Origin of the sequence: Bacillus sp. FJAT-25509 (assembly GCF_001420605.1) — a bacterium.
Taxonomy (GTDB): domain Bacteria; phylum Bacillota; class Bacilli; order Bacillales; family Bacillaceae_G; genus Gottfriedia.
Window position 1 is genome coordinate 115,343 of the sequence record NZ_LJIZ01000032.1, and the last position, 57,671, is coordinate 173,013.

The 57,671-nt window shown below is 33.5% G+C and carries 60 protein-coding genes and 2 pseudogenes (2 of these 62 running past the window's edge); 47 read left to right on the forward strand and 15 right to left on the reverse strand.

Going from position 1 to position 57,671, the window contains the following annotated elements; genetic code table 11:
• A protein-coding gene (locus AN960_RS19525; protein WP_082459615.1) for a bifunctional metallophosphatase/5'-nucleotidase crosses the window boundary here: on the reverse strand, window positions 1-705 show its 5' end (the start). It extends 852 nt beyond the left edge of the window; only the first 705 of its 1,557 coding nucleotides appear in the window; it begins with the start codon at window positions 703-705; its stop codon lies beyond the left edge, outside the window.
• Between the two features lie 766 nt (window positions 706-1,471).
• Here AN960_RS19525 and AN960_RS19530 point away from each other — a divergent pair.
• From AN960_RS19530 to AN960_RS19540, 3 genes are all read left to right on the forward strand, one after another.
• The gene (locus AN960_RS19530) at window positions 1,472-2,836 is read left to right on the forward strand and encodes an aspartate kinase (RefSeq protein ID WP_056475083.1); all 1,365 of its coding nucleotides are present in this window, start codon (window positions 1,472-1,474) and stop codon (window positions 2,834-2,836) included.
• Window positions 2,837-2,912: 76 nt separating this feature from the next.
• A complete protein-coding gene (locus AN960_RS19535) occupies window positions 2,913-3,407 on the forward strand; it encodes an Lrp/AsnC family transcriptional regulator (protein ID WP_056475086.1) in 495 nt (164 codons plus the stop codon).
• Entirely contained in the window at window positions 3,404-4,606 is a 1,203-nt protein-coding gene (locus AN960_RS19540; RefSeq protein ID WP_056475090.1) for an aminotransferase, read from the forward strand. Before AN960_RS19535 ends, AN960_RS19540 begins: the two co-directional genes overlap by 4 nt.
• Window positions 4,607-4,646: 40 nt before the next feature.
• On the opposite strand, the gene AN960_RS19545 is transcribed toward AN960_RS19540, so the two are convergent.
• The 8 genes from AN960_RS19545 to AN960_RS19580 all read right to left on the reverse strand — a co-directional run bounded on the left by AN960_RS19545 (window position 4,647) and on the right by AN960_RS19580 (window position 10,912).
• On the reverse strand, window positions 4,647-5,402 hold the full coding sequence (locus tag AN960_RS19545; protein WP_056475093.1) for a sirohydrochlorin chelatase: 756 nt from the start codon (window positions 5,400-5,402) through the stop codon (window positions 4,647-4,649).
• A 33-nt stretch (window positions 5,403-5,435) separates the two neighbouring features.
• Complete coding sequence (cobA, locus tag AN960_RS19550; protein ID WP_056475097.1) at window positions 5,436-6,221, reverse strand: uroporphyrinogen-III C-methyltransferase; 786 nt, start codon at window positions 6,219-6,221, stop codon at window positions 5,436-5,438.
• Window positions 6,222-6,237: 16 nt separating this feature from the next.
• The gene (locus tag AN960_RS19555) at window positions 6,238-6,456 is read right to left on the reverse strand and encodes a DUF3906 family protein (RefSeq protein WP_056475100.1); all 219 of its coding nucleotides are present in this window, start codon (window positions 6,454-6,456) and stop codon (window positions 6,238-6,240) included.
• A 16-nt stretch (window positions 6,457-6,472) separates the two neighbouring features.
• Complete coding sequence (locus AN960_RS19560) at window positions 6,473-8,095, reverse strand: nitrite/sulfite reductase (RefSeq protein WP_056475101.1); 1,623 nt, start codon at window positions 8,093-8,095, stop codon at window positions 6,473-6,475.
• 11 nt (window positions 8,096-8,106) lie between these two features.
• Window positions 8,107-8,703, reverse strand: a complete 597-nt coding sequence (gene cysC / locus AN960_RS19565; protein WP_056475104.1) for an adenylyl-sulfate kinase — start codon at window positions 8,701-8,703, stop codon at window positions 8,107-8,109.
• 12 nt (window positions 8,704-8,715) lie between these two features.
• Window positions 8,716-9,867, reverse strand: coding sequence for a sulfate adenylyltransferase (gene sat / locus AN960_RS19570; protein WP_056475107.1), 1,152 nt, complete (start codon window positions 9,865-9,867; stop codon window positions 8,716-8,718).
• Between the two features lie 79 nt (window positions 9,868-9,946).
• A complete protein-coding gene (locus tag AN960_RS19575) occupies window positions 9,947-10,648 on the reverse strand; it encodes a phosphoadenylyl-sulfate reductase (RefSeq protein WP_056475110.1) in 702 nt (233 codons plus the stop codon).
• Between the two features lie 120 nt (window positions 10,649-10,768).
• Entirely contained in the window at window positions 10,769-10,912 is a 144-nt protein-coding gene (locus tag AN960_RS19580) for a YezD family protein (protein ID WP_056475111.1), read from the reverse strand.
• 339 nt (window positions 10,913-11,251) lie between these two features.
• Here AN960_RS19580 and AN960_RS19585 point away from each other — a divergent pair, with 339 nt between their 5' ends.
• From AN960_RS19585 to AN960_RS19595, 3 genes are all read left to right on the forward strand, one after another.
• Window positions 11,252-11,677: a divergent PAP2 family protein gene (locus AN960_RS19585; RefSeq protein WP_335486216.1), complete on the forward strand. Its 426-nt coding sequence runs from the start codon at window positions 11,252-11,254 to the stop codon at window positions 11,675-11,677.
• 136 nt (window positions 11,678-11,813) lie between these two features.
• Window positions 11,814-14,045: an MMPL family transporter gene (locus AN960_RS19590; protein WP_056475114.1), complete on the forward strand. Its 2,232-nt coding sequence runs from the start codon at window positions 11,814-11,816 to the stop codon at window positions 14,043-14,045.
• A 164-nt stretch (window positions 14,046-14,209) separates the two neighbouring features.
• A complete protein-coding gene (locus AN960_RS19595) occupies window positions 14,210-14,845 on the forward strand; it encodes a peptidylprolyl isomerase (protein WP_056475117.1) in 636 nt (211 codons plus the stop codon).
• An 89-nt stretch (window positions 14,846-14,934) separates the two neighbouring features.
• Here AN960_RS19595 and AN960_RS19600 read toward each other — a convergent pair whose 3' ends face one another.
• On the reverse strand, window positions 14,935-15,258 hold the full coding sequence (locus AN960_RS19600; protein ID WP_082459617.1) for a rhodanese-like domain-containing protein: 324 nt from the start codon (window positions 15,256-15,258) through the stop codon (window positions 14,935-14,937).
• Window positions 15,259-15,433: 175 nt separating this feature from the next.
• On the opposite strand from AN960_RS19600, the gene lipM reads away from it, so the two are divergent.
• The 3 genes and pseudogenes from lipM (at window position 15,434) to mntR (ending at window position 17,340) form a co-directional block, all read left to right on the forward strand.
• Window positions 15,434-16,267, forward strand: a complete 834-nt coding sequence (lipM, locus tag AN960_RS19605; protein WP_056475122.1) for an octanoyltransferase LipM — start codon at window positions 15,434-15,436, stop codon at window positions 16,265-16,267.
• 96 nt (window positions 16,268-16,363) lie between these two features.
• Window positions 16,364-16,720: pseudogene (locus tag AN960_RS25185) on the forward strand (spore photoproduct lyase family protein); the annotation flags it as partial.
• Between the two features lie 182 nt (window positions 16,721-16,902).
• A complete protein-coding gene (mntR, locus tag AN960_RS19610; RefSeq protein ID WP_056475124.1) occupies window positions 16,903-17,340 on the forward strand; it encodes a transcriptional regulator MntR in 438 nt (145 codons plus the stop codon).
• A gap of 11 nt (window positions 17,341-17,351) precedes the next feature.
• On the opposite strand, the gene AN960_RS19615 is transcribed toward mntR, so the two are convergent.
• Both AN960_RS19615 and AN960_RS19620 read right to left on the reverse strand, forming a co-directional pair.
• Window positions 17,352-17,747, reverse strand: a complete 396-nt coding sequence (locus AN960_RS19615; RefSeq protein ID WP_056475127.1) for an SA1362 family protein — start codon at window positions 17,745-17,747, stop codon at window positions 17,352-17,354.
• A 118-nt stretch (window positions 17,748-17,865) separates the two neighbouring features.
• The gene (locus AN960_RS19620) at window positions 17,866-18,795 is read right to left on the reverse strand and encodes a DUF1385 domain-containing protein (RefSeq protein WP_056475128.1); all 930 of its coding nucleotides are present in this window, start codon (window positions 18,793-18,795) and stop codon (window positions 17,866-17,868) included.
• A 205-nt stretch (window positions 18,796-19,000) separates the two neighbouring features.
• On the opposite strand from AN960_RS19620, the gene AN960_RS19625 reads away from it, so the two are divergent.
• The 29 genes and pseudogenes from AN960_RS19625 (at window position 19,001) to spo0A (ending at window position 44,900) form a co-directional block, all read left to right on the forward strand.
• Window positions 19,001-19,612: a YqhR family membrane protein gene (locus tag AN960_RS19625; RefSeq protein ID WP_056475131.1), complete on the forward strand. Its 612-nt coding sequence runs from the start codon at window positions 19,001-19,003 to the stop codon at window positions 19,610-19,612.
• Between the two features lie 89 nt (window positions 19,613-19,701).
• Window positions 19,702-20,160 (forward strand): type II 3-dehydroquinate dehydratase, encoded by a 459-nt coding sequence (gene aroQ, locus AN960_RS19630; protein ID WP_056475134.1) that lies wholly within the window; start codon window positions 19,702-19,704, stop codon window positions 20,158-20,160.
• Window positions 20,147-21,208: a M24 family metallopeptidase gene (locus tag AN960_RS19635; protein ID WP_056475136.1), complete on the forward strand. Its 1,062-nt coding sequence runs from the start codon at window positions 20,147-20,149 to the stop codon at window positions 21,206-21,208. The genes aroQ and AN960_RS19635 overlap by 14 nt, the downstream gene beginning before the upstream one ends.
• A 149-nt stretch (window positions 21,209-21,357) precedes the next feature.
• A complete protein-coding gene (gene efp / locus AN960_RS19640) occupies window positions 21,358-21,921 on the forward strand; it encodes an elongation factor P (RefSeq protein WP_056475139.1) in 564 nt (187 codons plus the stop codon).
• Between the two features lie 81 nt (window positions 21,922-22,002).
• Window positions 22,003-22,491 (forward strand): DUF456 domain-containing protein, encoded by a 489-nt coding sequence (locus AN960_RS19645; protein ID WP_056475142.1) that lies wholly within the window; start codon window positions 22,003-22,005, stop codon window positions 22,489-22,491.
• Window positions 22,492-22,851: 360 nt separating this feature from the next.
• Window positions 22,852-23,133, forward strand: a complete 282-nt coding sequence (locus AN960_RS19650; protein ID WP_286131759.1) for a YqhV family protein — start codon at window positions 22,852-22,854, stop codon at window positions 23,131-23,133.
• Between the two features lie 16 nt (window positions 23,134-23,149).
• The gene (gene spoIIIAA, locus AN960_RS19655; RefSeq protein ID WP_056475145.1) at window positions 23,150-24,070 is read left to right on the forward strand and encodes a stage III sporulation protein AA; all 921 of its coding nucleotides are present in this window, start codon (window positions 23,150-23,152) and stop codon (window positions 24,068-24,070) included.
• Window positions 24,071-24,583 carry a stage III sporulation protein SpoIIIAB gene (spoIIIAB, locus tag AN960_RS19660; protein ID WP_056475148.1) on the forward strand — a complete coding sequence of 171 codons (513 nt, stop codon included), beginning with the start codon at window positions 24,071-24,073 and terminating at the stop codon, window positions 24,581-24,583.
• Window positions 24,584-24,595: 12 nt separating this feature from the next.
• Complete coding sequence (gene spoIIIAC, locus AN960_RS19665) at window positions 24,596-24,799, forward strand: stage III sporulation protein AC (protein WP_088072847.1); 204 nt, start codon at window positions 24,596-24,598, stop codon at window positions 24,797-24,799.
• Between the two features lie 26 nt (window positions 24,800-24,825).
• Window positions 24,826-25,215, forward strand: a complete 390-nt coding sequence (spoIIIAD, locus tag AN960_RS19670; protein WP_056475648.1) for a stage III sporulation protein AD — start codon at window positions 24,826-24,828, stop codon at window positions 25,213-25,215.
• A 21-nt stretch (window positions 25,216-25,236) separates the two neighbouring features.
• Window positions 25,237-26,406 carry a stage III sporulation protein AE gene (gene spoIIIAE / locus AN960_RS19675; RefSeq protein WP_056475150.1) on the forward strand — a complete coding sequence of 390 codons (1,170 nt, stop codon included), beginning with the start codon at window positions 25,237-25,239 and terminating at the stop codon, window positions 26,404-26,406.
• A gap of 8 nt (window positions 26,407-26,414) precedes the next feature.
• A complete protein-coding gene (spoIIIAF, locus tag AN960_RS19680) occupies window positions 26,415-27,032 on the forward strand; it encodes a stage III sporulation protein AF (RefSeq protein ID WP_056475153.1) in 618 nt (205 codons plus the stop codon).
• A 6-nt stretch (window positions 27,033-27,038) separates the two neighbouring features.
• Complete coding sequence (spoIIIAG, locus tag AN960_RS19685) at window positions 27,039-27,731, forward strand: stage III sporulation protein AG (RefSeq protein ID WP_082459600.1); 693 nt, start codon at window positions 27,039-27,041, stop codon at window positions 27,729-27,731.
• Window positions 27,732-27,752: 21 nt separating this feature from the next.
• The gene (locus AN960_RS19690; RefSeq protein WP_056475155.1) at window positions 27,753-28,355 is read left to right on the forward strand and encodes a SpoIIIAH-like family protein; all 603 of its coding nucleotides are present in this window, start codon (window positions 27,753-27,755) and stop codon (window positions 28,353-28,355) included.
• Window positions 28,356-29,121: 766 nt separating this feature from the next.
• On the forward strand, window positions 29,122-29,607 hold the full coding sequence (accB, locus tag AN960_RS19695; protein ID WP_056475158.1) for an acetyl-CoA carboxylase biotin carboxyl carrier protein: 486 nt from the start codon (window positions 29,122-29,124) through the stop codon (window positions 29,605-29,607).
• Between the two features lie 43 nt (window positions 29,608-29,650).
• Window positions 29,651-31,000 carry an acetyl-CoA carboxylase biotin carboxylase subunit gene (gene accC / locus AN960_RS19700; protein WP_056475159.1) on the forward strand — a complete coding sequence of 450 codons (1,350 nt, stop codon included), beginning with the start codon at window positions 29,651-29,653 and terminating at the stop codon, window positions 30,998-31,000.
• Between the two features lie 15 nt (window positions 31,001-31,015).
• Window positions 31,016-31,414, forward strand: a complete 399-nt coding sequence (locus AN960_RS19705; protein ID WP_056475162.1) for an Asp23/Gls24 family envelope stress response protein — start codon at window positions 31,016-31,018, stop codon at window positions 31,412-31,414.
• A gap of 182 nt (window positions 31,415-31,596) precedes the next feature.
• Window positions 31,597-32,163: a GNAT family N-acetyltransferase gene (locus AN960_RS19710; protein ID WP_056475163.1), complete on the forward strand. Its 567-nt coding sequence runs from the start codon at window positions 31,597-31,599 to the stop codon at window positions 32,161-32,163.
• 383 nt (window positions 32,164-32,546) lie between these two features.
• The gene (gene nusB / locus AN960_RS19715; protein ID WP_056475651.1) at window positions 32,547-32,927 is read left to right on the forward strand and encodes a transcription antitermination factor NusB; all 381 of its coding nucleotides are present in this window, start codon (window positions 32,547-32,549) and stop codon (window positions 32,925-32,927) included.
• A gap of 37 nt (window positions 32,928-32,964) precedes the next feature.
• Entirely contained in the window at window positions 32,965-33,840 is an 876-nt protein-coding gene (gene folD, locus AN960_RS19720) for a bifunctional methylenetetrahydrofolate dehydrogenase/methenyltetrahydrofolate cyclohydrolase FolD (RefSeq protein WP_056475166.1), read from the forward strand.
• A gap of 36 nt (window positions 33,841-33,876) precedes the next feature.
• Window positions 33,877-35,223: an exodeoxyribonuclease VII large subunit gene (xseA, locus tag AN960_RS19725; protein WP_056475169.1), complete on the forward strand. Its 1,347-nt coding sequence runs from the start codon at window positions 33,877-33,879 to the stop codon at window positions 35,221-35,223.
• A 5-nt stretch (window positions 35,224-35,228) separates the two neighbouring features.
• Window positions 35,229-35,456, forward strand: coding sequence for an exodeoxyribonuclease VII small subunit (locus AN960_RS19730; protein WP_082459601.1), 228 nt, complete (start codon window positions 35,229-35,231; stop codon window positions 35,454-35,456).
• 1 nt (window position 35,457) lies between these two features.
• Window positions 35,458-36,345: a polyprenyl synthetase family protein gene (locus tag AN960_RS19735; RefSeq protein ID WP_056475177.1), complete on the forward strand. Its 888-nt coding sequence runs from the start codon at window positions 35,458-35,460 to the stop codon at window positions 36,343-36,345.
• Between the two features lie 366 nt (window positions 36,346-36,711).
• Entirely contained in the window at window positions 36,712-38,592 is a 1,881-nt protein-coding gene (dxs, locus tag AN960_RS19740) for a 1-deoxy-D-xylulose-5-phosphate synthase (RefSeq protein WP_056475180.1), read from the forward strand.
• A gap of 15 nt (window positions 38,593-38,607) precedes the next feature.
• Window positions 38,608-39,435 (forward strand): TlyA family RNA methyltransferase, encoded by an 828-nt coding sequence (locus AN960_RS19745; protein WP_056475182.1) that lies wholly within the window; start codon window positions 38,608-38,610, stop codon window positions 39,433-39,435.
• Window positions 39,436-39,823: 388 nt separating this feature from the next.
• Window positions 39,824-40,276: a transcriptional regulator AhrC/ArgR gene (gene ahrC / locus AN960_RS19755; protein WP_056475186.1), complete on the forward strand. Its 453-nt coding sequence runs from the start codon at window positions 39,824-39,826 to the stop codon at window positions 40,274-40,276.
• Between the two features lie 32 nt (window positions 40,277-40,308).
• Window positions 40,309-42,039: a DNA repair protein RecN gene (gene recN, locus AN960_RS19760; protein ID WP_056475189.1), complete on the forward strand. Its 1,731-nt coding sequence runs from the start codon at window positions 40,309-40,311 to the stop codon at window positions 42,037-42,039.
• A 310-nt stretch (window positions 42,040-42,349) separates the two neighbouring features.
• Window positions 42,350-43,459: pseudogene (gene spoIVB, locus AN960_RS19765) on the forward strand (SpoIVB peptidase); the annotation flags it as partial.
• Between the two features lie 652 nt (window positions 43,460-44,111).
• Complete coding sequence (spo0A, locus tag AN960_RS19770; protein WP_056475196.1) at window positions 44,112-44,900, forward strand: sporulation transcription factor Spo0A; 789 nt, start codon at window positions 44,112-44,114, stop codon at window positions 44,898-44,900.
• Window positions 44,901-45,649: 749 nt separating this feature from the next.
• On the opposite strand, the gene bacA is transcribed toward spo0A, so the two are convergent.
• Window positions 45,650-46,450, reverse strand: a complete 801-nt coding sequence (bacA, locus tag AN960_RS19775) for an undecaprenyl-diphosphate phosphatase (protein ID WP_056475200.1) — start codon at window positions 46,448-46,450, stop codon at window positions 45,650-45,652.
• Window positions 46,451-46,679: 229 nt separating this feature from the next.
• Window positions 46,680-46,847, reverse strand: coding sequence for a YycC family protein (locus AN960_RS24150; protein ID WP_082459603.1), 168 nt, complete (start codon window positions 46,845-46,847; stop codon window positions 46,680-46,682).
• An 83-nt stretch (window positions 46,848-46,930) separates the two neighbouring features.
• Here AN960_RS24150 and AN960_RS19780 point away from each other — a divergent pair, with 83 nt between their 5' ends.
• Window positions 46,931-47,665, forward strand: a complete 735-nt coding sequence (locus tag AN960_RS19780; protein WP_286131761.1) for a glycerophosphodiester phosphodiesterase — start codon at window positions 46,931-46,933, stop codon at window positions 47,663-47,665.
• Window positions 47,666-47,762: 97 nt separating this feature from the next.
• On the opposite strand, the gene AN960_RS19785 is transcribed toward AN960_RS19780, so the two are convergent.
• Window positions 47,763-48,011: a DUF2627 family protein gene (locus AN960_RS19785; RefSeq protein WP_056475204.1), complete on the reverse strand. Its 249-nt coding sequence runs from the start codon at window positions 48,009-48,011 to the stop codon at window positions 47,763-47,765.
• A gap of 187 nt (window positions 48,012-48,198) precedes the next feature.
• On the opposite strand from AN960_RS19785, the gene AN960_RS19790 reads away from it, so the two are divergent.
• The 8 genes from AN960_RS19790 to AN960_RS19825 form a co-directional block, all read left to right on the forward strand.
• A complete protein-coding gene (locus AN960_RS19790; protein WP_056475207.1) occupies window positions 48,199-50,271 on the forward strand; it encodes a sigma 54-interacting transcriptional regulator in 2,073 nt (690 codons plus the stop codon).
• A 209-nt stretch (window positions 50,272-50,480) separates the two neighbouring features.
• The gene (gene yqiS / locus AN960_RS19795) at window positions 50,481-51,386 is read left to right on the forward strand and encodes a phosphate butyryltransferase (protein ID WP_056475209.1); all 906 of its coding nucleotides are present in this window, start codon (window positions 50,481-50,483) and stop codon (window positions 51,384-51,386) included.
• Window positions 51,387-51,416: 30 nt separating this feature from the next.
• Window positions 51,417-52,511: a branched-chain amino acid dehydrogenase gene (bcd, locus tag AN960_RS19800; protein WP_056475213.1), complete on the forward strand. Its 1,095-nt coding sequence runs from the start codon at window positions 51,417-51,419 to the stop codon at window positions 52,509-52,511.
• Window positions 52,512-52,628: 117 nt separating this feature from the next.
• Complete coding sequence (buk, locus tag AN960_RS19805) at window positions 52,629-53,729, forward strand: butyrate kinase (protein ID WP_056475217.1); 1,101 nt, start codon at window positions 52,629-52,631, stop codon at window positions 53,727-53,729.
• Window positions 53,730-53,748: 19 nt separating this feature from the next.
• Window positions 53,749-55,170 (forward strand): dihydrolipoyl dehydrogenase, encoded by a 1,422-nt coding sequence (gene lpdA / locus AN960_RS19810; RefSeq protein WP_056475220.1) that lies wholly within the window; start codon window positions 53,749-53,751, stop codon window positions 55,168-55,170.
• 96 nt (window positions 55,171-55,266) lie between these two features.
• Window positions 55,267-56,271 (forward strand): thiamine pyrophosphate-dependent dehydrogenase E1 component subunit alpha, encoded by a 1,005-nt coding sequence (locus AN960_RS19815; protein ID WP_056475223.1) that lies wholly within the window; start codon window positions 55,267-55,269, stop codon window positions 56,269-56,271.
• 16 nt (window positions 56,272-56,287) lie between these two features.
• On the forward strand, window positions 56,288-57,271 hold the full coding sequence (locus AN960_RS19820; RefSeq protein WP_025671106.1) for an alpha-ketoacid dehydrogenase subunit beta: 984 nt from the start codon (window positions 56,288-56,290) through the stop codon (window positions 57,269-57,271).
• A 27-nt stretch (window positions 57,272-57,298) separates the two neighbouring features.
• Window positions 57,299-57,671, forward strand: partial view of a dihydrolipoamide acetyltransferase family protein gene (locus tag AN960_RS19825; RefSeq protein WP_056475226.1) — the start only. It continues 962 nt past the right edge of the window; only the first 373 of its 1,335 coding nucleotides appear in the window; the start codon lies at window positions 57,299-57,301; the stop codon falls past the right edge of the window.

Here is a 57,671-nt window from a genome sequence, read left to right on the forward strand (position 1 = left end):
GATTTCACCTGTCGCATTTCCATTTGCTTTGGACTGATTTCCACCATTATGTGCCAGCACCACGATTGTTTTTACACCTTGTTTTTTAAGTGTTTTAACTGAATCATTGATTGCTTTTACTTCATCAATAAACTTTACGCCATCTGTTTTGTTTGGTGGTGCAATCTTCGGAGTATCTTTTATTACGACGCCGATAAATCCAATCAGAACGCCATCAATATTTTTTATACTGTATGGAGTCAGGATGGTCTTACCAGTTTTATCGTCGATTACGTTGGCACATAAATAGGGGAAATTTGCTCCGTTAAAATAACCAGTTTTTTGATTATTTCCACCTTGGATCAACCTCATCATTTCATTCACACCACGATCGAATTCATGGTTTCCTAGTGTCCCATAATCAAACCCCATCTTGTTTAATACTTCAATTGTAGGTTCATCCTGAAGGAATGAGGATATTGGAGGACTTCCACCAACCATGTCACCAGCATGAACTAAAATAGTATTTTTGTTTTCCTTTTTCTTTTGATTTAAATATGCGGAAAGATATTCTACTCCGCCAACATTCCTGCCGTTAAATTTTCGGGTCGTATCTAATTGTCCATGAAAATCATTAATGCCAAGTAATTGTACTTGAATGAAACGGTTCTTATCTTTCTTGGTGTTAATAGGAATGTCTCTAGCAGTCGGATTACCAGAGACCATAAATACTCCTGCAGATAATGTAGTCGTAAGAACAAAAGCAAGAACTGCTTTTTTCAATGCGTTCCAATTCAATATACTCGCCCTCCTAATTCGCTAGTAGGTTACTTACTAAGCATAGGGAAGGATTGTTAAAGCTTCTTTACTTTAGTGTGAATTTTCAGTTAAATTTGAAAGGAGATTATAAAAAGAATGTTTGAAAGCTAATCAATCGCTAAGTCAATAACGAATCGTTAAGGTGGGACGATATCTGCTTCAAGTATACAAATTTCATTGTATTACTAGATTGATCATAAAAAGCTCCCTAATTGTTAAAATAGGGAGTTTTCTTATTGTCATTGCTATTTTTTGTTCGATTTCTTGAATTATTTATTCAACATTTTTAAAATTATTTTTATTTGCATTTTTATACAATAATTTAAAAGACCAATGGTAAATAAGGTATAAAAGAAAATTGAAGAGAGGAGGAGGGACTAAAGAGAAATAGTGTCTTTAAAACTATTAGTATACCTTTATTTCTGCTTTCTCCATTTCATGCATATACCGCCTTGTTTATTTAAGCCTAAACTCATCCCTAAAGAATCTACACGTTCTTAGTGCTATTCTTTTCACTAGATTGAATAAATACCCACAACAACATCAAATTCTTTTTGTAAAATACTAAAATTTCCCAAAAAACTTATTAATTGGTGTTGATTTTTTCTCGCATAAGGAGGATAATTGTAACATTATTTTTAACTGAAAATTAACTAAATTAGGGGTAATAAAAATGAAAATCGTAAAATTTGGTGGGTCTTCATTAGCCACTTCGGAACAAATTGAAAAAGTATTTCAGATTGTTACATCAGATGTTGAACGTAAAATTATCGTTGTATCTGCACCAGGCAAAAGATTTCCAGATGATATCAAAGTTACCGATTTACTAATTAGTTGCGCACAACTTGCCCTAGCAGGAAAGGATTATTCGAAAGAATTCAATCAAATTATTCAAAGGTATTCTGAAATTGCAAATGGATTAGGTTTATCTGAGGATATTATGAATGAAATTTCACTAGGTATCGAACTTTCGATAAGTAGTAAAAAAGATCATCCTGCAAGATATATGGATGCTGTTATGGCATGTGGTGAAGATAATTGTGCGAGATTAGTAGCATCATATTTTCAGTTAAAAGAACTTGAGGCAAGTTATATTAATCCAAAAGAAGCAGGTTTATTTGTTTCAAATGAACCAGGACATGCCCAAGTTTTAGCGAAAAGCTATGAGAACTTATTTGAATTGAGAAAGAAATCTGGAATTCTGATTTTCCCAGGATTTTTTGGATATTCAGAAGATGGACATATCGTTACATTTTCTCGCAGTGGCTCAGATATTACTGGTTCTGTTGTTGCCAACGGAGTTAAAGCTACTTTATATGAAAACTTTACTGATGTTGATGCAGTTTTTTCTGTAAATCCTACGATTATTCGTAATCCAAAGGAAATTAAGGAATTAACTTATCGAGAAATGAGAGAGTTATCATATGCAGGCTTTAACGTATTTCATGACGAAGCATTGATCCCTGCCTTTCAAGCTGGTATTCCTGTAAACATTAAAAATACGAATAATCCAATAGCTCCCGGTACACGAATCGTTAAGGAACGTACGTTATCAAACGGTCCTTTAATTGGGATCGCGAGTGATAATGGATTTTGTAGTATTTATATAAGCAAGTATTTAATGAACAGAGAAATAGGATTTGGGCGTAAAATATTGCAGATACTTGAGGATTATCAGATTTCATATGAGCATCAGCCAAGTGGAATCGACGATATTTCAATTATTATTCGCCAAAATCAATTACCAGTTGAAATAGAATTTCAAATTATTAAACGGATCCAAGATGAATTAGATGCAGACCATGTCGTCGTTGAAAGAGACCTTGCTTTGATTATGTTAGTAGGTGAGGGGATGCGTCATAACGTTGGTACTACTGCAAGAGCAAGTAAAGCTTTAGCAAATGCGGGAATAAATATTGAAATGATAAACCAAGGTTCTTCAGAAGTAAGTATGATGTTTGGAGTAAAATCATACGACGAGAAAAATGCAGTACAAGTTATTTATGAAGAATTCTTCTCAAAAGTGTCATCTAACTAAATTAATAAAATATAGATGAATAGAATGAACATCTAACGTAATTCCAGAAAATGGAATACATAAGGAGTATAAGAATATGACAGAAAAAGAAATACAATTACTTCAGTGTATTGAACAAAATGGACGCTTAAGTAATGACGTAATAGCAAAAATGATTGGAGCTACAGAAGAAGAGGTAGCTGATATATTAACAAAATTTGAAAACGATCGTATTATTCTTCAATACATTACGCTTATTGACTGGGGAAAAGTGCCAGTTCAAGAAAGTATAACTGCTATGATTGATGTAAAAGTAGCTCCAAAACGTGGGGTAGGGTTTGATGAGATTGCTGAAAAGATCTATTTATACCCGGAAGTTAAATCAGTTTATTTAATGTCAGGAACATATGACTTATCAGTTGTAGTTGAAGGAAAAACAATGACATCAATTGCTTCATTTGTATCCCAAAAACTATCGACTTTAGAATCTATATTATCAACGACTACCCATTTTATTTTAAAACGTTATAAACATGATAGTATCGTATACGGTCAAAAACAAAGTGATAAGCGCATGGTGATCACGCCATGAGTAAATTTAATTTATCAAATACAGTAACTACACTACAACCATCAGGGATTCGTAAGTTTTTTGATTTAGCGGCTAGTATGGATAATGTCATTTCACTTGGGGTAGGTGAACCAGATTTTGTCACGCCTTGGAATGTTAGGGAAGCTAGTATTTATTCGTTAGAAACAGGGCATACAGCATACACTTCAAATGCTGGACTGCTAGAATTACGTCAGGAAGTAAGTCGTTATTTTGCTAAGAAATTTGATGTGCATTATAATCCAGAAGATGAATTAATTATAACTGTAGGGGCAAGTCAAGGGATTGATATTGCTTTAAGAACAATTTTAAATCCTGGAGACGAAGTAATCGTTATTGATCCATGCTTTGTTTCATATGCTCCTTTAGTTTCACTAGCAGGCGGTGTACCAGTTCATTTAGCAACGACAGGAGAAGAAGAGTTTAAAATCAATCTTCAAGCGTTGAAGAAGAAGCTTACACCGAAAACAAAAGCGATCTTACTTTGTAATCCTAATAATCCAACGGGTACTTTACTGGAAAAAGAATTATTAGAGGATTTAGCCGTATTTGTTAAAAAACATAATTTAATTGTTATTTCTGATGAAATTTATGCTGAACTTGTTTATGATGGCGAATATACAAGCTTTGCAAATATCGATGGAATGCGAGACCATACAATTTTAATTTCTGGATTTTCTAAGACTTTTGCAATGACAGGATGGAGACTTGGAATTGTAGCAGCACCTTCGGACATTATTTCCCATATGCTTAAAGTTCATCAATATGCAATTATGTGTGCACCTACTATGTCACAGCATGCTGCAGTTGAAGCACTTCGAAATGGAGATCATGATGTAGAACAAATGAGACGCAGTTATATGCAACGTCGTAATTATCTTGTGCAATCTCTTCAAGAAATTGGCTTATCATGTCATCTTCCAGGTGGAGCTTTTTATGTATTCCCATCAATACAGAATACGGGCTTAACATCTGAGGAGTTCGCTGAACAATTATTATTAAAAGAGAGAGTAGCGGTCGTCCCGGGAAATGTTTTTGGAGAATGTGGTGAAGGGTATATTCGATGTTCTTACGCAACTTCATTAAATCAATTAATTGAAGCTACAAAAAGGATTAATCGATTTTTACAAACTCTTCCAACTTACCAACCAACTAATTTTATAAAAGTTGAAAGTAAATAAAAATAAAGCTCTTGTTCTCTATTTGAGGAAACAAGAGCTTTTATTTTATTGCAGTAATTAATTCCTTTGCTTGAGCTTCAAGTATTCTTTCACTAAAAATTGATGTAATTAAGTCATCGTACCCTAAGGTGTCACATAATATCCAGTTATTTTGCAATTCCAGAGGTAGCGATTTTATTTTATCTTGTAATTCATTCATAAGAGTTCCTGAAAAAAATAAATAAGGAACGATTATTACTTGATGATTTTTTTCAGTCAATAGTTGATTCCAAGCTTCTTGAATCGACGGCTTTGAAACTGCCATAAAAGCGGGGAGAACAGGATACTTTAATTTTGCTTCAAGTAGTTTAACGATTGAATTGAAATCATCTATAGTTAATGGATCACTGCTTCCACGACCAACTAGCAGAATTTTAGTTGGCTTTATCAAATGCTTAACCTTTTCATTTATTCTTTTTTTGATTAATTCGATCATGTTTTTGTGAATTCCGATTGGAGTGGCAATCTTTATTTTTATGTGTGGATATTCCTCTTGAAATTTCGCGATTTCAAGAGGAATATCCACCTTTGCATGATTTGCAGAAAGGAGTAAAACCGGCAATACAGTTACCGATTTTGCTCCTTTACGCAAACAATTCTCTAATCCAACTGAAATTGATGGTTCAGCGAGTTCAATAAAACTAATTTCTTGAATAGGGTAATCAATTTGTTTTTGTACTTTTTTAACAAATTGTATGGCTGAATGGACAGCCGATTTTACACGGCTTCCATGACAAACATATAAGATTGCATCCATTCTAAATCACCTCGTTTTATTCTAGGCGAGAATTTAAAGAGAGGAATAATTAATGTTCCTATGTTCATTCATAGAATTATAATTAGTCTCAAACCATTGTAATTGATGGTGTAAATTAACTACTTCTCCAACGATAATCATACTAGGATTGGATACTTTTTCTTTTTCAACGTCTGATATTACATTTTTTAATGTACTAATAATCGTTCGCTGTTGTTCAGTAGTACCATAATGAATCAGTGCAACAGGGGTGTCTTGGTGTTTTCCATTCGATATTAGTTGATGACGAATATATGGTAAGTTATTAACTCCCATATAAATTGCTAATGTGTCAATGCCTTTAGCTAAAGAGGCCCATTTAACCGTATCCTCTTCTTTGCAATGACCTGTTACAAAAGCAAAGGAACTACTATAATCACGATGGGTGACAGGTATACCAGCATAAGCTGGAGCTGCTATACCTGATGTAATGCCAGGAACGATTTCAAAGGAGACACCACGTTCTACAAGATAAGTTGCTTCTTCACCACCACGACCAAAAATGAAAGGATCTCCACCTTTTAATCTAACTACGTTTTTTCCTTTTTTTGCATACTTCACTAAGAAAGCATTTATTGTTTCTTGTTTTAATGCATGGTAGTTTGGGAGTTTACCAGCGTATATTAACTCGACAGATTCTTTTGCATACTCTAATAGCTCTTTATTAACTAGTCGGTCATATATAATGACATCTGCATTTTGAATGCACTTTAGTCCTTTTACTGTAATTAGATCAACATCCCCTGGTCCAGCACCAACTAAATAAACTTTTCCAATCATTCCACACACCTCGTCATCATCGTTTACTTAAAACTTCTATATCTAAAACAAATCCACCACTTTGACTTACTTTCTTCTTTTCATACATTAGTAGTTCTTTAACGTCCGGTTTTTTTACATAAAACTTTTCAAGTTCTGTATCAACAAGCTTAAATGCTTTTTCATCATCACTTGCTAATATAACAATAGGAACTATACGGCCTTCGATTGATGCTTCAAATCTATATAAAAACATATGTCACCGACTTTCTTTAAGATGCTTTTACAGTTTCAAGAATGGAAGTTAAATATGTTTGTAATTCTTCAATTCCAACTCTTGCTACATAATCTAAAAAGGCTTCTGAAGGGAGTTTATTTTCCTTAAAGTGCTGCAAGAATTTTTCTAATACTAGGTGAAGGGCAGGGGATTCAACCTTCCCTTTTAATTTTTCATTTAATTTACCACCGTTGGCTAATGTACCACCTACATAGATCTCAAAAGCCTCTACTAATTCTTTTTTCTCATTACGAGCCTTGATTCCTTGAAGTCCTATATCAGCGATTGCTCTTTGACCACAAGAGTTAGGGCAACCAACCATATGAATTCTAACAGGTACATCTAAAGTGATTTTTTCATCTAAATAAGAAGCTGTTTCCTTCATACGAGCTTTCGTTTCGACTAAAGCTAAATTGCAGTATTCATTTCCTGTACAAGCAACAGAATAACCAATAAATTTTGGCGGTATTGGTGTGAATTTTTCAAGTATTGGTTCTTTCAATAATTCATCAATATTTTCTGCTGGAATATTTGGCAAAATTAAATTTTGTGAATTACAATTGCGTATTTCACCATTACCGTATTTTTTTACAATTCTAGCTAACTCAAAAACTTCCTTAGAATGCAATCTTCCAACAGGGATACTTAATCCAACATAATTTAATCCTTCTTGCTTTTGTGGTTGTACCCCATAAAAATATCCTGCATTCCATGACTGTTCAAAGCCAGTTCCTTTTGTTAATAGCTTACCTGTATATCCTTCTAAAACTTCTTTAAACTTTTCTACGCCCCAATCAGCGACTAAAAACTTTAAACGAGAGTGATGGCGTTTCTCACGGTAGCCATAATCTCTAAAGATTGTTGTAACGGCGATTGCAACTTCCTTCACTTGATGTGGTAACAGGAATACATCCAGTTCTTGAGCTAAATGTGGAGCGGAAGATAGCCCGCCACCAACTTTTAAATGGAAACCAGAAGTTTCTTTGCCGTTAATTTCTTTAATAGCCGGAATAAATGAAATGCAGTTAATTTCTGCATTCGAAGCATTATTTTTATTTGTACTGATCGACATTTTATATTTTCTAGGCAGATTCGAGAATTCTTCATTAAACTGAAAGAATTCATAAACTTCCTTCACAATAGGTGTAGTATCAAATAATTCATTCGGATCGATCCCTGCAAGTGGATTTCCAACGATATTACGTGTTATATCTCCACATGCACCAGCACTAGATAGACCAACTTTTTCTAAACGAGTGAAAATATCTGGTATTTGATCAATTGTTAACCAATGAAATTGGATCGCTTGTCGGGTTGTAATATCATATACATCTCGACCATAATCACGAGCGATTTCTGCTAATGTTATAAGCTGTTCATGTGTTAATATGCCAGACGGAACATTAACTCGCATCATAAAATAGCCGGCTTCCTTTGGTTTTTGTAAATAGCATCCAGCCCACTTGAATAAATCCCATTGATCTTTTGGAATTGATTCAAACCCATTTTTAGCATAGTAGGGGATGTCATCGTAAATTTTAAGTCCATCCTTAACGAGTTTCTTTTTTTCAGTTTCATTTAGCTTAAGATTGTCTTTCCATTTTTTCTCAAATGCCATCGAACATCACCTTACCCAATATAATTTTTACTCTTTAAAAATTGCAATATTGTTTCAACACATTCTTGTACAGATTGCTTATCAGTATTTAATGTAATTTCTGGATTTATTGGTGCTTCATACGGAGAGCTGATGCCCGTAAAGTTTTGAATTTCACCATTTTTTGCTTTTTTATAAAGTCCTTTCGGATCTCTACTTTCACAAGTTTCAACGGAGCATTCTACGTAAACTTCAATAAACTCATCTTGTTCGACTAATGACCGAACGATATTTCGATCAGCAATAAATGGGGAGATAAAAGCCGTTAAGACAATTTGCCCATTATCAACAAAGAGTTTTGCTACTTCACCAATTCGTCTTATGTTTTCAGTTCGATCATAATCAGTGAATCCTAGATCTTTGTTTAAACCGTGACGAATATTATCACCATCTAATACGTATTGTTGAACATTAAGATGGAATAGTGCTTTTGCAACCTCGTTAGCAATCGTCGATTTACCTGAAGCAGATAAACCAGTAAACCATAAAATACAGCTGTGGTGATTGTTTTTTTGACGACGGTCTTCTTTTGAAATACTAGCCTGATGCCAAACGATATTTTTAGACATTTAACTTTACTCCTAATCTACAGAAATTGATTCAGGTTCTTTTAAACCTTCAATTAGTACTTCAACAACTTCTTTTCTACTAAAAGCAGAAGGAGGAATTTCACCTTTTTTTAGCATTTCACGAACCTTCGTACCGGATAACGTTACGTGATACTCGCTACTATGCGGGCATGTTTTGGTAGATGCCATATTTTCGCACTTTGAGCAATAGAAACTATTTTCAAAGAATAGGAGAGAGATACCTAATTCGTCTTGTGAAAACTTTTGAAAGATTTTTTGTGCATCATAAGTTCCGTAATAATTACCAACACCAGCATGATCACGACCAACAATAAAATGCGTGCATCCGTAATTTTTTCTAACAATCGAATGGAACACAGCTTCTCTTGGTCCTGCATATCGCATTGCGGCAGGGAATACGGCTAAAAATACACGATCTGTTGGATAATAGTTTTGGAGTAATACTTTATAGCTTTTCATTCGGACTTCTGCAGGAATATCGTCCGATTTTGTTTCTCCAACTAATGGGTTTAAGAACAAACCATCCACAATTTCAAGTGCGGTTTTCTGAATATATTCATGGGCACGATGAACTGGATTACGAGTTTGAAACCCAACTATTTTCTTCCAATTTAATGATGCAAATTTTTCTCTCGTTTCTTTTGGACTTAAATAATGTTCAGTGAATTGAGTACGATTAATTTGTCTAATAACAGTTACTTCGCCACCTAAGTAAACATCACCACGAGAATACATTTTTGCTACTCCAGGGTGGTTTGTGTCAGTTGTACCATAAACAAACTGAGCCTCAAGTAATTTGTTAGGTGTATAAATATCATCAATCTTTAATAAGCCATATACATTATTTTCCCAAGTCAGTTTAACTAGTTCTCCTAGTTTTAGATTGCTAGCTAATTGTCCACTAATAGGAAGGGTAATTGGAATACTCCACACATTCCCGTCTTTTAATCTCATTGTGCTTACGACTTGCTCATAATCATCCTTTCCTAAATAACCAGTAAGGGGACTATAAGCTCCATTTCCAATTAACTCTAGATCACTTAACGCAATTAAATCTAAAGGAATTTCCTTCAAACCATCTTTAACAGTAACTTCTGGATTAAAGCGATTAATTAAGACACCGCCATGAGGGGCTAAACTCATTTCTAAACACTCCTTCAATTTTCCTATTTTAATAGTTAGTAAGAATAAACTTTCATTTTTTAGCATCTATTATAGACAACTAATCATGTAACCCACATTCAGTTTTTTGTGATCCAGACCAACGACCAGAGCGACTATCTGAAGAACTTGAAGCAGGTAATGTACATACCTCACAACCAATACTCGGGTACCCTATATCGTGTAAAGGATTGTACGGTAGATTTTTGTAATAGACATATCGCCAAACTTCCTTCCAAGTCCAATGGATTAACGGACAAATTTTAATTGAGCTGAACTTATTATCTAGATTAAGAAATTCTGTTTTTTGTCTTGAAGGAGATTGTTCCCTTCTTAAGCCAGACACCCAAGCTGGAGCCCCCTTTAGAGCTTCTTGAAGCGGTAGGATTTTGCGAATATTACAGCACTTATTCGGTTCACGTTTCCATAACTCATCTCCATGAATACTTGCTTGCTCTTCTAAAGTCAGACTTGGTGTTTTCTTTTCTATTTGTAAGCTTGGATATTTAGCTTGCACGCGGTCTATTAATTCATAAGTTTCCTTGAAATGTAGGCCGGTCTCTAAGAAAACAACCTTTGCATCAGGTTTTACTTTTGAAATTAAATCAATTAATAAGATTCCCTCAACTCCAAAGCTGCAAGCATAAACTAGGTCATCACCATAGGTTTTGTAAGCCCACTCTAGTACTTCAAGTGCACCTTTTGTTTCATTATCAATCGAAAAGTCAGGAATGCTTTTCACGTTCCAATTTTCAAATCTCATTTTCTTTCCTCCAATTGACTATTGAAGCCAAGTTATCCTAAAAAGAAAAGGCAGCTCAAATCTACATTTTCATACGTAGACTTGAGCTGCCTCTAGTTTTTCTAGTCAGCAGGAACATATTTACTTTAATCGTATTTTTTCTTGCTTTTCTACTTGAATAATTCTCCCATCTTGAACGACTAATGTGATTGTTCCAAATCTTAAACCATTAAGTAACGATTCCACGACCTCAATGATGGGTTTTAAGTCGTTGGTTTGGCTCATGAGCTTCCTCCTAGAATTTAATTACAACTAAGTCTATCAGAATTATATGGATTGTCAATTTCAAAAATGATAATTTATTAAAAATTTATATATTTCTTAATTTTGTATGATGTGATTAAAGTTCCCCAAGATATGTCAAATATATGGAAATTATTAGTAAAATCCATTATGATAAATAAAACAGTGAACTAATAAGATTGTTCCAAAAGTAAAACTCTGTTTTGCAATTTAATATTTAACAAAAATTATTTTGTTCTTATAAGCTATTAATGAATATACAATTATGTAAGAAAGTATAATAATGGAATAACAATTATTTACACCAAAAGGAGGCACGTTTTGACGATTCTTCATAACGAACCATTAATTTCAGCCGTAATAGCGTGGTTTATTGCGCAGTTTTTAAAAGTCATTATTCATTTATTTAAAGAAAAAGAATTTGATATATCTAAGTTTTTTGCTTCTGGTGGTATGCCAAGTTCACATTCCTCAACAGTTACTGGATTAGCATTAAGTGTTGGATTAACAGAAGGATTTGAAAATGTTACTTTCGCAATCTCAGCAATTTTTGCTACGATTATTATGTATGATGCTTCTGGTGTAAGATTGGCTGTTAGTAAACATGCAAAGTTATTAAATGATTTTTTTCATGGAAGAATTAAAAATTATAAAGCATTAAATGAACTAGTAGGTCATACTTCATATGAAGTTGTTGTTGGAGCATTAATTGGAATCATCATTGCAATCATAGTTTCAAGATTTTAACGCTCTAATATAAATCAAATTGATTTATATTATGGGCGTTTTTTTACATGTTTTCTGACTCAAAATATAAATCAATAGGCGAATTTACATCGGTTTGATAAGATATTGGTAGGATATGTAAATAAGGAGTGGAAAAATGAAAAGTACAGTAAGTGAAAATAGTGCTTGGAAAAAGGTGGGTCGAACGATTTATCAATTCCGATATTTTGTTATTGCAATTTTAGCTGTATTTTCAATCATTCTAGGTATTTATTCGAAGCATTTACCTGGCATTTTAGATGGAGATGGTTTTAGAACACCTGGAGAGTATGAAAAAGCTAAGAATGTACTTGAAAAAGAATTTGAACAATCGCCAGATTCACTCATCATTTTACTTGAGCGAAAAAAGGGTGCCACAAGCGTCGAATTCCAATCTGACATTGAACGGATTGTGAAGGAAGTTCAAAAAGAAAAGAATATAAAACAATTTCATGACCCTCTAACGAATCCGGGTATGAAAAAAGATAATATTGCTTACATGTCTCTTTTATACAATGAGAAGGATCACGATAAGCTTGTTGATCTAAACAATAAATTTGCAAAAAAGGTAGAGTCATTATCAGATGATACAGTAAAGGTAGGGACAACTGGATTTACAATCATTAGTGATGTAATGAATAAAACTAGTCAAGAAGACTTAAAGAAAGCAGAAATGATTGGTGTTCCGATTGCGTTTATCGTTCTATTTTTTGCGTTTGGAAGTTTAGTTGCATCTGCTATTCCAATCATAATCGGTATGATTAGTATTTTAAGTACATTTGGAATTCTATTCTTTATAGGTAAGCATGTTGATTTATCAATCTTTGTCTTAAATGTTGCACCGATGATTGGATTAGCATTATCAATCGATTTTGCGTTATTATTCGTAAGCCGTTATAAAACTGAATTACAAAATCATTCAACAGTGAAAGAAGCAATTAGTGTAACATTTGCAACTGCAGGAAGAGCGATTATTTTTTCAGGTATTTGTGTATTTATTGGATTATCAGCGCTGTACTTCATAAATATTGATCTATTTAGAAGTGTCGCAATAAGTGGGGCAGTTGTTGTATTAGTTAGTTTATTTTTATCTTTAACTTTATTACCAGCAGTACTTTCAGCTCTTGGTAAAAATATTAATAAAGGTACGTTAAAATCGATTGCGAATCGAAGCCAAGACCAGCAACAAGCAGTTTGGAGAAAATTTGCAAATTTCGTTATGAAAAGACCAATCATCATGGCACTAACATCATTAATCATTTTAGGTCTTTTCGTCATTCCAATCAGGGATGTGCACCTAAATATACCGACAATTGATGCACTACCAAAGGATGCAACGTCGCGAATTAATTATGAAAAATATCAAAAAGCTTTTCTTCCGGAAGCTCAAAAACACGGAACGATCTCAATTGTTTTAGAATCTAATACTGATTTTTTAAAGCAAAATAATGTTAACGCATTAGATAAAATTCAGAAGAAGCTTGAAGATGACAAAAATGTTTATGAAGTTAAAAGTGTATTAAATGCAGTTAATTTAAACGCTCAGCAATTATTACCTGCTTTAAAATCTCCAAATGCATCAAAAATTCAGCCTGCGATTGATGCCTATATTAAAAAGAATAAAACTTATATTCAAGTATTCTTTAATTCTGATCCTAAATCAGGAAAAGGAAAGCAATGGGTAAGGGATTTTGAAGATAAATATAATGGGAAAATTGAGGGACTTGATTATACTGTAGGTGGCCAAGTGAAATTTGAACAAGAATTATTTGATGAGATTACAGATAATATTGTATACGGTTTACTTGTGATTATGGTTAGTACTTTTATCATACTAATGATTGCATTTAGGTCCATTATCATTCCAATCAAAGCGATATTGATGAATGTATTATCTTTAAGTGCAACGTTTGGAATCATTACTTGGCTATTTCAAGGTGGTAATTTTGGCCTACCTCAATCTGATATCATGTTGATTTTACCAGTGTTTGTCTTTGGATTAGTTTTCGGTTTAAGTATGGACTATGAAGTATTTTTAATGTCGAGAATGCAAGAGCTATATTATGAATCGGGAGATAATACTTATTCAACAAGAGAAGGATTAGTATCGACGAGCCGAATCATCACATCAGCAGCATCCATTATGATTGTTATTACAGGAGCATTTGCTTTTACGGATATGGTACCTGTTAAACAGATGGGAATCGGGATTGCTATAGCCATTTTCTTGGATGCTACAATCGTTCGCTTAGTTTTAGTTCCTAGCTTAATGCAGTTATTTGGAAAATGGAATTGGTGGTTTCCATTTGCGAAAAATAAAATCGAGGAACCATCTGAACGAGTTGGATAATTCAATTAAAGGAAACTGTTATTCAGTTCATATTTGAATAGCAGTTTTTTTATATTTTAGTGAAATAACTCGGCCTGTGTAAAAATTCTCAATTTTTCGAAACTATAGATAATGCATGGTCAAATTTGGTAAACTAAAGAAATGAAAGAGGGGGAGAAGGGAAAATGTTAAAAAGATCGATTAGAGCAATTTTAATAAGCTGTCTTGTATTAACGCTCAGCTTATTAGCAGCATGTGGAAACAATAATGAAAAATCTGCAAATGGTAAAAAACATGGGAAATTACCAATAGCAACGATAAAGGTAAAAGACTATGGTGTTATTAAAGCTGAATTATATCCTAATATTGCACCAAACACTGTAGATAATTTTATCTCACTAGCAAACAAAGGATTTTATAATGGATTAACATTCCATCGAGTTGTTAGAGACTTCGTAATTCAAGGTGGCGATCCTCAGGGAACTGGTGGCGGTGGTCCAGGATATGCAATTGATGGCGAATTTACATCAAACGGCTTTAAAAATAACTTAAAACATACAACAGGTGTACTATCTATGGCAAGAACTGGTGATCCAAATAGTGCTGGAAGTCAATTTTTCATAATGGCGAACGATACTCCTGACCTTGATGGACAATATGCTTCATTTGGTAAAGTGACTGAAGGAATCGATATTGTTAAGAAAATTGACGCTGTTGAAGTAGATTCAATGGAAAAACCTGTTACTCCAGTAATCATCGAGTCTATAAAAGTAGATACAAAAGGCGAGAAATACGCTAAACCAAAAACTCATAAAGAATAATGAGTTTTTGGTTTTAATGGCTCCTACATAAAACGCAAAAAACTACTTCACAAAAATGAAGTAGTTTTTTCATTTAAATTAAATGTGGATTATAAACCTTTTTTTATTTTACCAGACCAAAGTTTGTAGCCGCCTTTAAGTTGGTAAAGTTCTGTTACACCTTGTTTACGTAAAATACGTGCAGCTTGTCCAGGACGAACGCCCATTTGATCATATAAATATACTGCTTGGTCTTTACGAATTTCTTTTGAACGCGTTTTTAATTGTGCGAACGGAATATTACGAGCACCTAATATATGGCCGTTCTTAAAATCTTCTTGATCTCGTAAGTCAATTAGCTGAGCTTTACGGTAGCCAGCACGAAATTCTTCCTCACTTAACGTTTTAATTAAACGTTTTTGGTAGAAATACATAACTATTGAGTATACAATGATACCTAGTACGACAAAAATTATTGGTAAAAACTGACTCAAATTTTTCAACACCTTTCAATTACCTACTTATCTTATTATAATTCTCTAGTAGGATTGTGCAAGAAACTTTCATTAAAAAAGTAAAAATTTATCGAAAAATGAGGAGATTTTCAACATGACAAAGACAAAGTGGAATTTTATTAATAGCGGAGTAAAATCAGGTAGCTATAATATGGCTCTTGATGAATGTTTAATCAAGTGGCAAAGTGAAGAAGGTTTTCTTCCAACACTTCGTTTCTATGAATGGGAAAATCCTACTGTAACAATCGGATATTTCCAAAAAAACCAAGAAATAAGTTTAGAAGCATTAAAAAAATATAACGGTGATTTTGTAAGACGCCAAACTGGTGGAAGAAGCGTACTTCATCACGATGAATTAACTTATAGCGTAATTGTCCCAGAAAGCTACCCAAATATGCCGGTATCAGTTACAGAAGCATATCGAGTTATTTCAATGGGAATTTTAGAAGGGTACAAGCTACTTGGTTTAGATGCATCTTTTTCTGTACCAAAAACTGCTGAAGAAAAAAATCAATTAAAAAACCCAGCAAGTGCCGTTTGCTTTGATGCTCCATCATGGTATGAAGTTGTTGTAAATGATAAAAAAATTGCTGGAAGTGCTCAAACGAGACAGAAGGGCTCAATTCTTCAGCACGGTTCAATTCCTTTAAATATTGATGTTGATATGCTATATGACCTATATATTTTCTCTTCAGACGCAGTGAGAGATAGAATGAAAAAACGATTCTTAGATCGTGCAACATGGATCAATGCAGAAAGTACTACTCCTAAAACAATGGCTGACTTGTATGAAGCATTTGAAAAAGGCTTCGAAATGGGCTTAGATATCGAGTTGGTGCCTTATGAATTAACAGAGGCTCAAGAGAAGGAAGTACAGGAATTAGCTGCTACTAAATACAATACTGAGGAATGGAATTTACGTAAGTAGTTTTTTATTGAAAGCCTTTTTGGCTTTCTTTTTTTGCATTGAGGAGGGCGAATAAAGGAAGAAGAGAGCAAATAAATCTGAGAGACTGCAAATTATGCAGGATATCCTTTTGGCTTTATTGTTGTGCTCCTATTTATATGCATGAAGATTGAGTTGTGGGCTATGAGGAGCTTTTTTTATTCGTTTAAAGGATGCATTAGGTGAATTGGCAAATGAGAAGATGATGTTTGAACTTTTTAACATCGTTTTACTAAGCCTGCCAAAAAGGTGATTTTAGAGAGGTATCCTAATACTAAACTTGAAATGGATGAAGAGAAAAGGAAATATAAATGGGGAAAATACGGAATTGGAAAATATGTTTATCAAAAAGAAGAAGCTGCTTCAATTTAAGAGACAATTTCTGGTTATATAAAAAAGTATTTTCCTAATGGAGAAATTCAATATTTTACATAATGAAGTGTATCTATTTCATAGGTACACTCTTATTATTTTCATCATACTCTTATACAGAATGACGATCTATTAACATTTAAATGAGTTCACCTTAATTGCACTTTTGGTTTATGTGTTGTATCATTTTATTTGATGCTTATTGTGACGGAATAAAGTTTGAATGACTGTATTGGAGGAAGATCATGCCCACACCAAGTATGGAAGATTATATTGAACAAATTTACCTTTTAATTGAAGATAAAGGGTATGCTCGCGTATCTGATATTGCCGAAGCATTATCTGTACACCCATCGTCAGTGACCAAAATGGTGCAAAAACTAGATAAAGACGATTACTTAATTTATGAAAAATATAGAGGGTTAATCCTAACACAAAAAGGTAAAAAGATGGGAAAAAGACTTGTCTATCGCCATGTATTACTTGAGCAATTCTTAAGAATTATTGGGGTAGATGAAAACTTAATTTATCAAGATGTTGAAGGAATGGAACATCATATGAGTTGGGAAGCGATTGATCGAATTGGAGAACTAGTACAGTTCTTTGAAGAAGATAAAAATCGAATCGAAGAATTAAAAAATATTCAAAAGTCGAATGAAACCCAATCGAATTCGAATAATTAAAAAGACCGTGCTTAGTAGGAAGCACGGTCTTTCTTTTTGCCCTTTTCACCCTCAATCACAGTTAAGTGACTTGCATCCTTTGTTCGTTTTTTTAACAAAGGTGTGGAGGTACTTTTTCTTGAAGTGGGCTTTGATTTGTTAATCGATTTTTTTAACGAGCTAGATTTTTGAGTGTTATATTTCTTTACAGTTTGTTTTGCAGCCTTACGATAGGAGTCCTGATGGCTTCTTTGGCTGTTTGAAGATGAAAAAACTCTATAAATAAAATAAATAATTAAAAGGATTAATCCAATAAACAAAAACCGTTGTAATAATTTTGCAGGATCGTTTATCAACTGAGCAATTAAGCCAAAAAGTGCTAATGCTATTATTCCATAAAATATTGATGAGTACACTTTTTGATTCACTTTAAGCACCTCCTAAGTGAAGAGTAAATTAGTTATTAAATGTATTAGAAAAATATTGTTTCTTATAGTTTATTACATTTTATCCAATAAGTTGATATTTTTTACAAAATTCTGTCAATTAAATCTTGTTATTTTTTTCCACTTCTAAAAGTCGGTTAAATGAAGCGATGGATACTTCAACTTGATCATCAGTCGGCTCTTTAGTTGTTAATAATTGCAGCCATAATCCTGGGTAACCTACCCATCTTAATATAGGAATATTTCGAACTTTATTTGTTAATTGTAGAACCTCAAACGAAACGCCTATAACAACTGGGATTAATAAAAGTCGATCCACAATTCTTAGCCAAAGTGGGCTTGTTGGAACTAAGAAGTATATGAACATACCAACAATTACAGTAAATAGAATAAAGCTACTTCCACAACGATAATGTAGTCGAGATTGTGATTGGACTCCTTCGATCGTTAAAGGAATATTGTTTTCATATGCATTTATCACTTTATGCTCTGCACCGTGATACATAAATACTCTTTTTATAAATGGAGTCAAGGAAACTAAGTAAATATAAATTAATAAAAAACATAGTTTTAAGACACTTTCTATTATGACTTGTTGAAAATCGGTTTCAAAAATTGGTTTCAATGTTGCAGCCAGAAGAACTGGTACAAGTGTAAAAATAACTTTACCAACTAAAAATGATAAAACGGCTAATAATGAAAGTCCGAGATAAGTTGCAAGCGTACCTTTTTGTTTTTCACGCTCAATTGCAATTTTCTCATCATCTTGTGGATCAATCCCGTATCTTTCAGTTGAGTAATTTAAATGCTTGGATCCATTAATGCTTGCTTGTATAATCGCGACTACACCACGGACGAAAGGGATTTTCTTTAATTTTTGCATTGTCCGATTTATATGTATCGGTTCTTCATAATATTGTATTTCTTCATTTGACCTGCGGATTGCAGAGACTGTATGTGTTTTGCCACCAAACATTACGCCCTCTACGATTGCTTGCCCCCCATAAACTGCTTTATTTTTCTCTCTCATGTTGCACCAACCTAAACTTGTTTTTTATCTATTACTATCTATTGTAAATGTAAGCATAATAATGGTGCAAGTAAGAAGTAGGAAAATAGTGTAATAATCGAAAAATTTTTAATTTTCTAATAAAAATTTAGAATCACATTAAAGATTTCTTTGTTGGACATAATACTCAGAGATATTTAGCAATGTATGGAAAGGGAAATGATATATGCCAGATAAAGATAAAGAACAAGAAAAGGAAATGCAGGATCAAGAAAACAATCAAAATCAAGATCAAAATCAGGATCAAAATCAGGATCAGGGTCAAAGTAAAAATCAAAATGAATACCTAGTGCAAGGTGGCGATGCTGATGCAAAAGAGAATAAGAACTTTAATAAGATTGCTAGTATTGGGTTTTTCGGTGGTATATTTTGGTCTACTGTTTTATTAGTTCTTAGTTATTTTGATTTTACTCAAATTGGTCCAAATTTTGTTTTAGAAAGAATCAAACTTGGAAAATGGGCAAATGGTTATATTGAAAACTTAATTTCTATAGTTGGTATAGGAATTATTTCGATCATTATTGCATTTGTATTTTATTTTATCGGTAGAAAATTTAACGGAGTTCTGCCAGGTATATTTTTTGGTGTGCTCCTTTGGGTTATTGTTTTTATTGTCCTTGGTAAATTAGCATTCGATTTAAAAGCAATTAAGAATTATTCGTCTGATACGACAGTTACTACAATCTGTTTATTCATTTTATACGGAACTTTTATTGCATATTCTGTTTCTTTTGCATTTCAAGAGCAAAAGGCATATTTGCGTGGCTATTCAAAATAGTCTGGCCTATGATAAAATAAACCTTGGGTATTCCAAGATATGTTTGTTTGGGATAAATATGCGAAAAATGATGGGTGGAGACTTTTAAAATGGCTAAGTTTTTGTTATTGAATGGACCTAATCTAAATATGCTCGGTCAGAGAGAAGTTTCTATCTATGGTTCAACTACATTAAAGGATATTGAGGATCATTTAGCATCGCTTGCACATGAAGATGGGGATACGATTGATTGCTTTCAATCGAATCATGAAGGTGAATTAATCGATAAACTGCATGCAGCAAATAATGTCTATGATGGGATTCTGTTTAATCCTGGCGCATTTACTCATTACAGTTATGCAATTCGTGATGCAATTGCAAGTATTACCGTGCCAACTATTGAAGTACACATTTCAAATATACATAAAAGAGAAGAGTTCCGACATACTTCAGTATTAGCTGCAGTAACTGTAGGGCAAATCGTTGGTTTAGGTGTGTATGGATATGATTTAGGTTTAAGTGCGTTAAAAAACATAAGTAGGGGAGAGCAAAACAATGGAAAAAATTAAAAAGTTACGTGAAGCTTTAGTAGAAAAAGGATTAGATGCATTATTAGTAACTAGTACATATAACAGACGTTACATGACGAACTTCACAGGTTCTGCTGGTGTTGCTTTAATTACTCAGGACAAAGCTTTATTCATTACTGATTTCCGCTATATTGAACAAGCTACTAGCCAATGTGAAGGTTATGAAATCGTTAAGCATGAAGGTTCAATTCCAGCTGAAGTTGCAGCTTTAACAGAGAAATTAGGCGTATCAAAACTTGGGTTTGAACAAGATCATGTTACATTTACAGAATTTGGTTCTTACCGCAAAGTAGCAAAAGCAGAATTAGTTCCTGTAAGTGGATTAATTGAAAAATTACGCTTAATTAAAACGGATGCAGAGATTTCAATCATTAAGGAAGCTGCTAAAATTGCAGAATCTGCTTTTGATCATATTTTAGGATTTATCCGTCCAGGTGTTACTGAATTAGAAGTATCTAATGAGTTAGAATTTTTTATGCGTAAGTTAGGTGCTACTTCATCATCATTTGATACAATCGTTGCTTCTGGTACTCGTTCTGCCCTTCCGCACGGTGTAGCATCTGAAAAAGTAATTGAAACAGGTGATTTTGTAACGTTAGATTTTGGTGCATACTATAAAGGGTATGTATCAGATATGACGAGAACAGTTTCTGTTGGTGAGCCTCATTCTGATTTGAAGAAAATTTACGATATCGTTCTTGAAGCTCAATTACGTGGTGTTAACGGAATTAAAGCAGGAATTACTGGTAAAGAAGCTGATGCTTTAACTCGTGATTATATCACGGAAAAAGGTTATGGAGAATATTACGGACATGGAACTGGCCATGGTATTGGTTTAGAAGTACATGAAGGACCTGGCGTATCATTCCGTTCTGATACAGTATTAGAGCCAAATATGATCGTAACTTGTGAACCAGGTATTTATATTCCAAATCTAGGTGGAGTTCGTATAGAAGATGATTTAATCGTTAAAACTGGTGGTAACGAAAACTTAATGTCTTCACCAAAAAACCTAATCATTTTATAAGTTTTCATTAGATTAGAAAATAGAACTACACAAAAAGCGTATTTTACTTTATGATATAAAGTTGTAAAAGAAATTCATGGTAAGAGAAATGGTTCTTTTTTACACAATACATACTTATAGAACCATTTCATTTTTTAGGAGGATATTTAATGATTTCAGTAAACGATTTTCGTACAGGTTTAACAATTGAAACTGACGGTGGGCTTTGGCAAGTAATCGATTTCCAACACGTTAAACCTGGTAAAGGTGCTGCATTCGTACGTTCAAAACTTCGTAACTTACGTACAGGCGCTGTACAAGAAAAAACATTCCGTGCTGGTGAGAAAGTAGCAAAAGCACATATTCAAAACCGTAAAATGCAATATTTATATGCTAATGGTAACCAACATGTATTCATGGACAACGAGTCATATGAGCAAATTGAATTACCAGAAGCAAATATTGAACGTGAATTAAAATTCCTTAAAGAAAATATGGAAGTTTATATCATGACTTTTGAAAGTGAAATTTTAGGTGTTGAATTACCAAACACAGTTGACCTAAAAGTAGTTGAAACTGAACCAGGTATTAAAGGTGATACTGCTTCTAACGTAACAAAACCAGCTACAATGGAAACTGGTTTAGTAGTACAAGTACCAATCTTCATTAATGAAGGCGAAGTATTAATTATTAACACAACTGAAGCTAGCTACGTTTCACGTGCAAAATCTTAATTAAATGTAAAAAATGGAGGCACTTATTTAACAAGTGTCTCTTTTTCTTATTAACAAATTTAAATAAGTAAGGGTGATTAAATGGTTACATCAATTGTTCTTTGGACATTGATTATCATTTGTTTTGCATTGGCGTTTATTGCGCTAATCAAACCAATAATTCCAGGTGTACCAGTATTATGGGTAGGGTTTTTAATTTATTATTTTGGAATTAATAAAAGTAATTTAAATATGTCGTTTTGGATTATTATGCTGATTTTTACAGCTGTTATTTTTCTAGCGGATATTCTGGCTAATAAATATTTTCTTAAAAAATACGGTAGTACAAAAACTGGTGAAAGAGTAGGTTGTTTAGCTGTAATCGTTGGCTCGTTTGTTTTTCCTCCCTTTGGCTTAATTATTGTCCCATTCGTTTCTGTATTTATAGCTGAGAAATTACAAGGGAAGAATACGAAAGATTCGATTAAATCTGCATGGGCGACAGTTGTCTCATTTATTAGCAGCTCATTAGCAAAAGCGGTATTACAAGTTATTATGGTTATAATCTTTTTCGTTTATATGATATTTTAATTTGCATTAAAGAAAGTATGGTCATGTTAATTTCCATTACAGGATGCGCGCTTTCCATGGGGCCGAACCTTTAGCCTTCCGGTATCTCACATTAGGGGTCGAGCATCTTTTTCATTCCAAACAACTTATTAACATTGATAAATTAATCTATGAGTAAGTAATTTTAAGGATTAAGCCTAAATAGTGACCTATGAACCCTTTTAATCCAATATTGACTATGTAATATGCAAACAAGCTAAGAGAGAAGTTATACGACTTCTCTCTTTTTTTGTGCTTTCTAATTAATGTTTGTCTTCTGAAATGGACATGTTCAGCATATTAGTAATAAAAAAGAATGAAAAAAGGAAAAGGTGTGTAGCTATGAAGGATTGGATTGATTCAATGGATCGAGCAGTTCTAAGTATGGGAATGCTCAGAGTTTTTGGTGGAAGTGTAGAATTGATTGCTGCTTTTACAATTTTATATTTAAACGACATTAAGAAGGCATTAGCAGTAAATAGTGTTTTGGCAACAGTTGGACCTATTATTCTCATTTCAACAATGGCTATTGGGATTATAGGTGTTGCATCTAAATTAGATCCTATTCGATTAGTTTTAGTAGTTTGTGGTGTGTTTTTAATCATGTTGGCAGTTTTTAAATGATAGGATGTGACCTTTTATGGAAGAGGTTTTCAATGTATTGCCTACATTAATTAAAGAAAAGCTACAGCGTTCATATGGAGACCTACAACAAGTAGAGGAATTAAGGTTAAGGATCGGGCGTCCAGTTGAAGTAATTTCTAATAATCAATCAAATTTTATACCTTATATCCTAACAGAAGAAGAAGGCGGGCAGATTCTTGGGAAGCTAAGTCAATTTTCAATTTATACGATTGAGGAAGAATTGAAAAAAGGCTATATCACAATTAAAGGTGGTCATCGAGTCGGGTTAGCTGGTCGCGTTGTAACTGAAAACGGAATGGTTAAAATGATTCGAGATATTAGTTCTTATAATTTTCGTATTGCAAAAGAAAAAGTAGGAATAGCTAATCCATTTGTAAAGTATGTTTATGAAGGAAGATGGAAAAACACTATGCTGATTGGCCCGCCACAAGCAGGGAAAACAACATTACTTAGGGATTTTGCTAGAGTGGTGAGTCAAGGTGATGCCATGAGGGGAATAAGGCCTGGGAAGGTCGGTATTGTTGACGAGCGATCTGAGATAGCTGGTTCAGTTAAAGGGGTACCTCAATATACATTTGGTGAAAGAATTGATGTATTAGATGCATGTCCAAAGGCTGAAGGAATGATGATGCTTGTAAGGTCGATGAGTCCTCATGTCATTCTTGTAGACGAAATTGGAAAAAAGGAAGATGTAGATGCGATTTTAGAAGCAATCTTTGCCGGTGTTCAATTAATAGTGACCGTCCATGGCTATTCACTAGATGAAATAAGAAAACGCCCTTCTCTTTTGCCTTTGTTTCAAAATGGGACATTTGAACGATTTATCGAAATTTCAAGTTTTCCTTCACCTGGTACTGTTACAGACATTAAAAATAAGGATTGCTCTAGTTTATTTCATCCAAGGGCGGTGTTTTAAATGAGGTGGATTGGAGCGCTTGTTATCATTTTTTCAACAAGTTGGCTTGGATTTTATTTTGCACGTAGATTATCAGAACGGACAAAAGAATTAAGGGGCTGGAAGTTGGCTCTTCAATCTCTTGAGGCAGAGGTAATGTATAGTCAATTGCCACTGCAAGAAGCGTTTAGAAGAATTTCGAGTCAATTAAAAGGACCGATTAATAGCTGTTTACAAGATTTTGCAATTCAACTTGAAACGAGTGCATTTTCAGCGAAAGAAGCCTGGGAAAATTCATTAATGAAATATGCTAAAACTGTCTCGATTAAAGAGTCTGACATACAAGTATTATTACAGTTTGGTGAGACGATTGGTATGCATGATAAATATTCACAACAAAAACAAATCATTTTAGCATTAAAACATTTGGAAAGAGAAGAGCAAGAAGCAATCGATTCGCAGGGCAGTTATGAACGAATGTCTAAAATGCTAGGAGTTTTAAGTGGAATATTAATCGTTATATTACTCTTGTAGGAGGGATTTAGATTGATTACAAATTATGCTCTTATGTTTCAAATAGCTGGGATTGGAGTAATTGCTGCAATTATCCATGCGGTTTTAAAAAAAGCCGGACAAGAAGAGTTTGCTACATGGACGATTATAACTGCATTCATTATCGTATTTCTTCAAGTTATCACAAAAGCTGGTGATCTATTTAATAAAGTTCGGGATGTATTTCTATTTCATTAGATTAGGGGTGAGAGTCTTTGGAAATCATCCAAATTGTCGGCATTGGGTTAGCTGCCACATTTGTCATTCTTTTATTAAATCAATTTAAAATGAATAATTTTACTTTAGCAATAACTGTTTTTATAAGCTGTGTATTATTTTTATTTTTATTGGATAAGGTGCAATTCTTATTGGAACAAATTCAAAAGCTAGCAAATCAGGCGAGTATTAAAAATGTGTATGTTGAAACTTTATTAAAAATAATTGGGATCGCATACATAGCTGAATTTGGAGTTCAAATTACGAAAGATGCTGGCCAAGGAGCAATTGCTTCCAAGATTGAATTAGGGGGCAAAGTACTTATTTTGGTTCTTGCAATACCGATTTTAACAGCTTTAATAGAAACAATTTTAAGTTTTTTACCAAAAATTTCTTAGATGTAAGGAAAGGAGGACATTATGTCAAAAAGGATGAAAGTTTTTCTTCTTTTCTTTGCTCTCTTTTTTTTAGTACCAAGAATTGTACAAGCTGCTCCTCCACCTGCTGAAATAGTAAATGAACAAATACAAAAGTTAGGGATCGATGATGTGCAACAATATTGGGATGAAGTAGTTCATCAATATGGTGGTTTTTTACCCGAGAGTCAAAAAGGGGACTTTATCCAATTTATTAAGGGAGAAAAGAAATTTTCATTACAAGAATGGTTTATTGCATTTGCTAAATATATATTTTTTGAGTTATTAAGTAATGGAAAAATATTAGGGATCTTAATTATGTTAGTTATATTTAGTTCTTTACTCCAATCATTACAAAATGCATTTGAGAAGAGTACGGTCAGTAAGATTGCAGATAATGTTGTTTTTCTAGTATTAGTAGTTTTTGCATTAAATAGTTTCTATATTGCTACGCAGGCCACCCAAGATGCAATTACAGTCATGATTGATTTTTTACGAGCATTAATACCTATTTTACTAGCTTTGATTGCGACATCAGGTGGTGTCATATCTGTTGGCGTTTTCCATCCAATCTTAATATTTTTAATGCATACAAGCGGATTACTAGTGACGTATTTTGTACTACCTTTAATTCTTGTATCTACAATTTTAAGTATTGTAAGCATTATCAATGATGAGTTAAAGGTAACAAAATTAGCTTCTTTAATAAGAAATGTTGCTGTAGGTGTACTAGGAATCTTTTTAACTATTTTTTTAGGCGTGTTAAGTGTACAAGGTTTGACGACTGCAGTATCGGATGGGGTAGCAGTAAAAACAGCTAAATTTGTGACAAGTAATTTTATTCCAGTTGTTGGTAAAGTTTTTGCAGACGTTACAGATACAGTTATTAGTGCATCTTTATTGTTAAAAAATACAGTTGGGATTGTAGGTTTAGTTACTTTATTAGCAATCGTTGTATTCCCAGCTATTAAAATATTGGTTTTAGCTTTAATTTATAAATTCTCAGCGGCGATCTTACAACCAGTTGGAAGTAAAAATATCATTAGCACGATTGATACGATCGGAAAAAGTGTAACTTATTTATTTGTTTGTTTATCAATCGTTTCATTAATGTTTTTCTTAAGTATGACTTTAATAATAGCGGCAGGAAACATTGTCGTCATGTTTAGGTAGGTGAGAAAATGGAATTCTTTATACACTGGGTTTCAAATATTATCGTCTATATATTAGTTGCAACCGTCATTATGATGTTAATTCCAAATACCGGCTTAGCAAAATATGTACGATTTGTAGCGAGTCTATTATTAATTGTCATGATGCTCCAACCAATTTTTCAATTATTCAGAGTAAATATACAAGAAGTGCTAGCAGGGTACCAGTCTAAAACGTATGAAGCAAATGGCGAAATAAAAAATGAAATAAATAATAAGAAAAATGAAATACAAGAAGCAGAACGTGCATATATATTAAAACAAATGGCTGTCCAAATGAAAAAGGACGTTGAAAAAAGCTTTTCAAAAGAATTTGAACAGGTCATTACAAATGTGGATTTACAAGTTAAAGATGGAGTTACTACAGTAAAAACAGCACAAGATCTATCTAAAGTAATTGTTTACGTAGGCCCTAAAAAAGATGAGACAAGCAATGTAGAGCCTGTTCAAGAAGTATCAATTAATTCCGATCAGCCTGTTCAGACAGACGATGAAAAAATTAAACAACAAGAGTTACAAACTTTTTTAGCAAATAAATGGGAGCTTGAGGACAAGCAAATCGAAGTCAAAATGGAAGGAGGGGAGTAATGACAAATGAAGAAAAAGATTCCACCAATAAAATTAGCAGACTTTCTAAAAGGAAATGGCGATGACAAAACCTCTTCTGACAAAGAAAAAAGTCCATTTAAACTAACGAGAAAATATGTACTAGCTCTACTGGGACTCGGGATTTGTTGGATGATTGCTAGCAATCTATTTGCTAATACAAATCAAAAAACGAATTCAATGCTTTCACCTATTTCGACAGAAACGAGTGGAACACCAAAAAATAATGAAAAAGCTGTTGAGACTCTTGGAAGTGATGGTGGAAAATCATCATCAAACAAAATGGAAGAATATGAAACAAAATATGAACAGCAGCTAACAGAAACATTAAATAATATGGCTGGTGTAAGTAATGTAAAAGTAGTAGTAAATCTTGAAGGTAGTGGAAAGAACGTTTATCAAACAAATAAAACGAATCGTACTCAAGAAACTGAGGAAACAGATAAACAAGGTGGAAAACGAAATATTGATGATCAATCACAAGAAGAGCAAGTAGTCATTATTGATAACGGTGATAAACAAGAACCTGTTGTAGCCGAAACTGAAATGCCAAGAATTAGAGGTGTACTCGTTATTGCTAAAGGCGCTGAAAACCTTGAAGTAAAGTCAATGATTCGAGAAGCTGTAACGCGATTACTTGATGTACCAAGCTATCGTGTCTCTGTACAACCAAAAAAATAAGAGGAAGAAGGTAAAATTTAAATGAAAAAACAAACGATTTGGTTATTAACAATGTTAAGTTTAGTTGTTGTATTATCAGTTTATTATGTTACGACACCTGATAATTTAAAAACAACAAGTTTTATGAACATGAATAACAATACAAATACAGATTCATTAGACTCAACTCCTAAAGATACTAAGAAGACAGATTCTAATACTGATTCTAAAACAAATACTTCTAAAACAAATACTTCTAAACAAAACGGTAAAGAAACTGCTTCTCAAGAAAATTCTACTAGTGAAGTATTCTTAAAACAGCGTATGGAACAAGAAGATCAAAGAAGTCAATTAATTGATGAATATAAAGCTACTGTTGACTCAGCAACTGCATCAGCAAAAGAGAAGAGTGATGCATTCACTAATATGAATGAACTTCAAAAATTAACTGCATTAGAATCAGATGTAGAATCTATGATTAAAGAAGCTGGCTATAAAGATGCACTAGTTCGTTCTGACAAAGATGAAGTAAAAGTAGATGTAACGTCAGCAAAACCAAGCAGAAAAGCAGCGAATGACATCATTCAAATGACAAGAAGTGTCTTAGGTGAAAAACTAGTAGTTGTAAAATTCCAAGTTAAATAATTTTTTGAACAAAGCCAGTAGAAGTTTACTCTACTGGCTATTATTTTTTTTAAAAAGGAAGCCCGCGTGAGGTTGATTTCCATTACAGGATGCTCGCTTTTTCATGGGGCGTGACCAGAGCTTCTCTAACATTAACTATATGGCAAAGTATTAGGGGTATCTCAAGAGAACTATTCATTTATAGTTTAGAGTATTGATTTATTTTTTTATAAATTAGGAGAGTTTTATGTGATTTAGTATGAGTTGGAGCACATTTGCTAGTTTTTTCGTTTTAAAGTATTTATATATAGTACAATTTTTAGGCATAATACCCTAGCTAGTGTAGGTAATTATAAATTTTATTTGCGATTCTCTTGGATTTAATTGCAGTTTTGCTAACTTTATTTGCGATTTTCAGATTTTATTTGCAGTACACTGTTTTTTCATCTCTTCAATATAGTTGGACTTCTTATTTGCCTTTTGCAGGGCTATTTGAACGAGGTTCCCATCAACTTTGACTTTTGAGACGTCCCATTTCATTTTTTTTAATATGCTTATTAATAATTAATGTGAATTTTAGGATTATTCCTAATTCCTACGCACTTTCTGTCTTTGGTTTTCCCTGTTATAATAGTTTATATTGAATTATTTTTGGTAAGGAATAATATATAAATATTCCTTGTAAAATAGCTAAAAATAATTAGGAAATACTTTGGTTAAAATAATTTGTTGAAAAGTTTAGTATTAGGTTATAAGATTAGACTATATGTCTTAAGGGGTGAACAGAATGAAAATTCATGAAATTAGAGAGTTAATTAAGTTAATCGATCAATCAACAATAAATGAATTCGAATTTGAGGATAATGGTGCTATCGTTAAAATTAAAAAAGGTGGACAAACAACTGTAGTTACATCTACACCAGTTGTACACCAAGAGCTAGCTCCAGTTGTTACATCTGCTCCAGTTGCAACTTTAGAAAGACCAGTTGCTGCAGAAGTTGCTGCACCTGTAGTAGAAAAAGAAGATACAAGTAACTTACATAAGATTACATCACCGATGGTAGGTACATTCTACGCATCTCCATCTCCTGATGCTAAAGAATACGTATCAATCGGCGATCGTATTAAAAATGATTCAATCGTTTGTATCGTTGAAGCAATGAAGCTATTTAATGAAATTGAAGCTGAAATTGAAGGCGAAATCGTTGAAGTACTTGCTAAAAATGGTCAATTAGTAGAATACGGTCAACCATTATTCTTGGTAAAGGCCTAAGTATCTACAAAATTAACAGTACTTTACTAGAGAAGGTGAAGAAATGAAAAAGGTTTTAATAGCGAATCGAGGAGAAATCGCCATTCGTATTATTCGAGCATGTAAAGAATTAAATATTGAAACAGTTGCTATTTACTCTGAAGGAGATAAAGAAGCATTACATGTTCAAATGGCTGATGAAGCTTATTGTGTCGGTCCTAAATTATCAAAAGATAGTTATTTAAATATGACTAATATCATTAGTATTGCAAAATTAACTGGTTGTGATGGAATCCATCCTGGTTATGGTTTCCTATCAGAAAATGCTAGTTTTGCAGAATTATGTACAGAGTGCAATGTGAAATTCATTGGACCAACGGCTGATTCTATTTCTAAAATGGGTACAAAAGACGTTGCTCGTGAAACAATGAAAGAAGCAGGTGTACCTGTTGTACCTGGTTCACAAGGTATTATTCAAAGTATAGAAGATGGTAAAAAGATTGCTGCAGAAATCGGCTATCCAGTTATTATCAAAGCTACAGCTGGTGGCGGTGGTAAAGGAATCCGTGTAGCAAAAGATGAAAACGAACTTGAAAAAGGTATTCAAATTACTCAACAAGAAGCTCAAACAGCTTTCGGTAATCCAGGTGTGTATCTTGAAAGATATATAACAGATTTTAGACATGTTGAAATTCAGGTTTTAGCAGATGAACATGGAAATACGATTCATCTTGGAGAACGTGATTGTACAATTCAACGTCGTCTTCAAAAATTAGTAGAAGAAGCTCCATCTCCAGTATTAGACGAAGAAACTCGTGAAAAAATGGGTCAAGCAGCTGTTCGTGCAGCTGAAGCAGTAAATTATTGGGGAGCAGGTACTGTTGAGTTCATTTATGAGCCACATACTAAAAACTTCTTCTTTATGGAGATGAACACACGTATTCAAGTTGAGCATCCAGTAACTGAATATATTTCTGGAATTGATCTTATTAAGCAACAATTATTAATTGCTAAAGGTCATCCATTAAAAATGACTCAAGCAGACGTTTCTTTAAAAGGATGGTCTATTGAGTGTCGTATTAATGCAGAAAATCCAGATAAGAACTTTATGCCGTCTCCTGGTAAAATCATTACGTATTTACCACCAGGTGGTCCGAATGTTCGTGTTGATTCTGCTGTATATAGCGGGTACACAATTCCGCCATATTATGATTCAATGATTGCGAAAGTTATCGTGCATGGCAAGACAAGAGAAGAAGCAATTGCTATAATGATAAGAGCACTTGAAGAATTTGTGGTAGAAGGAATTTACACAACAATTCCATTCCATTTAAATTTATTGCAAAATGAAATCTTCGTAAAAGGGAAGTATAATACTAAATTCCTTGAGGAGCATGCGCTTGTTAAAGGATAAAGTGGAGGGATCTGTATGAACGAAAATCAAATTTTAGAAATGGGTACTGCGACATTAGGTCGAGTAGAAATCGCACCTGAAGTAATCGAAGTAATTGCTGGTATTGCAGCTGCTGAAGTTGAAGGTGTTTCAAGCATGCGTGGAAACTTAGCATCTGGTATTTCTGAAATTATCGGTAAGAAATATCATGGTAAGGGTGTCCGAGTTGATTTATCAGAAGATCGAATTACAATCGATGTATACATTCTAGTTAAATTTGGTAAGTCAATCCCAACTGTAGCAGGTAATGTACAAGACAATATTCGTCAAGCATTATTAACGATGACAGGTCTTGAATTATCTGAAGTAAATGTTCACGTAGTAGGAGTTCAATTCGATACGAAACCTGAGCAAGAAGCTCCAATTGAACTTTAATATTATAAAAAGAGTCTCTATCTAATAGAGGCTCTTTTTTTGTTTTGCTAGAAAAGAAGTTTGTTTTATGCAGTTCTTTCATTTTAGTTTATCCTTCGCCCAGTTCTTATGTAATTGATTTTATGAAATATTTTGAAATATGTTAAAATTTATTTGTAAATAAAATAGAAATAGGTGACAATATGAATTTAAATTTGAGCACAAATAGAACAATCTTACGTGAATTTGTTGAAAGTGATTGGCAGGAAGTACATAAATATGCATCACAATTAGTTGTATGTCAATTTCAGCCGTGGGGACCGAATACTGAAAGTGAGACGAAGGAATTCGTTCAAACTATACTAGGAGATATGAAACAAATAAATAGGACTCGATTTGCATTTGCAATAATAGAAAAGGAATCTGGGGAATTAATCGGATCGATTGAGTTTAATATTAGGGATGAAATCAATCAAATAGGTGAAATAGGGTATATAATTCATCCGAACTATTGGGGCATGGGATTTGCTAGTGAAGCTACTAAAGAAGTAATATCATTTGGATTTAAAAATTTTAAGCTCCATCGAATTTTTGCTACATGTGATGTTAGAAATATTGCATCAGCAAAAGTACTTGAAAAATGTGGCTTAAATTTAGAAGGTAAAATGCGTGAAGATTTATTATTAAGAGACGGCTGGAGAGACACTTTTTTATTCAGCATACTGGAACATGAATGGCTTAGGAGACAGGAAGGACAGGAAAGACAATAAAAACTGGTAATAGTTAGAAAGTTTTTTTATGTTCTTAAAATCTTTTACAATCCCATTAATCCCGTATTTTCTTAAACTTTCTTTTTGAATGTTCGTGTTTTGGTGTATAAATATTATTTTAAAGTAAGAAAAAGGAAAAATATTTAAAAAAACACAAACATTGTTCTGTTATTTTATTGGATTTTAAGTTAAAATGTAGAAAACAGTTTAAAGTATTGAGTTTGCTTAGAAACGTTAATAATAATAAAAATTAGAGTTAATACAGACAGTCGTTGGAACTTATTAAAAAAAATGGTAAAATAACGTGTTACTATACAAAATTAGAATTCGTTATTACCTATGCAACGAATGATGAATTTAGCTTAAAGGAGTTTATTATTTTGATGAAACGTAGAAAAGCAAGGGAACTTGCATTACAAACATTATTCCAAATGGATTTAAGTGAAGCAAATGCTTCAAATGCATTAGAGCATGTATTAGAAGAAGCTGAGGAAAAACAAGATGCATTTTTAGATGCAATTGTAACAAATTTTGTTAGTCATAAAGAAGTGATTGACGAACAATTAGCTTCAAATATCGAAAGCTGGACGATTGATCGTTTAGGTAACGTTGATCGCAATATCCTTAGAATCGCTCTAGTAGAAATTAATTACTTAGAGGATGTTCCAAAAAGTGTAGCAATCAACGAAGCGATTGAAATTGCTAAAGTTTACGGTGATGATGATTCTAGTAAATTTATCAATGCGGTATTATCAAAATTCTAAATAGATAGATTGTTTATATGCATAGGGGGAAACTAAAATGGTAGCAACATTAATTAATGGTAAAGAAATTTCAGTATCAATTCGTGAGGAATTAAAGAATGGTGTTTCAGAATTAAAAAATCAAGGTGTTACACCAGGTTTAGCAGTTGTTTTAGTTGGAAATAATTCTGCTTCAAGAACATATGTGAATTCGAAGCATAAAGCATGTAATGAATTAGGAATGTATTCTGAAGTAATTGAATTACCTGAAACAGTTACTGAAGATGAGTTATTATCCGTTGTAAACAAATTAAACGATGATCAGTCAATTCATGGTATTTTAGTTCAGTTGCCATTACCTGCTCATATCTCAGAAAAGAAAGTAATTGAAACAATTTCTCCATTAAAAGATGTTGATGGATTTCATCCAATTAATATTGGAAGAATGATGACGAATCAAGATTCATTACTACCTTGTACTCCTTTTGGTATATTAAAATTAATAGAAAATACAAATATTACGATTAGTGGTAAACATGTCGTTGTTATTGGACGTAGTAATATTGTAGGGAAACCAGTTGGACAACTATTCTTAAATGAAAATGCAACGGTTACTTATACACATTCACGTACAACTAATCTAAAAAATATTACAAAGCAAGCTGATATTTTAATTGTTGCTATTGGTGTAGCAAAATTAATTACAGCTGATTATGTTAAAGAGGGAGCAATTGTAATTGACGTCGGCATGAATAGAGACGAAAATGGCAAATTATGTGGAGACGTAAATTTTGAAGATGTTAAAAATATTGCTGGTTATATTACTCCGGTACCAGGTGGAGTAGGACCAATGACAATAACAATGCTACTTCATAATACGTTAAAAGCAGCTTCTCAAATTGATCATAAATTAAATTTGAGTACTAACCTTTAATCATATTGCTTTGTAAGAATGAAAGAAGGGCTATGCATGACGGAAAAGCTACCAGTTACTGTTACCGCATTAACTAAATATTTAAAAGCAAAATTTCAAGCGGATCGTAATTTGCAAAATATACTTCTCCGTGGAGAAATCTCAAATTTTAAACGTCATTCATCTAGCGGTCATTATTACTTTACGTTAAAAGATGATGGTGCTAGAATTGCAGCGGTCATGTTTCAATCCTATAATGCAAATATCGCATTTCAACCAACCGATGGTATGCAGGTTATCGTACAAGGTGAAATAAATGTATACCCAGGATCTGGTAGCTATCAAATCTACATAAGAGACATGCAACCTGATGGTGTTGGCGGTCTCTTTGTAGCTTATGAACAATTGAAGAAAAAACTATTAGAAGAAGGACTCTTTGATCAGAAATTTAAGAAAAAGATTCCTTCTTTTCCTAGTGTAATCGGGGTTGTTACTTCACCAACCGGTGCAGCAGTTCGAGATATTATTACAACGATTCAACGAAGATACCCGATTGGGAAAATTGTTGTCATTCCGACTCTTGTACAAGGTGAAGGGGCGAAAGCGTCGATTGTGAAGTCAATTGAAACTGCTAATAGAATGAAAGAAATAGATGTGTTAATAGTCGGACGAGGCGGAGGATCAATAGAGGAACTGTGGGCCTTTAACGAAGAGATAGTAGCGAGAGCAATCTTTGAATCAAGAATTCCAATCATTTCCGCAGTGGGTCACGAGACGGATACGACAATTGCGGATTATGTTGCTGATCTCCGAGCACCTACGCCAACGGCTGCAGCAGAATTAGTTTCGTTAAGCCAAAGAGAAATACTTGAGCAATTCACTGTTCGAAAATCAAGACTTAATAAAGCGATGGATACGATTATTGAACGAAAACAAGCGCAACTAAAGGCAGTTCAAGATGCTTATGTTTTTAGATATCCTAATTCACTATTCCATCCAAAACAAGAGCAATTTGACCGGATTAACGAGCGTTTACATACATCAATAAATGAAATTGTTAAGTCTAAAATAAACAAGCATAAAGAACTAAATTCGTCACTACTAATACATCATCCAAGTAATAGAGTTCAGCTTGAAAAGCAAAAGCACCAGCAATTACATATGGCTTTGCAAAAAGAATTTAATCGGCTAGTTACCCAGAAGAAATTTGAAATGGAAAGAATACTTCATACACTTGATGCACTTAGTCCGTTAAAAGTTATGGCTAGAGGTTATTCATTAGCATATAAAAATGATAACGAATTGATGAAATCGGTTAAACAGGCAAAAAGCGGAGACCGATTCCAATTACAAATGACCGATGGGAAATTAAATTGTGAAGTACTTGAAGTAAAAGGAGAGTGAATCAATTGTCACAAAATGAGCGTTCTTTTGAAGAAGCAATAAAAGAAATTGAAGTGATCGTACAAAAATTAGAGCAAGGTGACGTACCACTTGAAAAAGCGATCGAATACTTTCAAGAAGGTATAAAGCTATCTCAAATTTGTCAAGAGAAGCTTACAAAAGTTGAAAAACAAATGACTTCTATATTAAATGAACAGGGTGAACAAACTCCTTTTACTGTTGAGGAGGAATAATATGAACACTTTCAAAGATTTTATGGAGTATTCCAGTAGAATAGTAAATGATGAAATGATTAAATCGGTTGAAAGATTAAAAGCACCAGAAAAATTAAAAGAATCTATGTCCTATTCATTGCAAGGTGGAGGGAAAAGAATTAGACCTCTTTTACTTTTCGCAACTCTAGATGCATTTGGTAATGACCCATTAATAGGGATAAAACCTGCATGTGCTTTAGAAATGATTCATACTTATTCATTAATTCATGATGATTTACCATGTATGGATGATGATGATTTTCGAAGAGGAAAACCGACAAATCACAAAGTATTTGGCGAAGATCTTGCGGTATTAGCAGGGGATGGCTTATTGACATACGCCTTTAAATTAATTACGGAAATGAATGATTTTCATGTGTCTGATCAAGTGAAAATACAATTAATTAGTGAGTTAGCGATTGCTGCAGGTCCTGAAGGTATGGTTGCCGGTCAGGTAGCAGATATGGAAGGTGAAAGTAAAGAGCTTAGTGGAGAAGAGTTGCAATATATCCATGAAAGAAAAACGGGTAAGATGCTAATGTATCCAGTAATTGCAGGTGCAATTATATCAAAAGCAACAGCAGAACAATTATCTCACCTAACGCAATTTGCCTATAAACTCGGTATCGCATTTCAAATACAAGATGATATTTTAGACGTAATAGGTGATGAAGAAGTACTTGGTAAGCCAGTGGGTAGTGATATAGAAAATGATAAAACTACCTATGTAAAGTTATATTCAGTCGAGGGTGCTAAAGAAAGGCTTCATACTTTTATTACTGAAGCTAAACAACATGTTCGAGCATGTGGGATTAAAGATGATTACTTAATCTCAATTTGTGATTTTGTTGAAAATCGCAGTTTTTGATTATCTTTGATTATGTAATTAATTCCATGTCCATTGAATAGATTTATTCATTTATGTATAATGTAACTACTTTATAAACGTGTTAATGTTGTTAATAAAATATACAGAAATGTAGGCCGTTAACACATCTGTGCTAGCGGCTTTCTTTTCATTTTGCTTAAAAAATATCGATAATTTTATTCTATAAAAATAAAAAACATTAAACAGATTTTAATAAAAATGGTATTATGATACATGGTGTTAAGAGTTAGTCATTTAAGAAACTAGCGTTTAACTACAAGTATGGTAAAATCATTTTATAGATAAAATTACATAATAATGAATTATTTATATAGATTTAACATCTAGGAAGGTGAGTGATCCAAGATGGATCTTACGACAATTGAAAATCCGTGCTTTTTAAAAAATAAAACGAACGGTGAATTAGAAGTATTAAGTGAAGAAATTCGTAAATTTCTTATTCAACAGCTTTCTGAGACTGGGGGTCATATTGCGCCAAATTTAGGAGTTGTTGAATTAACGATTGCATTACATAAAGTCTTTGATTCGCCTAAAGACAAATTTTTATGGGATGTAGGACATCAATCATATGTTCATAAAATATTAACTGGTCGAGCGAAAGAATTTACAACACTAAGACAATTTAAAGGATTATGTGGCTTTCCTAAACGAAATGAAAGTGAGCATGATGTATGGGAAACTGGACACAGCTCGACTTCACTATCTGCGGCAATGGGGATGGCTATTGCTAGAGATATAAAAAAAACTGGTGAATACATTATTCCGATTATCGGAGATGGTGCATTAACTGGTGGGATGGCACTTGAAGCAATGAACCATATTGGTCATGAGCAAAAAGATGTCATCGTTATTTTAAATGATAATGAAATGTCTATAGCTCCGAACGTAGGTGCTTTACATAGCATTTTAGGAAGACTGAGAACAACTGGGAAATACCGTTGGGCTAAAGGTGAACTTGAAGGTGTGATCAAAAAAATTCCTGGAATCGGAGACAAACTATCAAGTACATCAAAAAAATTAAAAGATAGCCTTAAATACTTAGTTACACAAGGGATGTTTTTTGAGGAAATGGGATTCACTTATTTTGGACCAGTTGATGGTCATAATTTTGAAGACTTATTTGAGTCCCTTGAATATGCTAAGAAAACTAAAGGCCCGGTAATAGTACATGTTCTAACGAAAAAAGGAAAAGGATACAAGCCAGCAGAAAGTGATGATATTGGAACTTGGCATGGCACAGGTCCTTATAAAGTAGAGTCTGGTAAGTTAATTAAGCCGGATAAAGCACCACCAGCATGGAGTAAACTTGTTAGTGATACTGTATTAAAATTAGCTTTAAAAGATGAGCGAATCGTAGCGATTACTCCAGCGATGCCTGTAGGTTCAAAATTGGAAAACTTCCAAGCTCAATTACCTGACCGAATTTTTGATGTCGGTATTGCAGAGCAGCATGCGGCAACAGTAGCAGCTGGATTAGCAACGCAAGGAATGAAGCCGTTTTTAGCAATTTATTCAACATTCCTTCAAAGAGCATACGATCAAGTATTACATGATATTTGTAGACAAAATTTAAATGTATTCATTGGAATCGATCGTGCAGGATTAGTAGGTGCGGATGGTGAAACTCATCAAGGTGTGTTTGATATTGCCTTCCTACGTCATATACCAAACTTAGTTTTAATGATGCCTAAAGATGAGAATGAGGGCCAACATATGGTAAACACTGCAATTCAATACGACGATGGCCCAATTGCGCTGCGTTTCCCTAGGGGGAATGGTATAGGCGTACCAATGGATGAGCAATTAAAAGAAATTCCGATTGGATCATGGGAAGTATTAAAAGAAGGTTCTGATGCAGTTATCTTAACTTTTGGTACAACAATAAAAATGGCACTAGATGCAGCGGATGAGTTAGAGAAGGAAAATATTTCTGTTAAAGTAGTAAACGCAAGATTTATTAAACCGATGGATACTGCAATGTTAAATGATATCTTTAAGGACGGAAAACCGATTTTAACAATCGAAGAAGCAGTATTACAAGGCGGTTTTGGAAGTGCTGTTTTAGAATTTGCAAGTTCAAATAATTTTCAAAACGTCCGCGTAGAACGTATTGGTATACCGGATTTATTTGTTGAACATGGTGATGTTGATAAATTACTTGATGAAATTCATTTAACAAAAGATGAATCGGTTAAGAAAATCCGTGAAATGGTTTGTAATAAATAAGAGGATGACATATAAATGGCAAAAAAGGAACGAGTAGACGTACTTTTAGTAGATCGTGGTTTAATCGAAACACGTGAAAAAGCTAAACGAGCAATTATGGCAGGACTTGTCTATACAAACGAGCAAAGATTAGATAAGCCTGGAGAAAAAATAGATATGGAACTCCCTTTACAAATTAAAGGTGAAGTTATGCCTTATGTGAGCCGTGGAGGGTACAAATTAGAAAAAGCAATCAACACGTTCGATCTATCAGTTAAAGATAAAATTATGATTGATATTGGATCTTCAACAGGTGGATTTACAGATTGTGCCCTTCAAAATGGGGCAAAAAAATCATATGCACTTGATGTTGGATACAATCAACTTGCTTGGAAATTAAGGCAGGATGAACGTGTTATTGTAATGGAACGAACAAATTTTCGTTATGTTAAACCAGAAGATTTAATTGAAGGGTTACCTCAATTTGCTTCAATTGACGTATCATTTATTTCGTTACGTTTGATTTTACCAGTCCTAAAAACATTATTAGTACCTTCAAGTGATGTTGTCGCGTTAATTAAACCCCAATTTGAAGCTGGTAGAGAGCAAGTTGGTAAAAAGGGTATTGTACGCGATCCAAAAGTGCATGAACAAGTTATTGAAATGATGACCGATTTTGCGCTTCGCCAAGGATATGATATAAAAGCTTTAACTTTTTCTCCTATAACTGGTGGAGACGGTAACATTGAATTTTTAATTCACCTTCATTGGGAAGGTTCAAAGGAAATTGGAAATAGCGAGTTAAATCGATTACCAATGGAAATTGTAAATGAAGCACATAGTGAATTAAAGAAGGTAAAATAATAAAAAGGAAACCAAATAGGTTTCCTTTCAATTTGTAGACAAAGTTCTAAAAACCTGATTTTCAGACTGATTGCAAGCGCTTGTCTTTCGAGGCGCGAAGCCTGGTGAGGAGCGGAGTTACCCTGGACGGTAATGAGCACCGCTCAACGGGCGAAGCAACGAAGAAAGCGAGCGTTTGTCAACAGTCTGAAAGGAAACCAAATAGGTTTCCTTTTCTCCTTTTTCAAATTAAGAAATTAGGATTCGAACATAATAAAAAAGAAAAGAAAAAATATGCTCAAAAAATGCATTTTATGAAAACGTTTAAAAAAATATATACAATAACCAGTAGATTAGTTAAGATAAACTTTAAGTAAGATATTTGTCGGAATTTGCAAAGAGGTGTATTATGAATAAAGGTCAGCGTCACATAAAAATACGAGAAATTATCGCAAAAAATGAAGTCGAAACACAAGATGAATTAGTACAATCACTAAGAGACTTAGGGTTTAAAGTAACCCAAGCAACGATTTCACGTGATATAAAAGAACTACATCTAGTAAAAGTACCGTTATCTGATGGTCGATATAAATATAGCCTACCTGCAGATCAACGATTTAATCCATTACAAAAATTAAAAAGACTTTTAATTGATTCATTTATTAAAATTGACAGTTCAAGCCATTTAATTGTAATGAAAACTTTGCCAGGTAATGCAAATGCAGTTGGTGCATTAATAGATCATTTAGATTGGTCAGAAATTATGGGTACTATCTGTGGTGATGATACGATCTTAATCATTTGTCGTACACCTGTAGATGCTGATGATTTAAAAGAAAAATTTATTGACATGCTTCAATAGGAGAATGGTTTTAAAAAGAGGAGAGAAACTCATTGTTATCTGAAATTATCATTAAAAATTTTGCAATCATTGAGGAAGTTTCCATTTCATTTGAAAAGGGTTTAACTGTACTAAGTGGTGAAACAGGAGCGGGGAAGTCGATCATTATTGACGCCATCGGTCTGTTACTTGGTGGTCGTGGATCTGCAGAATTCGTAAGATATGATACTGAAAAAGCAGAAATTGAAGGCTTATTTCATATCGAAAATGAGAATCATCTAATTTATTCTAGATGCAGAGAATTAGGCTTTGACATTGAAGATGAAATGATCATCTTAAAAAGAGATATTACTTCATCTGGTAAAAGTGTATGCCGTATCAATGGGAAATTAGTGACAACTTCTATACTTAAGGAAATTGGTGGCTTACTTGTTGATATTCATGGGCAACATGAGAGCCAAGATTTAATGGACCAAGAGCATCATTTACCGATGTTACAACAATATGATGAGAAAGCAATTGCTCCTTTGAATACTGAATATCAAAATATATTTAATAACTATACAGACTTAAAAAAACAGTTAAAGCAATTAACTGAAAACGAACAACAAATGGCTCATCGGTTAGATCTAATTCAATTTCAGCTAACAGAAATACAAAGTGCGAATTTGCAAGAAAATGAAGACGATCAATTGATGGAAGAAAGACTCAAAATTTCAAATTTTGAACGCATATATAAATCTTTAGTTGAAGCATATCAAGGTTTATCACAGGATGGATCAGGGTTAGATTCGGTCAGGTCGAGTATGTATTCTTTAGAGTCAGTAGCGAATATTGATAATGACATTAAAGAAATGCATGAAGGAATCAGTAGTAGCTATTACCTATTAGAGGATATATCGTATCGATTACGTGATTCCATTGAACAAATGGAATATGATCCAAATCGATTAAACGAAATTGAAACTCGTTTAAGTGAGATTTCTATGTTAAAAAAGAAGTATGGCCATAGTGTTGCTGATATCTTAAAATACGCAGAAAATATCGAACAAGAGTTGGATACTATTCAACATAAAGATATGCATATAGAGAAGTTACAAAAAGACTTAGATAATGTAACAATCAAGCTAATTAATGCGGCTTCGGCTCTTTCAAATAAAAGAAAAGAATTAGCAATCAACTTGACTGCTGATATACATAAAGAATTAAAAGAGCTTTATATGGATAAAACAACCTTTGAAATTATGTTTGATGTTGAAGAAGGACAAGAATCAGATCCGATTGTAGATGAAAAACATATTAGATTTAAAAAAGATGGATTTGATTTTGTTGAGTTTTATATTTCAACAAACCCAGGTGAGCCTTTAAAGCCATTAGCAAAGGTTGCTTCTGGTGGAGAACTTTCAAGGATGTTCTTAGCATTAAAGAGCATTTTCACGAAGCATCAAGGGATTACGTCAATTATATTTGATGAAGTTGATACAGGGGTTAGTGGAAGGGTAGCACAAGCAATAGCGGAAAAAATACACAAAGTATCGATAGATTCTCAAGTGCTTTGTATAACTCACTTACCACAAGTTGCTTCTATGGCAGATACGCATTTATTTATCGCCAAATTAATTGATGGGAATCGAACGAAAACTTCTGTTACACCATTACGGAATGATCAAAAAATTAATGAAATTGCACGAATGATCGCTGGAGTTGAAATTACAGATGTAACGATTCAACACGCTAAAGAATTGATCGATCAGGCAGCTTCTGCAAAATACCAATCTCAATGAACGTAAAAGAGAATGTTTGATGATAGAAATTTTTTTCTATACATTAAATATTCTCTTTTTTTTATGGGAATTATTGATAAATTAGTAATTGGAAAATGCTAAATGAAACATACTAATACAACATTATACGTTAAAGAATCTATCATATTTTTACAATCATATTTTGCTTTTACAAAGCTAACATTAACTACATAGCCACGAATTAAAAAAAATGAAATTTGGCGCTAAGGAGAGTGATTCGCTTGTGAAAAAAATAAATGTTCAACGAATAATAAAAATTCTTCTCCTTTTATTTATAGTTGGTATTGGCGTGTTTAATATAAATCAAAATAATGTATTTTCATCTACCATAAAAAATAAAGATCAACAAGAAATTGTTAATGTAGCACTTGGTATGAATGAATTACCAAGTAAAAAGGTGGATGTAAAAGTATTAAACAGTTTAAGAATAATACCAGGAGGACAATCAATAGGAGTAAAACTTAACTCAGTAGGTGTTTTAGTAGTTGGACATCATTTAGTAAATACTAATTTAGGACAAAAGTCTCCAGGTGAAATTGCCGGTATTAAAGTTGGAGACATGATTATAAAAATGAATGGTAAACAAATCGAAAAAATGTCAGATGTATTACCATTTATTCAAAAAGCAGGAAAGTATGGAAAGCCTATAAAAATCACTGTAAAACGCGAGGGTAAGTATTACACAAAAATGTTACAACCTATTCGTGATCAAGGTCATAATAGCTATCGAATTGGATTATATATAAGAGATTCGGCGTCTGGTATTGGCACGATGACATTTATTGAACCTAATTCATTAAAATATGGTGCACTAGGACATGTTATCTCTGATAGTGATACGAGAAAAGCCATTGAAGTAGAAGATGGGCATATAGTCTATTCAACAGTTACTGCAATTGAAAAAGGTGCAGATGGTTCACCAGGAGAAAAAATAGCGCATTTTGCACTAGATCGTGGAACAATTGGTAATATCACTTCAAATAGTCCATTTGGAATATTCGGTAAGGTTAACAATAAAATTGAAAATGGGATCATGTCTCAACCATTACCCATTGCATTATCAAATGAAGTGAAAAAAGGTCCTGCTAAAATACTTACCGTAATACATGATAATAAAGTAGAAGCATTTGACATAGAGATAGTAAGTAGTATTCAACAAAAATTCCCATCAACTAAAGGGATTATTTTAAAGGTAACCGATAAACGTTTACTTAAAGAAACAGGCGGGATTGTACAAGGAATGAGCGGCTCACCAATCATTCAAAATGGAAAATTAATCGGAGCAGTTACACATGTTTTTGTAAATGATTCCACTAGTGGATATGGGGTTCATATTGAATGGATGCTTGATGAGGCTAAGGTACCGATTTATGATTATCAAAATAAAAAAGCTTCTTGATTTAAAAAATACACCTATCAAATTATGTAGGTGTATTTTTTATGTGTTTTAGTTTATTTCCCCTATAACATAATCGATTTCCGTGAGACGATCATTAAGGGGCTCAGGAGGCCTCTATTGCATCTCCTACAAGTGTTAAATACCTTCGTTCAAAGTAACTTACTCATTATATGAAGAGCACGTAAAGGCACTTTAAAATACCCTTTTGTGAATTGGTTTATAGCATAAGATAACAATTTATATTTCAGTACTGAAAAATACACATATTAAATTTTGTCGTGTATTTAGTTAAAATTAAGTCAAAATAGGAAAAAAATGGTAATATACTATTAGCACAATGAAAAATTAAAAAAATTTTAATGTAGAGGATGATTGATATGACGGCTAATGTTACAGAATTGTAAATTTATATTAAAAATTATAAATTTACATACTATTTCATTTTTTATATAATGAATTATATGTATAATTCGACTTAATACATAGTAGTTTTTAAACCAATCGTCGAATGCTAGAAGAAATTGAAGAAAACTATCTATATTAATAAAAATATTCAGAATTTATAATAAAAACAGGAAATAAATTTTTATTGTCGAAATTATCGGTAATAAGTAATGAAAATTCACTATTGAGGATGTAGGGAGGAACGGGCGTGGAGAAAATTAAAGTATTATTAGTTGATGATAATAAAGAACTTGTTATTATGTTAGAAAACTACATTAACGCACAAACAGATATGGAAGTGGTTGGTGTTGCGTTTAATGGACAAGACTGCTTACCTCTAGTGAAAGATAAAAAGCCAGATGTACTAGTCTTAGATATTATTATGCCTCATTTAGATGGATTAGCGGTTTTAGATCGTTTACGCGCTGGCTTAGTTGAAAAAATTCCAAACGTTATTATGCTAACTGCATTTGGTCAAGAAGATGTTACTAAAAAAGCTGTTGATCTTGGTGCATCATATTTTATCTTAAAACCATTTGATATGGAGCATTTAATCAGCAATATCCGTCAAGTTGTAGGAAAGGGTAGTTCGGTAACTAAACGTAATTCACCTTCTCTAGTTTCAAATTACGAAAGCAAGCCACGTAACTTAGATGCTAGTATCACAAGTATCATCCATGAAATTGGGGTACCTGCACATATTAAAGGATATATGTACTTACGTGAAGCGATTTCGATGGTATACAACGATATTGAGCTTTTAGGTTCAATTACAAAAGTTTTATATCCAGATATCGCTAAAAAGTTCAATACAACAGCTAGCCGAGTTGAACGTGCAATTCGACATGCGATTGAAGTAGCATGGAGCCGTGGAAATATCGATAGTATTTCTACATTATTTGGTTATACAATTTCAATGTCAAAGGCAAAACCAACAAATTCAGAATTTATTGCAATGGTAGCTGATAAATTACGTTTAGAGCATAAAGCTTCATAATTTATTTTTATTATTAATTATTTAAGAAAAATTCAATCCCGATTAGCTTCTGACAGTGATTCCACAGACATTTCTCTTAGCGAATAACTTCTTACGAGATCTTCGGTATTTTTTCGCATTAGCAATTATACTTTTTCAAAAGAAAACGTTGTCTTTAGTAGACAACGTTTTCTTTTGTTGTTGAAAATGAGTTTATCGATTTAATTCAAAATTTTCATAAAAGCTGTTAGTTCAATATGCTCCATAACAACGAAATTCAATTTTTCATTTTGAAAAAATGTAAAGTACGTGTCCTTTGATTTTCTATGATATTAAAAATTAGTTTGCGTAATAATTTTTAGTATGCTATAATATTTACTGCGCCACTGAAACATTTAGAAAAACGATATTATTACTACGAAATTTGGAAGAAAATTGGACGTATTCCATGACGCGTCAGCTATTTCAACCTTGTTTAAAATTAGTAGTAGTGTCTGTTAGTGAAGATTGTTGTGAAACAAGCTGCCTAATGGAACGGCCCTGGAGCCGAATTGCGAAAGAGAGGTAGGGCTTTCGCCAATAGACAACAATTTTTAAATTTAAATAACTAACATATATATTACAAAGGCTATTCGTATACGTTGTACGAATAGCCTTTTTCCATTTGTAAAATAAGCTGATTAAAATGGAGACTAGAGTATTGTTGTATACAGCAATAAAAAAATAGGACATCCCATTATATGGTTGTCCTATTTCTTTATAGTTTTTAATTAGAATATAAATACAATCGTGAAAACAATTGCTACAATAAAACGATAAACTGCAAAACCTGTTAATTTTACTTTCTCTAATAATTTTAGGAAAGAAACGATCGCAAGTAGTGCTACAACGAACGCAGTGATGAATCCAGTTGCGAATAATGGTAAATCTGAAGCACTTAAAATATCGATATTTTTAATTAGATCTAATCCACTTGCAGCGATCATCATCGGTACTGCTAAAATAAAAGTAAATTCTGCAGAAGTTTTTCGATCTAAACCAAATAATAATCCCCCAGCTATTGTAGAGCCTGAACGTGAAAATCCTGGCCATAGAGCTAACATTTGAAAGCATCCAATAATAAAAGCTTGTTTATATGAGATATGATCTAAATCGGATGATTTAGGTTGTTTAGAGACTTTTTCAGCAACAATTAATAAAATACCGCCGGCTACTAATCCGATTACAACAGTTTTAGGTGAGAATAAAACATCTTTAATGAAATCATGGAATATAAGCCCAACAATTCCGGCTGGAATAGCACCGATAATAATATGAATTAAGTTGAGGTTCGTTTTTCTATAACCATCTGATTTAACTCCTAGTACTGACCATAGTCGTTTCCAAAAAACAACCACTACTGCTAGAATTGAACCAAGTTGAACAATTACTTCAAAAAATGAAGCCTTCTCACCCGTGAAATTTAATAAATCAGCAACTAAAATCATATGACCTGTAGAAGAAACAGGTAAAAATTCTGTTAATCCTTCTACCATCCCCATGATCAAACCAATTAACCAATCAGGTAACATTTAAAAATACCTCCATAAATACTTTTCGTTATAAAATATACACAATACATTACATTTTACTTGAAAACTTATTAATATGAAAGGAAGTTTAAATTAAATTTAGCTCATAATTGTTAATTATTTGTACAATTTTACATAAAAGTGTAATTTAAAGATAGAATTAAGAAAAAAGGTGCATAAAAAAAGAAGTAGAAAAACTACTTCTACCTTCTTTATTTATGCTAAATTACTATTTAGATTCGTTATCCTCAGATGCTTCTTCGTTTTTAGTCGAATCTAATTCCATCAACTTTTTCATTAATATATGCTGTGGCATATGCATAATTTGTTCTAAAGGAACGTTTAATTTCTTAGAAAGTAAAATTGCCGTTTCAGGCGAAATTTGCAATGGTCGCATAATAATCCTCCTTAGTTTCGTAAAATTAGTATACAATAAGAAAAAGAAGAAAGTACATATTTTCTCACATAGGGGGAATTTCAGTGGTCGATATTATTGGTCATAGAGGTGCTGCAGGAACCTACCCAGAAAATACAATGGTTTCTTTTATGGCATGTGAAGATTTAGGGGCAGACGGAATTGAATTAGATGTACATTTATCAAAAGATGGTGAAATTGTTGTTATTCATGATGAAACAATAAATCGTACAACTAACGGTAAAGGTTTCGTAAAAGATTATACTTTAGCTGAATTAAAGCAATTTGATGCTAGTTATCGATTTAAACGCCAATTTAAAGGGTGTACGATTCCAACCTTAAAAGAAGTTTTTGATTGGGCAAAAGGAAATAATTTTAGTATCAATGTTGAACTCAAAAATGATAAAATCGAATACCATGGACTTGAGGAACGTGTAATAAATTTAATCCGTTCATATGAATATGAAAAAAGAATCGTTTTATCTTCCTTTAATCATAAAAGTATGCTTAAATTCCACTTAATGGCACCAGACATTGAAACCGCAGTTCTTTTTAATAGAAGAAGTAAAGAGCCATGGAAAATTGCTGAAGATTTTAAAGCAAATGCAATTCATCCTAATTATCGCATTATTACTGATGAACAAATAGAAGAAACAATGGAACATCACATAGCTGTAAGACCGTATACAATTAATGAAACATCTGTTATGAAACGGTTATTTGAAGTCAAGTGTACGGCGATTATTACTGACTATCCAGAGCTTGCTTTCCAAGTCAGAAGTCAGCTTCTTAGCAAATAAAAAAAGTGCTTACATTAGCACTTTTTTTGTTTTGTTATTTATCTTTTGGTTTTAATGAGTCCCCGCAAAAGCAAACGTTACTTTACGCTCACAAAAATTATCTTTTTAAAAATTTACCTTGGACTTTGTTTCGTTTACGATCTCTAAATAATACAAAGCTTCCGACTAAATAAAAACCGACACCTAATGAAACAAGTCCGATTAATAATTGCAATAGAAGATTTGGAATGCCAAAAGAATGGATTAGAAATACCGTGTCACGAAGTAATTTAATTCCGATAACTGCTAAAGCTATTGGTACAACAATCACAACGAATGCTAACATACGTGTAAATGATTCTTTCATGTTAATTAATTCCTCCGATAAAAGTAACAATAAAGTATAAAATTACGAAATTCTCTTTCTTCATAATCGTATACAAGTATAGTGTTGTCAAGACTTATAAAACATTTGAAATAGACGAAAGAATAACTTTATATATATAATAGTCTAATGTGTTTAATAATTTGTTGAAATTAGTAGGTGAACTAAGATGAAACAAAACGTAATGATCGTCGGAATGGGAACAGGAGGTACTGCTGTATTAAAACTTCTATCACATTCTGATTTATTTCATGTTGTTGCAGTAGTAGATATGATAAAAGAGGCTAAAGGTTTAGAATTTGCTAAAAGCTTACATATTCCAATACTAAAGGATTGGAAGTCGAATTTAAACGATGAGATTGATGTTGTCATAAATACTACTGGAGATGAAACGATATACAAGGAAATAAACGAGTATAAAGCCAAGCATACTATAGTCATTCCAGGTTCGGTTGCAAAAATGATATCTGATCTTGTTCAAGAAAAAGAATCACTTTTTAATTTAATTAATAATAAAAAAAGACAACAGGAACTAATTTTGGACAACACTCACGATGGAATGATCGTGGTTGATAAGTGGGGAAAAATACTTTTATTTAATCGCTCTGCAGAAAGAATGCTACATACTGATAAAGATACTGCAATCGGTAGGTATATATTGGACGTTGTCCCGACTAGTAAATTACCTCGAGTTCTTCAAACGAAAAAGAAGGAAATTAATCAAGAGCATATTTTAATAAATGGAAGTAAGATTTTTACGACTCGTATTCCAATCTTTCGAGAAGATGGTGAACTTGAAGGTGCAATTTCTGTTTTTAAAGATGATACTGAAGTAATCGATTTAGCAGAAGAGGTTACGAATTTAAAAGAAGTTTATAGCATGCTTGAAGCAGTCATTCAAAGTTCGGATGAAGCCATTTCAGTTGTAGATGAAAAAGGTAATGGAATTATTATTAATCCGGCATATACAAGATTAACTGGTTTTTCGCGTGAACAAGTCCTTGGTAAACATGCAACAATCGATATTGCTGAAGGTGAAAGTGTTCATTTAAAAGTGTTAAAAACAAAACAAGCAGTTCGTGGGGTACGCATGAAAGTCGGGAAGCAAAATCGTGATGTACTAGTAAATGTAGCTCCTGTAATCGTAGACGGAAAATTAAAAGGCAGTGTTGGGGTAATCCATGATGTTTCTGAAATTTCACAGTTAACGAATGAACTACATAGAGCACGTCAAATTATTAGAACATTAGAGGCGAAATATTCATTTGAGGATATAGCTGGTGAATCAGAAGGGATCAGTTTAGCAATCATGCAGGCTAAATTAGCTGCGAGTACTCCTGCTACCGTATTACTACGTGGGGAATCTGGAACTGGTAAGGAATTGTTTGCTCATGCGATTCATAATGAAAGCGATCGCAAATATAATAAATTCGTTCGAGTGAATTGTGCTGCGATTTCTGAAACTTTATTGGAAAGTGAATTATTCGGTTATGAAGAAGGTGCTTTTTCTGGCGCAAAACGTGGCGGGAAAAGAGGACTTTTTGAGGAAGCTAATAATGGTAGTATTTTCTTAGATGAAATTGGAGAATTATCACCTGCGATGCAAGCCAAACTATTAAGGGTCCTACAAGAGAAAGAAATAAGACGTGTTGGTGGGACAAAGTCGATTCCTATTAATGTGCGAGTGATTGCTGCGACGAATGTTCATCTTGAGGAAGCAATCATTGAAGGAAAGTTTAGAGAAGACCTTTATTATCGTTTAAATAAGCTTCCTATTATTATTCCTGCATTAAAGGATCGAATTGAAGATATTTTACCGATTGGTGAGAGACTATTAGCAAAAATAAATCAAGATTACGGTCGAAATGTTGAAGGGATCTCATTATCAGCATTAAATAAATTAAAAAGTTACAATTGGCCAGGTAATGTTAGGGAATTGGAAAATGTGTTAGGAAGAGCGGTTATATTCATGAAATTTAATGAAAAACAAATCTTACCTGAACATTTATCTGCAATCGTACAAGTTAAGCAAGAACAAACTGTTAGTCATAACGAAGTTCATACTGAAGAAATAAGCTCCCTTGATGAAATGGTTACAAATTATGAAGGTGAAATTATTGAAAAGATATTAATGAAAAATAATGGTAATAAAACAAGGTCAGCAAAAGAGCTTGGAATATCAGTAAGGAATTTGTATTATAAATTGGAAAAATACCACACTGCAAAAAATAGCACGCAATAATTTGCGTGCTATGAATATTTTTGCATACAATTACTGTCATTTTTCAAAATATTGTTGTAGAATAGATTTATTGGTGTTACTAGTACCTGGTACTAGAATGTTGGTAATGTAAGGCTTTTCAACTATTTTTAAAATAGTTCTATCCTTTTTTAAAAGTTGGCACGCTAATTGCTTTATATAGTGCAAGGGGATGAAAGGAAGGGCTTTCAATGAATTTAACAGATATAATGTTACGTGCGAAAAATCATTCTAGGCAAACTGTTGCTGTAGCTGTTGCTGAGGACTTCGAAGTAAAAGAAGCAGTTTCAATAGCGTTAGATAATGATTTAGCAAATTTCTTACTTTTCGGAAATGAGCAAGCTATCTATGAAATGTATGAAGATTTATTAAAAAACGAACAATTTGCAGAAAGAATAAAAATTGTTCATTCTCATTCAAACAAAGAGGCTGCTAAAAATGCAGTTGTAGCTGTTCGCTCTGGTGAAGCTTCAATTGTAATGAAAGGTAATCTTTCATCTTCAGTTCTTCTAAAAGAAGTATTGAACAAAGAATATGGTTTAAGAGATAAAAGTGTTTTATCACATGTTGCAATATTCGACGTACCAGGTAGAGAAAATGCAGTAATCGTAACGGATGCTGCGATGAACATAGCACCTACGTTAGATCAAAAGGTGAAAATTATTGAAAACAGTGTTGAAATTGCAAGGAAAGTAGGATTAGAAACCCCTAAAGTTGCTGTACTGGCAGCTGTCGAAGTAGTAAATCCTGCAATGCAAGCAACGCTAGATGCAGCAACACTAACTGTCATGAATACAAGAGGACAAATTAAAAATTGTATTGTTGATGGACCATTAGCGCTTGATAATGCCATTTCTGTTGAAGCAGCAAAACATAAAGGCTTAACTGGAGAAGTTGCTGGGCAAGCTGATATTTTATTAGTTCCTACAATAGAAACTGGAAATATTTTATATAAATCTTTAGTCTTTATGGCAAACTCAGAAGTGGCTGCACTTATTGCTGGAGCAAAGGCACCGATTGTTTTAACATCGCGTTCTGACTCTGCAATGACAAAATTATATTCATTAGCATTAGCTATATGTAATTCTAAAAACTAAACTTACACAATTTAAGGGAGCTGTTATTACATGGAAATCTTCAAATACTTAGAAACTTATGATTATGAGCAAGTTGTTTTCTGCCAAGATAAAGAATCAGGATTAAAAGCAATTATTGCAATCCACGATACTACATTAGGTCCAGCTTTAGGTGGAACAAGAATGTGGACTTACGAATCAGAAGAAGCAGCAATTGAAGATGCTCTACGTTTAGCAAAAGGTATGACTTATAAAAATGCTGCTGCTGGCTTAAACTTAGGTGGAGGAAAAACTGTAATCATCGGTGATCCACGTAAAGATAAAAACGAAGCAATGTTCCGTGCATTTGGTCGTTATATCCAAGGCTTAAATGGTCGTTATATTACTGCTGAGGACGTAGGTACTACTGTAGCAGATATGGATTTAATCCATGAAGAAACTGATTATGTAACTGGTATTTCACCATCATTCGGTTCTTCAGGTAATCCATCTCCAGTTACTGCATTCGGTGTATACCGTGGTATGAAAGCTGCTGCAAAAGAAGCATTTGGTACTGACAGCTTAGAAGGTAAAAAAATTGCAATCCAAGGTGTTGGTAATGTTGCTTACAGCCTTTGCGAGTACTTACATGAAGAAGGCGCTCAATTAATCGTAACTGATATTAATAAAGAAGCTGTACAACGTGCAGTAGAAGCATTTGGTGCTACAGCAGTAGATCCTGATGATATTTATGGAGTAGAATGTGATATTTATGCGCCATGTGCTTTAGGTGCAACAATTAACGATAAAACAATCCCACAATTAAAAGCGCGAGTTATTGCAGGTTCTGCAAATAACCAATTAAAAGAAACTCGTCATGGTGATTTAATCCATGAATTAGGAATCGTTTATGCTCCTGACTATGTAATTAATTCTGGTGGAGTAATCAACGTTGCTGATGAGTTATATGGATATAACTACGACCGTGCAATGAAAAAAGTTGAAGGCTTATATGATAACATTGCAAAAGTTATCGAAATTTCAAAACGTGACGGTATTCCAACATATTTAGCTGCAGACCGTTTAGCTGAAGAGCGTATTGCTACAATGGCAAAATCTCGTAGCCAATTCTTATCAAATGGTCACAACATCTTAAGCAGAAGATAATTGACTAAATAAAAATTAATTAACATTCCTTTATTTTTTAGGTGGAAAGAAAGAGTGAAGTAATAGTACCTCTTTCTTTCTAGTTATAAAGGTAAGGTAAACTTAGAAGGGAGAGTGTTGACAATGCATCGTATTTTAGTAATTAATCCTGGCAGCACATCCACAAAGGTTGGTGTATTTGATGATGAAAAACCAATTTTTGAACAAACAATACGCCATGACGATGAAGAATTAAATAATTACAAAACAATAATTGATCAATATGAATTTAGAAAAAATGTTATTTTAGAGGTATTACACAAAGAAGGCATTAACATTTCAAAATTAAGTGCTGTATGTGGTCGAGGTGGACTACTTAGACCAATCGAAGGTGGAACTTATGCTGTAAATGAAATCATGTTAGAAGATTTGAAAATTGGCTATAGTGGTCAGCATGCTTCAAATCTTGGTGGGATCATTGCTAATGAGATTGCACAAGGATTAAACATCCCAGCATTTATCGTTGATCCAGTAGTAGTAGATGAATTAAATCCGGTTGCAAGAATCAGCGGACAATCACTTATGGAAAGAAGAAGTGTTTTCCATGCTTTAAACCAAAAAGCTGTAGCACGAAAAGTGTCAAAACAGTTAGAACAGTCATATAACGATTTAAACCTTATTATCGCCCATATGGGTGGAGGTGTGAGTGTTGGTGCTCATAAAAAAGGACGCGTAATTGACGTAAATAATGGTTTAGATGGTGAAGGACCTTTCAGTCCAGAGCGAGCTGGAACTGTACCAATTGGCGATTTAATAAAACTTTGTTACTCTGGTGACTACTATATTAACGAAGTTCAAAAAATGATGGTTGGTCAAGGTGGATTAGTTAGCTATCTTGGAACGGCTGATGCAATTAAAGTCGAAAACATGATTGAAGATGGTGACGAAAAAGCTGCTTTAGTATATGAAGCAATGGCTTACCAAGTCGCAAAAGAAATTGGAAGTGCAGCAGCTGTACTTGAGGGTAATATTGATGCAATTATATTAACTGGTGGAATTGCTTATAGTGATTTTATTGTTAATGAAATAACAAAAAGAGTTAAATGGATGGCACGTGTAATTGTTTTACCAGGTGAAAATGAACTTCAAGCTCTTTGTGAAGGTGCACTTCGCGTACTTCGAGAAGAAGAAGAAGCAAAAATCTATCCTGGAGAATTTGCAGTTAAATCTTTAGTATAAATGTGAGGAGAATTTCATCATGGCAACAGAATATGATTTAGTCGTACTCGGTGGCGGTACAGGTGGCTATGTAGCTGCTATTCGTGCTTCTCAATTAGGATTAAAAGTAGCAGTAGTAGAAAAAAATAAACTAGGTGGAACTTGCTTACATGCAGGCTGTATCCCAAGTAAAGCATTATTACGTAGTGCAGAAGTTTTTTCAACTGCTAAAAAAAGTGAAGAGTTTGGTGTTGAAACATCAGGCGTAACATTAAATTTTAGCAAAGTACAACAAAGAAAAGAAAATATCGTTGCCGGGCTTCATAAAGGTGTTGAACACTTAATGAAACAAGGGAAAATTGATGTATACGACGGTTTAGGACGTATTTTAGGTCCTTCAATCTTCTCTCCAATGCCAGGAACAATTTCAGTAGAAATGAACGATGGTAGCGAGAACGAAATGCTAATTCCTAAGAACGTTTTAGTCGCAACTGGTTCAAGACCAAAGTCTTTACCTGGATTAACTATTGATGGTGAGCATGTAATGTCATCTGATGAGGCGTTAAAAATGGAGTCACTTCCTGAGTCAATTATTATCGTTGGTGGCGGTGTAATAGGTATTGAGTGGGCTTCAATGTTAGCAGATTTTGGTGTTGAGGTAACAGTAATCGAGTATAGTAAAACTATTTTACCTTTAGAAGACGAAGAAATTTCTAAAGAAATGACTAGATTATTAAAGAAAAAAGGGATTAAATTAGTTACTGATGCGAAAGTTTTAGCTGAAACTTTAATAATCGATAATGGTGTAAGAATTAATGCACTTCATAAAGATACTGAGAAATCTTTCACTGCTGAAAAAATGTTAGTATCTGTTGGTCGTCAAGCGAATGTTGAAGGTATCGGATTAGAAAATACTGACATCGTAGTTGAAAATGGTTTTATCCAAACAAATGCTAATTACCAAACTAAAGAATCACATATTTATGCGATTGGTGATGTAATTGGTGGCCTACAATTAGCACATGTTGCTTCAAGAGAAGGTACAATTGCAGTTGAGCATATTGCAGGTAATTCACCACTTCCATTAGATCCAACAATGGTAAGTAAGTGTGTTTATAGTAATCCGGAAGTTGCATCTGTTGGTTTAACTGAGCGTGAAGCAAAAGAAAAAGGCTACACAGTTAAAAAAGGTAAATTCTCGTTCCGTGCAATTGGTAAAGCTTTAGTTTACGGTGAGCATGATGGTTTTGTTAAAATAATTGTTGATGAAGAGACAAATGATCTTCTAGGTGTTCATATGATTGGACCTCATGTAACTGATATGATCTCTGAAGCTGGTTTAGCACGAGTATTAGATGCAACTGCATGGGAAATTTCTCATACAATTCATCCACATCCTTCATTATCAGAAGCAATTGGTGAAGCAGCACTTGCTGTAGAAGGATTAGCAATTCACTCTTAATTTAAAATAATGAAATGTAGAGAGTAAATCTCTACATTTCATCACTATAATGATTTAAAACGCTTCCACATCGTATGTGGTAAAAGGGGGATATTTATGGAAAAGGTTACAACTTCAAACCGTCATGAACAGCTTGGTTTATCAAATGATGACGTTCTTAGTATGTATGAAACAATGCTAATGGCGCGTCGTATTGATGAGCGTATGTGGTTATTAAATCGTGCTGGTAAAATTCCGTTCGTTATTTCTTGTCAAGGCCAAGAAGCAGCTCAAGTTGGATCAGCTTACGCATTAGATAATACAAAAGATTACGTATTACCATACTACCGTGATATGGGTGTTGTTTTACAATTCGGAATGACAGCAAAAGAATTAATGCTTTCTGGTTTTGCTAAAGCAGAAGATCCAAACTCTGGTGGACGTCAAATGCCAGGTCATTTTGGACAAAAGAAAAATCGTATCGTTACAGGTTCATCTCCAGTTACAACTCAAGTACCTCACGCTGTTGGTGTTTCTTTAGCTGCAAAAATGGAAGGTAAAGATATCGTTTCTTGGGTTTCATTTGGTGAAGGTTCTTCTAACCAAGGTGATTTCCATGAAGGCGCAAACTTTGCTGGTGTACATAAGTTACCAGTAATTTTCATGTGTGAAAATAACAAATATGCTATCTCAGTACCGATTGAAAAGCAATTAGCATGTGAAAAAGTATCAGATCGTGCAATTGGATACGGAATGCCTGGTTTCACTGTTGATGGAAATGATCCATTAGAAGTTTACCGTGTAACAAAAGAAGCAGTTGACCGTGCTCGTCGTGGAGAAGGTCCAACATTAATCGAAGCTGTATCTTATCGTTTAACTGCACACTCTAGTGATGATGACGATCGTATTTACCGTTCTCGTGAAGAAGTAGAAGAAGCAAAAAGCAAAGATTGCTTATTTACATTTGCTAAATACCTTCATGAAGCTGGTGTGTTAACAGAAGAAATAGAAAAAGAATTAGATACAAAAATTCGTGCGATTGTTGATGAAGCAACTGACTACGCAGAAAACGCTCCATATGCAGCACCTGAGCATGCATTGAAGTTTGTTTACGAAGAATAAGAGGGGGTAGGACAATATGGCAGTAATGTCTTATATAGATGCAGTAACTTTAGCGTTAAAAGAGGAAATGGAACGCGATCCAAAGGTATTTGTATTAGGGGAAGACGTTGGATTAAAAGGTGGAGTATTTAAAGCGACTCATGGTCTGTATGATCAATTTGGTGAGGATCGTGTATTAGATACACCACTTGCAGAATCTGCAATTGCGGGTGTTGGTATTGGTGCTGCAATGTACGGACTTAGACCAGTAGCTGAAATGCAATTTGCTGATTTCATTATGCCTGCAGTAAACCAAATTATTTCTGAGGCATCAAGAATTCGTTATCGTTCAAACAATGACTGGACTTGTCCTATTACGATTCGTGCTCCTTATGGAGGCGGTGTACACGGTGCACTTTATCACTCTCAATCTGTTGAGAAGGTATTTGCAGGTCAACCAGGTTTAAAAATTGTAATGCCTTCTACTCCTTATGATGTTAAAGGATTATTAAAAGCAGCAATTCGTGATAATGACCCAGTAATTTTCTTTGAACACAAACGTGCTTATCGATTAATTAAAGGTGAAGTACCTGAAACTGATTACGTACTTCCAATTGGTAAAGCTGATGTAAAACGTGAAGGTGAAGATATCACAATCATCACTTACGGATTATGTGTACACTTTGCACTTCAAGCTGCAGAAAAATTAGCTCAAGATGGCATTTCTGTACATGTTTTAGACTTACGTACAATTTATCCATTAGATAAAGAATCTATTATCGAAGCTGCTTCTAAAACAGGAAAAGTTTTATTAGTAACTGAAGATAATAAAGAAGGAAGTATAATGAGCGAAGTTGCAGCAATTATTGCTGAAAATTGCTTATTTGAATTAGATGCGCCAATCGCTCGCCTTGCTGGCCCTGATGTTCCGGCAATGCCTTATTCTCCTACAATGGAAAAATTCTTCATGGTTAATCCAGACAAAGTAGAAAAAGCGGCTAGAGAACTTGCAGCATTTTAATGGCACTGTTTGAAAAAGGGGGACATAATGATGATCGAAAATATTAAAATGCCTCAATTAGGTGAAAGTGTAACAGAAGGTACAATTAGTACTTGGTTAGTAAAAGTAGGGGATCACGTAAATAAATACGATCCACTTGCTGAAGTTATGACAGATAAAGTTAATGCTGAAGTACCATCTTCATTTTCTGGTGTAATTAAAGAATTAATCGCAAATGAAGGGGAAACTTTAGCTGTTGGTGAAATCATTTGTACGATTGAAGTTGAAGGAGCTTCTGGTGAAGTAGCTGCTACAACAATCGAAGAAACTAAACCAGCTGAAAAAGCTGCACCTGTAGCACCAGCACAAATTCCTGTAGCTGCTGCACCGGTTCAAACTATTGATAAAACTGATGAGTCTG

Excerpts from the sequence above, each read along its gene's own strand:
- accC (WP_056475159.1), top strand. The coding sequence starts at position 29,651 with ATGAAAAAGGTTTTAATAGCGAATCGAGGAGAAATCGCCATTCGTATT.
- AN960_RS19580 (WP_056475111.1), bottom strand. The coding sequence starts at position 10,912 with ATGAGCCAAACCAACGACTTAAAACCCATCATTGAGGTCGTGGAATCG.
- AN960_RS19820 (WP_025671106.1), top strand. The coding sequence starts at position 56,288 with ATGGCAGTAATGTCTTATATAGATGCAGTAACTTTAGCGTTAAAAGAG.
- yqiS (WP_056475209.1), top strand. The coding sequence starts at position 50,481 with ATGAATTTAACAGATATAATGTTACGTGCGAAAAATCATTCTAGGCAA.
- cysC (WP_056475104.1), bottom strand. The coding sequence starts at position 8,703 with ATGTCTAAAAATATCGTTTGGCATCAGGCTAGTATTTCAAAAGAAGAC.
- AN960_RS19540 (WP_056475090.1), top strand. The coding sequence starts at position 3,404 with ATGAGTAAATTTAATTTATCAAATACAGTAACTACACTACAACCATCA.
- AN960_RS19600 (WP_082459617.1), bottom strand. The coding sequence starts at position 15,258 with ATGTATTTCTACCAAAAACGTTTAATTAAAACGTTAAGTGAGGAAGAA.
- aroQ (WP_056475134.1), top strand. The coding sequence starts at position 19,702 with ATGGCTAAGTTTTTGTTATTGAATGGACCTAATCTAAATATGCTCGGT.
- accB (WP_056475158.1), top strand. The coding sequence starts at position 29,122 with ATGAAAATTCATGAAATTAGAGAGTTAATTAAGTTAATCGATCAATCA.
- spoIIIAA (WP_056475145.1), top strand. The coding sequence starts at position 23,150 with ATGGAAGAGGTTTTCAATGTATTGCCTACATTAATTAAAGAAAAGCTA.
- nusB (WP_056475651.1), top strand. The coding sequence starts at position 32,547 with ATGAAACGTAGAAAAGCAAGGGAACTTGCATTACAAACATTATTCCAA.
- bcd (WP_056475213.1), top strand. The coding sequence starts at position 51,417 with ATGGAAATCTTCAAATACTTAGAAACTTATGATTATGAGCAAGTTGTT.
- spoIIIAF (WP_056475153.1), top strand. The coding sequence starts at position 26,415 with ATGGAATTCTTTATACACTGGGTTTCAAATATTATCGTCTATATATTA.
- AN960_RS19625 (WP_056475131.1), top strand. The coding sequence starts at position 19,001 with ATGCCAGATAAAGATAAAGAACAAGAAAAGGAAATGCAGGATCAAGAA.
- AN960_RS19710 (WP_056475163.1), top strand. The coding sequence starts at position 31,597 with ATGAATTTAAATTTGAGCACAAATAGAACAATCTTACGTGAATTTGTT.
- xseA (WP_056475169.1), top strand. The coding sequence starts at position 33,877 with ATGACGGAAAAGCTACCAGTTACTGTTACCGCATTAACTAAATATTTA.
- AN960_RS19590 (WP_056475114.1), top strand. The coding sequence starts at position 11,814 with ATGAAAAGTACAGTAAGTGAAAATAGTGCTTGGAAAAAGGTGGGTCGA.
- AN960_RS19690 (WP_056475155.1), top strand. The coding sequence starts at position 27,753 with ATGAAAAAACAAACGATTTGGTTATTAACAATGTTAAGTTTAGTTGTT.
- spoIIIAE (WP_056475150.1), top strand. The coding sequence starts at position 25,237 with ATGTCAAAAAGGATGAAAGTTTTTCTTCTTTTCTTTGCTCTCTTTTTT.
- AN960_RS19595 (WP_056475117.1), top strand. The coding sequence starts at position 14,210 with ATGTTAAAAAGATCGATTAGAGCAATTTTAATAAGCTGTCTTGTATTA.
- folD (WP_056475166.1), top strand. The coding sequence starts at position 32,965 with ATGGTAGCAACATTAATTAATGGTAAAGAAATTTCAGTATCAATTCGT.
- lipM (WP_056475122.1), top strand. The coding sequence starts at position 15,434 with ATGACAAAGACAAAGTGGAATTTTATTAATAGCGGAGTAAAATCAGGT.
- dxs (WP_056475180.1), top strand. The coding sequence starts at position 36,712 with ATGGATCTTACGACAATTGAAAATCCGTGCTTTTTAAAAAATAAAACG.
- AN960_RS19790 (WP_056475207.1), top strand. The coding sequence starts at position 48,199 with ATGAAACAAAACGTAATGATCGTCGGAATGGGAACAGGAGGTACTGCT.
- AN960_RS19530 (WP_056475083.1), top strand. The coding sequence starts at position 1,472 with ATGAAAATCGTAAAATTTGGTGGGTCTTCATTAGCCACTTCGGAACAA.
- cobA (WP_056475097.1), bottom strand. The coding sequence starts at position 6,221 with ATGATTGGAAAAGTTTATTTAGTTGGTGCTGGACCAGGGGATGTTGAT.
- AN960_RS19545 (WP_056475093.1), bottom strand. The coding sequence starts at position 5,402 with ATGGATGCAATCTTATATGTTTGTCATGGAAGCCGTGTAAAATCGGCT.
- AN960_RS19620 (WP_056475128.1), bottom strand. The coding sequence starts at position 18,795 with ATGAGAGAGAAAAATAAAGCAGTTTATGGGGGGCAAGCAATCGTAGAG.
- efp (WP_056475139.1), top strand. The coding sequence starts at position 21,358 with ATGATTTCAGTAAACGATTTTCGTACAGGTTTAACAATTGAAACTGAC.
- sat (WP_056475107.1), bottom strand. The coding sequence starts at position 9,867 with ATGAGTTTAGCCCCTCATGGCGGTGTCTTAATTAATCGCTTTAATCCA.
- lpdA (WP_056475220.1), top strand. The coding sequence starts at position 53,749 with ATGGCAACAGAATATGATTTAGTCGTACTCGGTGGCGGTACAGGTGGC.
- AN960_RS19745 (WP_056475182.1), top strand. The coding sequence starts at position 38,608 with ATGGCAAAAAAGGAACGAGTAGACGTACTTTTAGTAGATCGTGGTTTA.
- mntR (WP_056475124.1), top strand. The coding sequence starts at position 16,903 with ATGCCCACACCAAGTATGGAAGATTATATTGAACAAATTTACCTTTTA.
- AN960_RS19645 (WP_056475142.1), top strand. The coding sequence starts at position 22,003 with ATGGTTACATCAATTGTTCTTTGGACATTGATTATCATTTGTTTTGCA.
- AN960_RS19735 (WP_056475177.1), top strand. The coding sequence starts at position 35,458 with ATGAACACTTTCAAAGATTTTATGGAGTATTCCAGTAGAATAGTAAAT.
- AN960_RS19650 (WP_286131759.1), top strand. The coding sequence starts at position 22,852 with ATGAAGGATTGGATTGATTCAATGGATCGAGCAGTTCTAAGTATGGGA.
- ahrC (WP_056475186.1), top strand. The coding sequence starts at position 39,824 with ATGAATAAAGGTCAGCGTCACATAAAAATACGAGAAATTATCGCAAAA.
- AN960_RS19560 (WP_056475101.1), bottom strand. The coding sequence starts at position 8,095 with ATGGCATTTGAGAAAAAATGGAAAGACAATCTTAAGCTAAATGAAACT.
- AN960_RS19535 (WP_056475086.1), top strand. The coding sequence starts at position 2,913 with ATGACAGAAAAAGAAATACAATTACTTCAGTGTATTGAACAAAATGGA.
- AN960_RS19555 (WP_056475100.1), bottom strand. The coding sequence starts at position 6,456 with ATGTTTTTATATAGATTTGAAGCATCAATCGAAGGCCGTATAGTTCCT.
- AN960_RS19785 (WP_056475204.1), bottom strand. The coding sequence starts at position 48,011 with ATGAAAGAATCATTTACACGTATGTTAGCATTCGTTGTGATTGTTGTA.
- AN960_RS19635 (WP_056475136.1), top strand. The coding sequence starts at position 20,147 with ATGGAAAAAATTAAAAAGTTACGTGAAGCTTTAGTAGAAAAAGGATTA.
- spoIIIAG (WP_082459600.1), top strand. The coding sequence starts at position 27,039 with ATGAAGAAAAAGATTCCACCAATAAAATTAGCAGACTTTCTAAAAGGA.
- AN960_RS19575 (WP_056475110.1), bottom strand. The coding sequence starts at position 10,648 with ATGAGATTTGAAAATTGGAACGTGAAAAGCATTCCTGACTTTTCGATT.
- AN960_RS24150 (WP_082459603.1), bottom strand. The coding sequence starts at position 46,847 with ATGCGACCATTGCAAATTTCGCCTGAAACGGCAATTTTACTTTCTAAG.
- AN960_RS19705 (WP_056475162.1), top strand. The coding sequence starts at position 31,016 with ATGAACGAAAATCAAATTTTAGAAATGGGTACTGCGACATTAGGTCGA.
- spoIIIAB (WP_056475148.1), top strand. The coding sequence starts at position 24,071 with ATGAGGTGGATTGGAGCGCTTGTTATCATTTTTTCAACAAGTTGGCTT.
- AN960_RS19815 (WP_056475223.1), top strand. The coding sequence starts at position 55,267 with ATGGAAAAGGTTACAACTTCAAACCGTCATGAACAGCTTGGTTTATCA.
- bacA (WP_056475200.1), bottom strand. The coding sequence starts at position 46,450 with ATGTTACCTGATTGGTTAATTGGTTTGATCATGGGGATGGTAGAAGGA.